Genomic DNA, 57671 nt, shown 5'->3' with positions numbered 1-57671 from the left:
TATCCGCGTCGTTCTTAAAGAAGCCTGCACTCTTATATCCCCAGATGCCATCCACCGGACGTCCTTCGCGCTTACGGGTATCTGTGAAGATTTCGTCACGCTTTGTAGCCTTGGTGTCGTAATAAGTTCCCGACAGTCCCAAAGAAAAGTCCACCTTACCTAAACGTTTATTCATATTTACGTTGAAGTCAAACCCAACGCGACGGTTGTTGTTATAGTTCATCACAGGAACAAACGATGCCGCCGGATATCCGGTAACCAAATGTCCCGGATAAGAAGTGGGGTTAACCAAGTAGCCCTCCATAGAATTGATAAAGAACGAAGCATCGGCAGTTAACAGTTTCTTCCATAATGACGTGCGCAGATTGGCAGACAGTTCTTTACGTTTAATGAAAGTGAGATCTGTATTTTCGCCACGGGTGGAGATAGTATATCTTCCGCTTGAACCATCGTACCAGCCATAACCATCGTTCTGAGTCCATACCGATTTATACAGATAATACTCGTTTCCTCCCAACGCTACATCTATGTCTTGATGCAACACACTTCCGGATATACTGAACATCAAATCGTCTACTACCGGAGAATCGGCCAAGAAACCCTCTTTGCTCATTCTCCATCCCAATGTCAAAGAAGGAGAGAGAGCGTTGCGGTGTCCTTCGGCCAGCTTAGCCGAATGAATCAATGCCATTCCAAAGTCTGCATAATATTTATTGCGGAAATTGTATCCGGCCTGCAAAGCCAAGTTAGCATTACTGATGCGATGATATCTGGCCGACAATGTTTGTTGATAACCCGAAGCTATCAGCATGGCCGAAATGTTATGGTCTTTCTTGAAAGTCCTCTCATAATTGAACCGACCGGAAAACGCGATGGTCTGTGTATCGGCACTTGAACCTACATTCTGTGTAGCCGTCCGCTCATCATTACCTTCTTTCACTAATCCCACAATAACGTCTTTCCCACCGTAGTTAGACCACGTCGGAGTGTAAACGGCATATTTATTGTCGAATGAGGTTGTATAAGCGGTGGCATAGTCCACTGCAAATTGCGTATGAAAAGAAAGTCCCTTCAAAACTTTATTCAGGTTTATATCCACTCCTGCATCAAATTGGAACTGACGGCTTGTTAGTTTTAAGCTTCCGGCTGCATAGCTGTCGGCAAAAACGTTGGTAGGAGCAAGACTGGAACCGCCAAGGAAGTACTTACCATCAATGATGTTGTTAGAAGTATTGATCAACTCCCATGCAGCAGCCGCATTAGGGTCGATATAATCCAACGGAATAAATGGAGCTACATAGTTGTGGGAGTTAGGACGAACGGTAGCCGCATCAGACCAATAATTGCCTTTTGCACTCTTTGCATCATGAAACACAGCATTGGCATTGATGTAGGCATTGATAAAATCGTTAATGGTAACATCTACATTACCACGCACATTCAAACGGTTGGTACCATTGTTCTTGGCTTCACCAAGCTTCAGCAGGCTACCCCCATGCGCATACCCTACTTGAGTGTAGAAACGAGCACGTTTTCCACCTCCTGTAATCTCGGCAGACACATCTGAATAGTTAGAAACCTTCCGAATATAATCGGACGAATAGAAATTCATATCCGGATAGCGATACGGATTCAATCCGGAACCATGGTTATAGATTTGCTCTTGCGTATACGAGATGCCCTTACCATCGTTCAAGGAAGCCTCGTTATAAAGCGTCATGTATTCGGCAGCGCCCAAGTATTCCGGAAAGCTTTTTGCTACATCCAACCGAGTATTGGCACGTACATTCACTCTCAAATCTCCTTCGCCACCTCGTTTCGTGGTTATCAAGATAGCTCCTTTGGCCGCACGGCTTCCATAGAGAACTACGGCCTGTGCCCCTTTCAGGAATGTTATCTGAGAAATTTCAGAGGGTAATACATTGTCTGTGCTGCGAGGTACTCCATCCACCAACACCAAGTATCCGGCATTGTCGGCATCCATTCCCCACATTGAGTTACCGGTCCAGCCACCGATATATCCTTGCATATTATCCAAGCTATAAGTGTTGTAATTCTTGTCGGTCAGCTCTTCAACATTCACTACGGAGACACCTCCCAACAAGTCATTTTGTGCCACTTTGCGATATGCGACTTGTACAAGCGGCTGTTTGTCAGTCGCCAAAGAATCCATTTCATTTTCGACCATTGTCTGTGCATTGACAGCAAAGGATGAAAAGACCGACATCGCACATAAAATGAATTTCGTTTGTATATATTTCATTGTTTACTCTTTTAGTATTAAACATGCATTCTCCACGATCGGCATTACCATCCGGGATTCTGTTTGAACTCTACATAGAGGTACACATCATCGTCCGGCAATGGAAACCAATAATGTTTAGTACCGAAGATGCGTTTCAAGATAACCTCTTCTCTGAAGTTTGCCACCTTAGCCTCTCTCGGGTCGTTTTCTTTAAAGAAATCTGCGCTTTCCAGACGTTCGAATTCTTGAGAAGTTTTAATGGTATAAGGAGCTTCGGTCAACAACAGCCAACGTTGCAAATCGCAGAACCGGAATCCTTCAAAAGCCAGTTCAACAGCACGCTCGCGGCGCAACTCGTCCATAAACTTCCGGTTGTCGGTTAAGAAAGATTCAGCCACGTGTCCGGCCCCACAGCGTTCGCGGATTCTATTTACCGCATCGACTGCCGTCAACGAACAGTTAGAGGACCTCACCCCGGCGCCACCTTGGGCTGCACATGCCTCTGCATACATCAAATAAATGTCTGCCAAGCGCATGTAAGGCAGGTAGCAGTGCAAGTTCGAACCCCAATCGTATTCTCTATCGCCTACATTACAAGTATGCGGCACCAATTTTTGAATGAAATATCCTGTACGACTGCCATTGGCCACCGGACGCATATTACCACCGGTAAACAGTTCACAATAGCGGTATTGCTCACGCTCTGCACTCAATGTTCCGTTTACGTATTTAAATCCATCAAAAACGATGTCGTGATAGAAACGAGGATCTCTGTCCTTAAACGGATATTCGGGATCGAAACCCGAATTAGGGTCAGTCAGCGGCAATCCGTTTGCCATACCATACATGTTCACCAAATTGGCAGTGGGCTGGTGAATAATGTTGTCGTGTTCAACCATACCTCCCACCTTGGGGCCAAACAGTTTAGAAACGTTCCAGTTCGAACCATTGGCGTCAGGCGAAGGACCACGGAAGATAGCCTCTACGCTACCCGGCATCAACCAGTTTTGGCGTCGGGTGTAGAAGATATCAGAAAAACAAGTAGATGCGGAAGAAGCCTTTTCGTGATTGTAGATGTCCGAATACTCATACTGCGCCAAGGCATATTGCGTTTGTCCGCTCTCTACCAAAGCAAGCAGTTCGCCGAAAGCCTCGGCAGCCTTCTTTGCATAGTCCGTATTGTAGCTATAAGTTTTAGCTCCGCCCATTTGAGCACCATGCTCCATCAACGGACTTGCAGCCCACAGGTAGTTCTTTCCCAAATAACCTAAAGCCATGATCTTATTGATACGCAGCTGGTTTTTCCCTTCGGTGAGCTTGCCCGTTGTGGTATTATCCCAATTGATGGGCAGCAAATCGGCAGCTTTACGAAAATCGGCAGCTGCTTTGTCGGCACACTCCTGATAACTCAGTCTGGGCAGTTTCAGTTTAGTAGAAGCATCCAGTGTTTGATCCACATAGGCCAATCCACCGAAATACTGCATCAGTTCAAAATGCCACCATGCACGGAAGAAATACAATTGTCCTTCGATAAGTTTTTTTTCCTCTTCCGTTCCGGTAAACTTATCCAGATTATCTATACCCAGATTGCACTTACGAATGCAATACCAAGCATGCGGCCACAAAGAGTGGTTAAATTTATTGGTAGAAGCGGGATTGCTACCGGTGCGATACAACCAGCTTTGGTTGTTTGACTGCCAAGCTCTGAAGTTTCCTAAATCAGCCTGATGTGTCATGTGTGCATTTCCCTCAGGATTAAACACTTCATCGTCTCCCCAGTTCCACGATGTACAATAGTTATTCTTTTCCTTATCGGGAATACAGTTATAAATCTCTTCGATGAAACCCTGAAAGTTCCTGAAGTTTTTATACGCATCCGTCTCAGACAATGTAGATTCCGGTTCTTTGTCCAGATAATCCTCGCACGAGGGAAAAGTTATCCCCAAAGCAAGAGACAGAACGCCGGTCCACAGATATGTTGTATATCTTTTATTCATAAGATTCTCCTTTTATAATGTGAATTTTATACCTAAATTAAAACGCTTCACCGTAGGATATGCTCCCAAATAGCCCGCTCCGGAGAGGTTTGCCTCACGGTCGTCCGGCATTCTGGTCCACAGCCACAGATTATTTCCATTCAGATAAACTTTCAGATTCTGCACTCCGAACTTCTTTACAAATCCTTTTGTAAAGGTATAAGCCACCTCCACATTCTTCAAGCGGATATAAGAACCGTCGTAAAGGAACTGAGTTCCGGTGTTATAGCTTGGAGTAGAGTTCCAACGCGGCACCACCACATCAGCATTGGGATTGTCTACCGACCACCAAGTACCGATATTGTAAACCGTATTGAGTTTACTGCCAAAGCTATTCAGAGATACGTCACGCGTTACATTGGTCACTCCATAGAACTGGGCGAAACAGCTGAATCCTTTCCATTCAAAACCGATGGTCGCATTGAAGGTGTTCTGCGGGGTTCCTGTGTATCCATAAGGAGCCTGGTCTTTATTGTCTATCACACCGTCGCCATTGAAGTCCACGATGTAATAGTCACCCGGCAACTTGTGTGCGTCATTCGTATCATGAGCCGGACTACCATAGAGTTCATCGAAATTCTGAATAAATCCACCATCTATATATGAAATATATTGCCCGATGCTATAACCCGCAGCTTTCTGATATCCGGGACGCAATTCCTGATCGTCTTTCTGCAGAATTTTATTCTTGGCATGCGTCATGCTGAAGTTACCCCATACGCGCATATCATTGGCAAATGTTTTGTTAACGCGCAATTCCAATTCGTATCCATTGGTTCTAACCTTACCGATGTTGGCAGTGGGCGGTGTACTTCCAAAATAAGAAGGAACCGAACGATCGGCACCAAACACCAAGATGTCCGTACGCTCGTCACGGAAAAACTCCAAGCTACCGGCCAGCAAACCACCCAGAACAGAGTAGTCGATACCCAGGTTTATCTTCTTCACCGTTTCCCATTTCACATCTTTATTACCTATGGCAGCTTCTCTGTACCACGTATAGATGCTTTCTTTCTGATTCAAATCGATGGTGGTATGTCCTCCATAGGCCCACTGGCTCATATAGAGCCATCGTCTGCTTGGGTCAAAAGGATTGGGTCCCAGATTGTCATCACCAATCTCACCATAAGAAGCCCTTAGCTTCAACATATCAACATACTTCTTGAGAGGCTTGAAAAGCGGTTCTTCGCTCACCATCCAGCCCAAAGCTCCTGAATTAAAGAAAGCAAAACGATTCTCCTTGCTGAATTTCTCCGAACCGTTGTAGGCGCCATTGTATTCAATGAAATAACGGTCGGCAAAATTATATGTGGTACGGAAAGCCCAGTCCTCACGGTAGGTAGGCATCACACTGCCTCGGGCATTTTCCTGCCGGCTGAACAGTCCCATAGCCGTAATATTATGCTTACCGAAACTACGTGCCCAATTTAATTGCGCCTGATAATACAGATTACGCACCGTAGCACCATTATCTACCGTTCCGGCTTGTGTGGTCCAGTTCACACCTTGTTGCCAGTCGAAGCCATTTGCACTATCGAAGTCGTTTTTAAGTACGACCTGGCCAGTTTCAGGATTTATCCACTTCTGTTGGGCTTGATTATAAAGGTCGTTGATACCTCGCCGATTCTCTACAAACATATTATCCCAAGACACCATGGCGCGGGCACTCAATCCCTTCGTCACAAAACCCAGATCCTGTTCTAATGTAAAGTCCGTATTGATGCGGGTACTGGTGGTTTGCATATAACCACCCAATGCCATGTTCGAAGCCGAGTTAGACACATTGGATATTTGAGGATAGTATCCCCAAGAACCATCGCTGTATTGCGGCAAAAACACATCGGGGGCAATGTTATAGGCACCTGCCCATTGTTGTCCTATCTGCCACTCGTCTCCACTGACATTATTCCAAGGAGACTTGCGTACGCCATTCGAACCGGCCAAGTTGATCTTGAGCAACGTGGTTTTGGTTATACTAAAGTCTAAGTTACTGCGCACATTGAGACGATCGTATCCATAACCGGAGTTATAATTCCGATTATTGTCGTATACGCGGAAGAGGTCACCCTCGTGAACATAATCGGCCGAAGCAAAATATTTCACAAACTTTGTACCACCGCTTACGTTCACATTGGCATTGTAGGACACGGCCGTTTCTTTGAACAGTGCTTTTTGCCAATCCACGTTGGGATAGCGTTCCATCTGTTCGACGGAGGTCTGATTGCGGTAGTTATTGATAAACGATTGCGGCCTAATATAAGCCCAAGAGTCGGGCGTTAAGCCTAATTCATGCTCTATGGCCACGTTGCGGGCCATCAAAGCATCGTATGCATCGAGCTTATTCGGCAATTTGGAAGGAGCCTTGAGTGTGGCATTAAAACCCACATCTATTTTCGCACTGCCTTCGGTTCCTCGTTTAGTTGTAATCAAGATGACACCATTGGCTCCCTTCACACCATAAACGGCCGTAGCAGAGGCATCTTTCAGGACGGACAATGACTGTACAGAACTGATATCCACGCTATTCATCGGTCGCTCTATACCGTCGACCAACACCAAAGGCTCGCTGTTATTCCAAGAACTTGCACCACGAATCACAATTTTAGGATCTTCCTCACCGGGCATTCCCGTGCCTTGCGTGGTGATTACGCCCGGCAGGTTTCCGGTGAGCGCTCCACCAATGTTGCTTACACCGGCAGCTCTTTCCAGCACTTTACCGGTGGTTTGGGTAATGGCACCTACCACTGAGGCTTTCTTCTGTTGGCCGTAACCCACTACCACCACTTCTTCCAATTGCTGGCTGTCGTCTTCGAGCATCACTCTCATAATAGCTTTGGAAGTCGCTCTCACTTCTTTCGGCTTCATTCCCACAAATGAAACAACAAGAGTGGCGTTCTCATTGGGTACGTTTAAGACGAAGTTACCATCTATGTCGGATATCGTACCTACCGAGCTGTTACTTTTTAATACGACCGAAGCACCAATGATAGTTTCTCCGTTGCCGTCTACAACAACTCCCTTCACCGTCACTCCTTTTTGCGCCGACACCGTCAAACAACAGAGCAGCATCACCAAGATCAGGCCGGGAATCTTCTGAATCTTTTTTGTTACATTTTTCATTACCATTAGTTTAAGAATTAATCACTACATTTTCTCTCTAATTATTAATTGTTACAGATAACAGTTTCAACTATCGTCATACATATTCATAGTGTTCATAATAGTATTTATAAGGTGTAATCATTTCCGGGTGGCATACAGGCCTATCATGCTGCCGGTGAAGCCTCCGGCCGTAGCCGTAGAGAGATAGCCGGCATCTACGTCCTTGCACAGCAGTGTCCACGCTTTGCCTTTGGAGGTGGCGTAGTAGAAATCGTAGTGCGTGCCGCGCGACACGACTTTCAGACGGATGTCGGTTTGCTTGGCAGGAAGTTTCCGTGTGACAAGCACCTCTTCGGCGGAAGCACCGATTTTCTTCAAGGAGATGCTGCGCACTCCTCCGGGTTGAGACACGCAGAAGAAGTATTGATGGTGTTCGTCCTTGAACAGCAGCAGGCCGGCAGCCTCTTTGTCGTCGGAGGGATTGAACAGCATACGGGTGGCAGCCTCAAAATTGTGGTGCTGCATGCGGCGGGAAACAAACGCGGGGGTATCGCGCTCGGTGGCACTGATATCGGCACACTTCAGCGTCAGATAGCCGGGGGCCGAAGACAAGGAGTACAGACCGGTGGCGGGAGCACGGAGCGTAGTCCATTGCATACCCAACGTTTTACCGTCGAATTCTTCGATTTCCTCAAAATTGCCGAAGGTCACTGTTTCGTTGCGCTTCACGCCGGGACGTTTCAAGACCAGAGGTACGGTCTCGTCGCCCTGCGTCATGTAGGGGAATCCGTCCTCGCTCCAGCGCACGGGCATCAGGAAGGTTTCGCGGCCCAAGTTCTCGAACTTGTTGTCGATGGGGCGGCAAGCCAGAAAGACGGCCCACCAATCACCTTCTTTGGTTTGTATCAGGTCGGCATGGCCGGCGCAAGTCACAGGATTGGGGCGCGAACCTGACAGGTGTCTTTGCGTGAGGATAGGGTTTTTGTCCCACGGCGTAAAGGGACCCATCGGAGAGTCGCCACGGAATATCACCTCGGAGTGCCAGTTGCTGGTACCGCCTTCGGCATCCATCAGGAAGTACTTTCCATTTATTTTGTACATGTGAGGGCCTTCAATCCAGATGGGTTTTTCTTCGGGATGCACACCTTTATTTATTAATATCTTGCGAGGGCCGATGGTGCGGTCGGTCGCCACATCGAACTCTTGCACGCGTATGGTGCGGTGCCCGCTGTATTCGGGTTTGTTGTCCGGTGCGTCATCGTTGTTCACAATATAAGCCCTGCCATCTTCATCGAAGAAGAAAGAGGGGTCGATGCCTCCCACTTCGGGCAACATGATGGGGTCGGACCATTCACCGAAAGGGTTCCGGGTCTTTACGAAGAAGTTGCCCGCCCCCACGTTGGTGGTGACCATGTAGTAGGTTTTGTTGTGCGGGTTGTAAGAGATGGCCGGTGCGAAGATACCGCCACTGACGTGCTGGCCTTTCATGTTGACCAACTGCGAGGGACGAGTGAGCACATGGCCTACCTGCCGCCAGTTCACCAAATCCGTACTGTGAAAGATGGGCACTCCGGGGAAGAAGGTGAAAGTGGAAGTAACAAGGAAGTAATCCCCCTCGCCATTGGTGCAGATACTGGGATCGGAATACCAACCCGGAAGGATGGGATTGTAGAACGACTCGGCATCGGGCAGCGGATGCTCTTTATAAAAGGTATCTTCTCCTTTGTAGGTGAAGCGGTCGAACATAGCCGTCGACTTTGCCACAACCGGAGTTCTGCCTACCCCCGCAGTGGAAGAAGCGCAAGAAAATCCCGACATACAGGAAAGGACGAACAAGGCCGCCAGAAGTTTGGAGTTTTGTCTCTTTTTCATCAAAAGCAGATTTTAAAGATTAACGTTTCAGTTTTATAACCCGGAGTTTTCCGGTGAGACAAAGATAGAGCATACGCGCATACGACTGACAGCATTATGATACACGTTTTTTTGATTGTGCTACATGTTTCTTTTTTATGTTACATTTCTTTTTCCCTATATTACATCAAAACAAATTAATCATCTGTAATTTAACAAGATAACACGCTAAAGATAAAAGCGGCATACGAAAAAACAAGCATGCGCCACCTCAAATCTCGGCAAGGCCGGACGAGGCATGCACTTGCTTTGCGCCGCTTTGCACAAACTGCACAGCAGGCGGCAACAGGGATGTTTCGTTATGCTTTATTGATGCAAAAGAGCAACCTCAAAGCACCGTTTTTCTTTCTTTACGCGTTAAGAAAAACATAAACAAAAAAGCATTTTGTAACCCTTTGTAAATCAAGGAGATGAAATTTTACTAAAAATCGAGGCAGTTTTTACTAATTTTCCGGGGAATTTTTACTAAAAATCGGGGGAGATTTTACTAAAAATCCACTCGGCTTTTAGTGCATATTTCTAAATCTTTACAAACAAGGGGAAAATCGACCTAAAAACATCAGTCACTCCGGTTTCAAAAAAAACGGATGAGACAAATGCTGCAAAGCTTCTTTTTTGCTTGAACATAAAATAGAGCCCCGAAAAACAACCGTTACCGGATTTTCTTGTTACTTTTGCCACCGGACAAATGCCCCGCGCATTTTTTGTTTCCTGAAACGATATGCTAATGAATACACTCACACTCCGCAACAGCAAATTGGCGTACCTCCTCATCGGCATCATCCTGTTCGTGTCGTTCGCCTTTGTCCTGTCCGCCATAGGATACTACAACTTTTGCTATATAGAACAAGGAAGGACTTTCCTGTATCACTCCGCTTACATCGGCTCCACAGCGTCGCAGCCGGGTGGATGCATACAATTGCTTTCCGACTTTCTGATTCAGTTTTTCGTTTATCCATCGGCCGGCATAGTAATAACAGCCCTGCTCCTCACGCTCATCGCGGTGCTTACGGCGCACACGTTGCATCGCCACACGGAAAGCCGATGGCTGCTTCCGCTCGCCCTTTTGCCCGTCATCCCCTTGGCATGCCTGCACTACAACACCAATTACCAATATGCCGGAACCATGGCTTTTCTGCTGATGACGGCCTTTCTTTCCATACAGACACGCTTCCGCAGGTTTGCCGTGCGCTTGGGCTACTCGGTTATCAGCACCCTGCTGCTGTTTGTCATGGCCGGGCCTGTCGCTTTGCTGTATGGCTGCTGCCTGCTGATTCTCGAACTTTTCCGCAACTACAAACAAGCCGTTTGGTTCGTTGCCCTCCCCCTGCTGGCGTATCTATGCGGGAAAGCCTGCCTGTGGATGGGACTGGCAGGCGAATTGAAACACGTGCTCTTGCCCGACGGGTATTTCACGCTCAGGCTTCAGGCCGGCTCCATCGTCTGCCAACCGTGGATTATGATGGCAGGCGTATGTCTGGCAACCGGTGTTTCGTACAAGTCGGTACGCATCAAGAGCAAGAGGTGGCAAAGCATCCTTATCATCCTCCAGCTGGCGGGCATCGGACTGTTTGCGGCAAACGAAGCCAAGCAGTACGTGAGCCGCAGCAACGAAGCCTTTAAAGAATTAGACTACCATGCCCGAAACGAGCAGTGGGACACGGTGATAGAGAAGTGCAAACACCTATCCATGAGCAACCTGCTTTTTCAGAACTACCTGCACATGGCACTGGCCGAAAAAGGAAGACTGGCAGACGAACTGTTCCGGCAACCTTGCATAGACATCCGCAGCATCTACGTCAGCGGAAACAAGACCCCTTACGTCTCGACATTGCTCAGCGACATTTATTTCTCGATGGGGCACATCGCTTTCGCGCAACGGTGCGCCTTCGAGGGCAACGAAGGTTGGGGGAATTTTTCGCCGCGCATGCTGCAACGCCTCATCCAGACCAACCTCATTTACGGCCAATACGAAGTGGCCCGAAAATACATCGAAGTGCTCGAAGCAACGTTCTTCTATAAAGACCTTGCAACCTCCTATCGCCGTTTCCTACACAACGATGCGGCCGTGGAAGCAGATTCTCTGCTGGGCTCCAAACGGAACTGCCTCTTCCCCGACAATCGGTTTGCCGGCAGCAAGGGGCTGGACGACGACCTGAAAGAAATCGTCCTCCACAACCCCTCACACAAAGCCACCATCTTGTATTTAGGCTCGCTCTACCTGCTGTCTAAAGACATTCCGCGTTTCCAAAGCACGCTCGAAACCTTCTACGGCACTCCCGCCCTGCCCGCCGTGCTGCCCGTCTGCTTTCAGGAAGGGGTGGCTGTGTTTGCTGCAGGAAACCCCGATATTTTGCAACGATATAACATACAGGCCGGCATCCTGCAACGTTTCAATGCTTTTAATCAAGGTTCATCGCGGGAGCAAGGCAGCCTGTGGCATTTTCTGAAGTACAGGAACTAAAAAAACCACATACGAATGAAGACTTTAAGACGCTTACTGACAGCAATCGGGTGCAGCCTGCTCGCATCCTGCTCGCAAGATATACGGATAGACCTTCGTCATGATTGTCTGCCACCCATATCACCCGATTACACCGAGGTCACACTGCCTCCCAACATAGCTCCTTTGTGTTTCGGCATACCGGACAGTTGCGGGTTTTCCGACATTCGCGCCCTCTTTGAGTCGGGCAGTGAAAAGGTGGAGGTTTCCGCCCGAAACGGACAAATAGCCGTCAGCCCCTCGAAATGGAGAAGGCTGCTGAAAGCATCGTCTTCCGTCAGCGTGCGCCTGCAAGGGAAGAGAGAGGGCAAATGGGAAGAATACGCCCCTTTCCACCTCTACATCGCCAAGGAAGAGACAGACCCTTACATTGCTTATCGCCTGATAGAACCGGGATATGAGATTTGGAACGAAATGGGCATCTATCAGCGCTGCTTGGAAAACTATGAGGAAACGGCCATCATCACCAACAAGATGACCGGCTACGGCTGCATGAACTGCCACTCCTTCTGCCGGCAAAATCCGAAAAAGATGCTGTTCCATCTTCGCGCCGACCATGCAGGCACTTATATGATAGAAGAAGAAGGAAAAATCAAGAAACTGAATACGAAAACACCGCAAACCATCTCTGCGTTGGTCTATCCTTCATGGCATCCTTCGGGAGACTTTGTTGCGTTCTCCGTAAACACCACCAAGCAGATGTTTCATACCACCGACCGCAACCGGGTGGAAGTAATGGACTACGCCTCGGACGTGGTGGTGTACGACGTGAAGCGGGAACAGATTGTGAGTTCTCTCCTCCTTTCTTCGGCAACGGCATTTGAAACATTCCCCACTTTCTCGCCCGACGGGAAGAGACTCTATTTCTGTTCGGCCGACAGCCTGAGCATCCCCGACCGATACGACCAAGTGAGATACAGCTTGTGTTCCATCGGCTACGATGCAAACACACGTTCGTTCGGCAATAGGGTAGACACCTTATATAATGCGCGCAAAGAGGGAAAGAGCGTCTCCTTTCCCCGCATATCGCCCGACGGGAAATACCTCATGTTCACCCTTTCCGCCTATGGCAACTTCTCCATCTGGCACAAGGATGCCGACCTATACCTTGCCGACCTTCGGACGGAAGAGATTCGGCCTTTGTCGGAACTGAACAGCAACGATGTGGAGAGCTACCATTCATGGAGCAGCAACAGCCGTTGGGTAGTATTCAGCAGCCGCCGTATGGATGGATTGTACACCCGCCCCTTCATAGCCCACATAGACGAAACGGGAAAGGCAAGCAAGCCTTTCTTGCTGCCGCAAAAAGAAAAAGACCATTATACGTTCCTGATGAAATCGTATAATGTCCCTGAATTCATTTCAGGAAAAGTCGAGACAAGCGCATACGCCATCAGCCAAGTGGCAAAAAGAGAAAAAGGAACAGACATCACCTATTCCGGCCGATAAGTGGACCTGCACCTAAAGTTCTTTTCAGGTGCCAACACTCTGCCGGTGCATTCTCAAGGTATATTATATCTGGGGGCGGGATAAGAAGCAGGTCGATAACCTCACACGGAAGCTTGTGTCTCAAAATCAAGAAGCATCAATTATCACATATTTAATATTGATTTGTCAGACACTTGCGTCTGACGGCTCAAACACCTGTGCCTGTCACATCAGAGACTTGTGTCTGTCGGCTTGGACACTTGCATCTGTCACGACAAAGGCTTGCGGCTGTCAAAACAGGGGGAGGGCGGTGGGTCTGAAAGGCTTTCTTCTCTTCTGCCCCGCCGCCGTGAACCGGTGCATTCAGAAGATATCTGCCTGACAGGATGCACCCCCTCATCTTTAGAAAAAGCAACCGCCTATCCCGAATTCAGGTATATTATGTAACGTGCAGGACAGTTTGTGTAACATTTCCAAGGAGGAATGTAACGACGATTAAAGAAGATGTTTCAAGAATTTCACGTTACTTAACACTAAAGCACTATTTTTGTCATCAGTGAAAACCAACGCAGATGTTCAACTTAAAAAATCAAAAAGCCACAATGAAAACCTAAAGAGCAATTTACCCTCATTGAGAATGATAGAGAAGATTCTTTTTCACTCCTCTATCACGTCCCGCACAAAACAAAGTAGAATTCTTTATTTCTAATTACTTTAATATTTTAATATGAAAAACATTTATCTAAAAAGATGCATCGGGCTATTATCACTTTTGCTGATAATACCTGTTTGGGTATATGCCCAGAATGTAACAGTAAAAGGAACCGTCAAGGACTCCAACGGCGAAAGCATGCCGGGTGTAAACGTCCTGCAAGCAGGAACCACGAACGGCATCATCACAGATGTAGAAGGAAACTATCAGCTCAACGTTCCCTCTAATGCAAAACTTATATTCTCTTTCATCGGCTACGTCACTCAAACCGTTCCTGTGGCCGGCAAGACTACACTGAACATTGTAATGAAAGAAGATGCACAAGCCTTGGAAGAAGTGGTGGTAGTGGGTTATGGCACGATGAAGAAAAGCGACATCGCCGGTTCTGTAGCTTCTGTAGACCGCGAAAGCATGATGCGTAAAGCCCCGACAAACATTGCCCAAGGATTGCAAGGCGCAGCTCCCGGTGTGATGGTTACCATGCAAGACGGTGCCCCCGACGCCAATGCCGCCGTTCGCATTCGTGGTGTGGCCACCATCAACGGAAAAGCCGACCCGCTCTATGTGGTAGACGGCATACAAGTGGGCACCAACGCCAACTTCGTCAATCCCTCGGACATCGAGTCCATCGAAGTTCTGAAAGATGCCTCCGCCACCGCCATCTATGGTTCGGCAGGTGCCAACGGTGTCATCATGATTACCACCAAGCACGGAACAAAAGGTCACTCTTCCGTCACCATCACCGCAGACTTCGGTCTTCAAACCTTGCCCAACAAACTGGATGTTTGCAGTGTGGACCAATATGCCTCCAACATCCGCACAGCCCGTGCCAACGATGGTGTAGGACTTTGGAATGAGGTCTGGAGCGAAAAATACGATGGCAAGCGTAAGTTCACCGACTGGCAGGATGTAATGACCCGCTCGTCATGGAAACAGAACTACAACATTTCCACTTCAGGCGGTTCTGACAAGACACAATACAACGCTTCCGTGGGCTTCTTGCGCAACGATGGTGTGGTCATCAATACACAATACCAGCGCATCACGGCTCGTGCCAACGTAAAATCGCAAATCAACAAATATCTGGAGTTTGGTGCCGACGTAAGCTATGTACATACTGACTCTCACGGTTCCAACAACTCCATCGGTAACTTCGGTAACTTGTCTTCTTTGCGCGACTTCGCTTTCATGTGTCCCTCCATGGACTTCGTGACTCGCGGTGATGCCACTTACGACGGTGTTCCCGCCGGAGCACATATTTCTCCAAACGTAGTGAACCCCGACGGTACTTTCGGTGAAGTGTTGGGCGGTAAAGATACCAACGACGGCTTCTGGGGCACTATTATAGGAAACATGTATGCCAAACAGATGGAATTGCAAGGACGCAACCGGAACAACCGTGCTTTGGCCAGTGCTTACCTCACCATCACTCCCCTGAAAGGATTAAGCTGGAAAACATTGGTTTCTTACAGCTATTACAGTGGCTCCAGCAATAATTTCTCCGGCGGCATCAAGCGCTTCAACTACTACAATGGCCAGGCCATTGACGTGACAAAAGGCACAAATGCCTACGTAAACCCCTCTAACGACAACGATTACAGCTTCAGCATAGGTAACAACGACGGTCAAACACTCTCTATACAGAACACCCTGACCTATGGCTGGAAAAACGACATTCACGACCTGACCCTGATGCTGGGTAACGAGGTTTCACGCTACTACGGACAATGGACTTCTGCAGGCTCAAGAGGCTTCTGGAGCAAAGACAACCGTGATGTAGGATTGACTACCAAACCCGAAACATTGAGCGGCAGCGGTGCCCTGAACCTCGAAAGTCGTGGTATCTCTTACTTCGGCCGTGCAAGCTACAGCCTATTAAACCGCTACATCCTGACGGCAACCATCCGTCGTGACGGTTCTTCAAATTTTGGTGCCGGCAACCGCTGGGGTACTTTCCCATCCGCAGCCTTGGCATGGCGTATATCCGAAGAAGGTTTCATGAAGAATCAAGATGTTGTTTCCAACTTGAAACTACGCCTCGGATGGGGTCAGACCGGTAACTCAGGCGGTGCCACCGACCTTTCTGTAGTAGGATTGACCACACAGAATGTGAAGTATTCTTTCTACAATTCCGGACAAGGAATGGGTAAGTACAATGGCATGACATTCGATACCGGTTACTATGCCAAGTTGGTAGACACCAACCTGAAATGGGAGACCAACGAACAGATGAACATCGGTTTGGATGCCAGCTTCCTGCAAGGTGACCTGAACCTGACAATGGACTACTTCATACGTACATCCAAAGACTTGCTGCTCTACCGCCAAGTACGTCCTTCCACAGGTTTCTCTGATGTTTATACCAACTACGGCGAAATCGAAAACAAAGGATTCGAGTTCAGCCTCGCCTATAACAAACGCCTGAACAAAGACTGGAGCATCAACGCCACACTCACGGGCTCTACCTTAAAGAATAAGGTGAAGAAGATGGGCGAACCGCTTTACAACACCAACTCCGATTCATCGGGCAGAGGAACAGAAGACGGTTCTAACACAGGTGCCGTAGGAGCAGCCGATGGCTACCATTGGGGCAACCACTCCATCTGTAAGGAAGGCTATGCGGTAGGTTCGTTCTACGGATACCGTGTCATCGGAATCTATAAGTCAAAAGAAGATCTTGAAAAATACCCGCGCTACAGCGCAGACACTCAAATCGGTGACTATATTTTTGCAGACCTCAACGACGATAAGGTGATCGACGCCAAAGATATGGATATCTTGGGTGATGGCTTCCCGGCACTGAACTATGGTTTGAACCTCGGAGCCAACTACAAGAACTGGGATTTCTCCGTGTACCTCTACGGCGTGAGCGGCCAGAAGATTTTCTCTTATTCGGCCATGCGTCTGTCCAACATGTTCGCATCTGACGACGGTTGCGCACCGAATATCCTAAAAGAATCTGCCGCAGCAGCATACCACCCGGAAAACAACCCCAACGGTACGCTCTCTCGCCTCTCCTTCTTGGACAAGAACAACAACATGCGCGCTTCCGATATGTGGATAAAGAACGGTGATTTCCTGCGTGTCTCCAACATCCAGATTGGCTACACGCTTCCGAAGAACCTCGTAAAGAAAGCTTCTATCCAGAGCGCACGCGTTTACCTCTCCATCCAGAACTTGGCAACCATCTCCGGTTACAACAAATATGGCGACCCCGAATGCGGTCAGGGCAGTGTACTCTACACAGGTCTGGATACCGGTCGCTATCCGATGCCGCGTACCTATACGCTTGGTTTCAACGTACAATTTTAATCACGCTTAAAAACAAGATTAACGATTATGAAAAACAAATTATTATATGGTTTGATTGCCGGAGTCACGGTTATGGCCGGCCTAAGCTCTTGCAACAACGAGGAGTTCCTCAACGTGACTCACTACTCCATATTGGGAATGAGCACAATGTATGAAAGCGATGCCAATGCGAAAGCAGCCTTGAACGGATGCTACGACCTGGTTTTGCCGAGCAACACCTCCGGACACAACGGAGACCCTTATAAGCCTTACTTGTTTACCGGTTGCCACCCGACGATGGACACGCAAGCCACCGGATGGGATAAAGACTTCATGACACAAAAGTGGACAGCCGACGAAGAAAATCTGGGTAAAGCATGGAACCATGCATATGCCGCCATTACACGCAGTAATGACTTCTTAGCCGGTCTGGGCAATGCGGACAAGGTGTCTGCCCCCGTCAAGAAATCGCTCGAAGGCGAAGGACGCGCACTCCGCGCCTACCAATATTTCTGGTTGGCAACCACCTTCGGCCGTGTGCCCATGCTGGCTACCGGCGAGAACTACACCAACACACCTCAAAAGGCTCGTGCCCAATCGTACGAAGAGATGTGGGACTTCATTATTGATGACTTAAAGAACGCTGCCGAACTACTGGATTGGAAACCTATGGACGGTCAGTACGGACGTTGCACGAAAGGAATGGCACTTGCATATTTGGGCGACGCCTACATGTGGAAGGCCTATCGTTGTCCCGAAAAAGCCAATGAATGCTACAAGCTGGCTCAAGCTGCTTTCAAGCAGATATTAGACAGTGGAGAATATGAGTTGAACCCATCATACACCACGTTATGGGACGCCGATGAAGTTTGGGGCAAAGAAGCCATCTGGCAACAAGTGCTCAACGAAGGCGACCAATGGGGTGGATGGGACGGAGCCAAGTGGTCCGAAGCTCACGGATGGGTAGGATTCTACTGCGGTGCTCCCGCCAACGGTGCATGGGGAACCATGGCCATCTCTTGGGAACTCTATGACGCTTTTGAAGATGGCGACAAACGTCGCGACGGCTCTTTGGTGACAGCTACCATGACTCAAGACGAACTGAAACGCATCGGCAAACTGCGCTGGAGACAAAGCTTCAAACCCACAGCATGGCTGGCAGACCCCGCCAATGCCAAATACATAGGCAAAGGCTCTGTCAAAATCGAAAAGAACGAAGAAGGAAAAGATGCAGTAGTCAGTGTCATCAAGTACGACCCCGACTGCCCGATAGGTTTCAATCCCTTCGCTCAAGAAGTAGTGTGGTATAATACGTTCCACCGCGAACCGGCAGAGCCCGCACCGACGGTTTATTCTACCAAGCATTGGCGTAACGGTCGCGGCACACACTGGTCGGGCGATCAATGGCTTCCGGCTCACATCTATCAGAAGCGTTTGGCCAACGTGATGCTGGACTATGCGGAATGCTGTTTCATTCTGGGTCAAGAGACCGAAGGCTGGGCACAAATCAACGCACTGCGCAACCGTGCATTCGGAAACCTGGAAGTAGGCAAGAAAGCGCAACTCACCGCCAAATTCAACGGTTACTTCAAGAATCTGGCTTCGGACTATGGAGACAACGGTTTCGGAAAGTATGTATCATCTGAAGAGTATCCCATCCCGTTCAATGAGAAGACTGTTACGGTGCCCGATGCACAAGCTTACTACACTCAGTTGAAAGCCGACAAGGGCTTTACTTCCGATGTATGGAAGGTAGCTGTCAACGAAGAGCGTCGTAAAGAGTTCAGTGCCGAATGGTGCCTACGTTGCGACATGCAGAAATCCGGCTACTTGGTAGACCATATCGAGCACAACTATCCGAAAGGTGTAGGTTTCCTCAACGGTCTGGAGTCTTGCTTCGAGTATCGCACCTACCGCGACTTTGATTTCGACCTCCGGAAGATGGATATGCCTATTCCTACCAACGAAATTATCAAGAACCCGTTGTGTGACCAAAACGAAGCCTATAGAGGCGAATCAAAATAGGAAAAACAAATTCATACTTGTTTTGATAGGGATTAGTTTTAAAGCCATGTCAGAAAGTATATCTTTCGGCATGGCTTTTTCTTAATACGGTTATCTCTCTATAAAAGGAAATTAATCTATGAACTTAATTTTTGCCGCATTACGTGGTTTGGCAGCCGGCGTCTCGTCCGGATAGCCGAAAGCAATGCAATAGAGCAACTGGTAACCTTCCGGGATATCCAGTTTCTTCAGATATTCGGCAGCGGCAGGGCTGGAGGTCATGAAACGAGTAGGGCCGCCTAAGCAGCATGAACCTATTCCCATAGACCAAGCCGAAAGAATCATGTTCTCGCCCAGCAAACCGCAGTCAATCTGCGAAAGTCCGTACGAGGTATCGTTGGCAATGAAAACCACTGTGGGAGCGTTGCGGAACATGTTTTTGAAGTTTGGATCTTCGGCAACTTTGGGGTTTTCTTTCTTATAAACTTCGCTAATTCCATTGATGAACTCCGGATTATCCACTACACGTATTTCCCACGATTGCCTATTCTGCCCGTTGGGAGCGTTGATGCCGCAATCCAGAATAATCTGCATGGTATCGCGGTTCACCGCTTGCGGTTGGTACTTGCGGATGCTGCGACGAGACATAATAGTTTCTATCACGGCATTCTTCTCTGTCACATCGGCAACAGTGGCGTTTTCTTGTTGTTTCGACGAAGGGGTGCAACCGCAAAGATACAACAGAGCGGTAACCATAAGAGCTGATTTTAAATTCTTCATAGTCAATAAGTTTTTATATTCACACAAAACTAATAAAAAAGAAATTCCTTTCGTCTACGGAAGCAGATTAAATAATGTGAAATATCAGCAGTGTAAGTGTAACGGCATTCTTGAAACACAACTTCTCATGGAAGCTTCTTCACCTTTATCTTACAGTCAATATCAACGAATTGCCGCCTCATCTTTTCCATAATCAAAAGCTTTTCATTCTCCCTATCCAATCGGTTGCCTTTAATCACCACATCTTTGCACCCTACCATGTGAAATAACGACTTTTCTCCAGAGAAGATAAGGGTATCTCCTTTCTCCACGGTGTTCTCCTTGAACACCAGCCCTTGCGTGCTTTTGGCGTAGAGCACCGGATTTCCCAAGGTCTTGAATATATTGTTCTCAATACGTATGTTCCGATGCACCGGACGATTAGCGTCGATTTCACTATTGGAGGGATGGATGGCAATAACAGCTTTTTCCGGTCCGCCACTATGTGCGCATTCTATAAACGTATTCCCTTTAATCAGTACATCTTTCACCGGTCCCGATTCGTACCAGTCCTTAGCATCTCCCTCTATCAAGATGGCGCTCATTCCCGTTTTGTAATAAATGTTGTCGGCTATGACCACTTTCCGAGGAGTAGTAACCAACGTGCCTCGCGTACTGGTTCGCGTAAAGTAGCAGTTGCGAATTTCCACTTCGGGCGTACGGCTGATATTCTCCACACAGTCGCTGTTCAACGTCAATGTTCGTGGAACCTTGCGGTCGAAACTCACCTCCACAGTATAGTCTGTCAGCCGTTTGACTGACGTCACCTTGGCGCAAGCGAACCGTTCCATGGTAGAGGCATTGACGAAGGCCACCGTGTCTCCCTCGAAATAAGCATCGAATCCATAGCTTTGCCCGTGCATGAATCGCAACACCAGCGTGTGCCCGTTTACCTGCCGCACGGCGCATAGATTGGTGCCGTGCACGTTGATGGGGTCGTCTTGCGCTCCGGCGTATCGGCAACCGATGATGCTGATCTTCCCGCTACAACCTGAAAAGTGCATAAAATCGGCCGATGAGGCCAAGATGCGTCCACTCTCTTTACGCGGTTCGCATCTCACGTTGTTCATCGTGATGTTTTCGGTGTACTGACTTACGATGCCCAACCCGTGCATGTAGTGCACATCTATATTTTCCAAGGTTATGTCCCGACTTTGATAGATGAACATGCCAACTTGATCGCGGATGATGTCGCGCACGGTCAGTGTGTTGCCTGTTTGGGGGCGGAATCCCTCAGGCGTGGTAAAGCGGACAATGCCCGGTGCTTTTTCGACGGCTTTGGATGCCGCCAGAACCCTCCATCCATTACTATAGAAGAAGAACTTGTTTTGCGGATTATATTCGATGCAGTGATTCCGATTGGAACGCCATCCCTCACCGTATAGATGTATCTGCCCGTCGGCAATTTCGTAACGGCTGTCTTTGTGAATTGTCACTTCCACTCCTTTCTCGTCTACTTTAGTATACATCATTTCCGAACCTCCCGGACGCTCAAAGTCGAGATGAATATTTTGCAGCCTCATCCGTTTGCAGTGTGCAAAAGTAATCATGGTCATTTTGCCGTGAAACATGAGGATAGCACCATTTCCTTCAATAGTCAGCCCATCCATCTCCTCGAAAAACAGTCCGATGGTTTTCACTTTCGACGGACATTCCTCCGCTGTCGAAGTGTTGGTGATGAAATATTCTTTTCGTATAGCGCCTTCCGGCCAGAAATCGTAACGTCCCTTTTCAAAGACCAACCAGCGGGCCTTCTGTTCCTTGCAAGCCTTGATGGCGAGCTGAAGTTTCTCAACGCTGTTCTCGTAAGAGTATGGCCTGATGCCGAAGTCTGATATGTACACGGTGTCTTTTCGTTGCGCCGACAAAGGCAATACGAAAAGCAACATGATGGAGAGAAAGAGTGTTCTCATATAAACTAATACCTATTTGTTTTTATATTCAATAAGAGGATATGCCATAAAAACGTTTCATTCCACATCTTCCATGCCGGCTCTTTTAAAAAGATAACGGCGGTCGATTCGTTATGAAGCACCTGAGCCGGGATAAGAAGCAGGTCGACAACCTCACTCGGCGGCTTATCTTTTAAAGCCGAAATACATTGGTTATCAAACATTTACCTCTATCACATCAGAGGCTTGTGTCTGACGGCTCAAACACTTGTGTCTGTCACATCAGGCACAAGTGTCTGTCGGATTGAACACTTGCGTCTGACACGACAAATGATTGCAACTGTCAAACAGAGGGAGAGAAGGCGGCGTAAAAGAATCTCTCCTTTTCTGCCCGATCGCTATAAACCGGTGCATTCAAGAAATATCAGTCTGATATGACCGTCCCTCATCTTTAGCAAAAGAAACCGTCTATCCCGGACTCAGGTAAGTATGGCTTTCGCAACATATCCTCAAGGACCCTCAACCTTTCTTACTCATTATTGAATTGAGTGATTCTGATGGTCCAAACTTTCTTTTTCCCATTGGCAGCCATCACCTCGAACTTACGTTCTTTACTCCAATCATCAGGCGTACCTAAAGCGGCACTTCCGTCGATAGGGGTAATGAGGGCAGCCGTCGATACGGAAACCTGTCCCCACAGTTTACCGGTGGAAACTTGTTTACGTATGGCTTCCGTAAAGTCTCCCCCGGCATCGGGAACCGTTACGGTTGCTTCGATTATTCCATTTTCGGATTTCACGTTGTTGGTCGTGTTCAGACGTTGCTCTTTCACCACAGGCTCACCGGTGATGGGATCTTTCTTATCGCTTGCCCAACGGAAATAGAACTGCACAGCACTGATTTCGGCATCTTCATAGGCAGGAAGCTCTTCCCAGTTGCATGCGGTCATAAACGGTATGCACAGCAGCATCACCAACCATTTGTAATTTATATGTTTCATCTTTTTCTGTTTTTTTATAGTTAATAATCAGACAAATCATTCCCACCCCTTATTCTGGTCCGCATCTGAAATAGCCGAATTGGCTTGAATGACAGATTTGGTTATAGGGAACAAATAAGAACGAATATCGAATTTGCGTTGATCATTCTGCTGTTGCACGATGCCCACAAATGCCGCCGTACGGTCTTTGTTGATTTCGATGAACGTGGCGGGTTCACACAACTCGTCGATTACGCTTCCCGGTTCTTTACCGTCATTGGCTTCTTTGCCATATTTTCCCCAACGCAACAAGCTGAAGTAGAAATCGCCTTCCCAGAACAATTCCACACGTCGCTCTATTTTATAGTCATTCCATGCCTCCTCTGCCGTAGAAGCCGTAGACTCGGGCAAGCCGCCGTGCGTGGTTCTGGTTTTGTTCAGCGTGGTGACTGCCTCCTTTATCTGTCCCAGTTTCAACAAAGCCTCCGCTTTATTCAGCAAAGCCCTTCCATAGCGGAACAGAATTTTGTGATAGTCAGTATATACGTTATAGAATGGGCGAGGCGCCATGTCGGTATAGATATACTTGCGTGTACTGTAATTGGTCAGAGGCACATGGTCGGCAGCATAACGTTTTGTAGCCCAACGGCTCATGTTGCCATGGTTACAGGTAGTGATGTCTTCGTTCAAGAACCCGGAACCATCGTGAATGATGGAAGCATCGAAACGTTTGTCGCGGCGGTTATACATCAAGTCGCTGATACTCTTTCCGGGAGTTGTCGTCTCGAAAGCCTTGAATCTGTCTCCTTTCAATTCCGCTTCATCTTTATACTCGATTTTTTTCATTGCTTCATCGGCACCAATGGGTTTGGTATTGTTCTTGAATTGTGAAGACTCATACCAGCGTACGGCCTTTTGGCTCTCTTCATCAATAACCAAATAAGCGTCCACCAAGTTCTGGCTGGGTGTATGATCCAACCAACACTCAAAGATGTCGGGTTTGTTGAACAGCGGACCGCAACCATTGATTTCCAGATTGCTGTTCGTCAGGTTCGGCACCAGATTAATCATGTCGGTATGCATCATTTGCGTATTGTCAGCACTCCAATATCGGGCAAGAATGATTTCAGGGGAGGAGTAAGCACCGTTCTGATTGAACATACTCTCATAGTCCTTGTCTAACGAAACATCCTCAATGGCATCCACGGCATCGACAGCCTCTTGATACAAGCTCTTGCTTCCTGTTTGCAAGACCTTTGCGTCGTCGGTATAAGCGGCTGCCGTCAGGCACACCTCGGACAAGAGAGCCAACCCGGCATTTTTATTCAAGCGCCCTGCCACTTTCTCAACGGGTAGGTTGACGATGGCTTCGCGCAGATCTTTCAGCACATAGCTGTAACTTTCTACTATATCTTTGGTGAGCGGCAGATTGAATTCATCTTCCGTGTTCAGCACTTTGTCCACCCAAATATAACGGCCTCCTTTGCGTGCAAGGTCATAATATATCATGGCACGCATCATTTTAGCTTCTGCCGTATAGCGTTTTTTGAAAACTTCGTTCAGAACTTCCGATTTGTCCACCTTTTCAAGGATAAGGTTACAATTGCGAATGGCTGCGAAGCGGTCGTTCAATCCCCATCCATATGTGTTTTCCATCAAGCCCCTCGCTTCATTGGGACAGGAATGTCGGCAATTCACCATGTTATTGGTAAAAGTCTTGTCCCATGTGGAGAAATTCAAGTAGGGGTCATATGCAGAACCGTAGCAATTGACAACAAACGCGTCGACAGTTCCTTGGCTTGCCCATACCGTATTGTCACTGTAACTTTCTTTGGGATACGTATCCAAGAAGTCTTCACATCCTTGCAATCCGATTGTGCAAACGAGACAAAGGGATAAAATGTATTTATTGATTTTCATGTCTTTAGTCTTTATTGGTTTAGAAGCCGATGGTTAAACTTACAGTATAAACTCGCGATATGGGATAGGTATACCCGTCTCCTCTTCCGGCTTCGGGGTCAAAGCCATAATTGTTGGCCGGGCTGAACGTTAACAGGTTATATCCGGAAAGCGACAAGGCAAACTTGGAGAGCCATGTGGCACTTTTCAAAAGTTTGTGTTTGAAGTCGTAGCCTATACTCATATTCTTCAGGCGGAGGTAATGAGCGTCAACCAGCCAGAAGTCGCTGCTTACAAAGTTATTGTTTCCGTTATAACCTGCCGAAGCATGCTGGCGAGGATATAAAGAGCCGGTATTGTCCGGTGCCCAAATGTCAGTTTGGAACTCATAGATTACGGGCAGATAATTACTGTTTCCTCCCTGCAAGATGGCGTCTACATAAAAGTTGTAGTTGGTAGCCCCTTGCCACAGCATGTTAAAGAACCAGCCTTTATAGTTCAAGTCGAAAGCGAAACCGTAGTTGGCTCTGGGTTTTCCGCCTGCACCCATGCGTATCTGGTCGTCACTGTCAATCTTGCCGTCACCATTGAAATCATAATATTTCAAGTCGCCTGCCATCAGATTGGCAGAACCGTTGCGCTTAGGAGAATTCAGAATGTCCTCGTAGTTCTGGTAATAACCCAAATTCTTATAATAATTACCGGAATACGGGCTCACTTGCGTTCCTCTTTTATACGGATTTTTAAGTTGGGTTTCGGCTTCATTCGGGTTTATGTTCCATCGGTTATCGTATAGAGTCATATTGGCCGATACACCGTATGCCCAGTCGCCGATTCTATCTTTCCATTGCAATACGAATTCAACTCCCCGGCGGATACTTTCTCCGTTAGATTTGACCACCGGTAAGTTCTTTCCTAACGGAGCGGTATAACCAACGTTCGATGGAGTAGCCAGATAACCGGTGGTTGCTTTTGCGAAATAATCGATAGAACCAGACAAACGACTATTGAATGATGCGAAATCGATGCCGACATTGAAGTCCTTGGTAGTGTACCAAGTCATGTCCGGGCTGACCAACGCCCCCTCACTGAATCCGGGCACCCATTCTCTGCCGATGTATGCGCTACGTTGATTTAAATTATAAGAAGTGAAGTAAGTGTAGCGGTCGGCCACATTGTCTCCGTTTTGGTCGAGGAAGTCTTGACCTATTTCACCATAAGACATACGGAACTTAAACTGGTCGAAAATCTTATCAGCACCCAGATTATGCCAGAAGTTCTCATCGGATATTGTCCATGCCAGCGAACCGGAGAAGAATGTGCCCCAACGGTTGCCTTTCGGGAAATAATCGCTGCCATCATGGCGGAAATTGAGCTCTGCCATGTACTTGGCATTGTAGTCGTATTTCACACGCCCGATGAAAGCTGCACGGCGTTCGCCCACTCCTTCACCCGAACTGTTTTCCATGGTGCTGCTCGGCCCCGCTCCCATCTGGTCGACATCGAAGATGAAGTTTTTGCGCGCCGCCCATAAGTTGTTGTAATCGCTACCGCTGGCTTCCAAGCCGAACAGAGCGCCTACAGTATGCACATTTGCGAAAGTCCGCGAGTAGTCCGCCAAGAATTGCGTATTGAAATTGGTGTGGTGATTGACCCATTTATTCAGATTGGGCTTGCCTGTGGTAGACGGGCTGCCTTCCCAATCGTACGAAGTTGCCGTCTTAGCCCATTGTTTGTATTGATCGTTGGCTAATGTATAACTTCCGATGACTTTCAGTTTCAGTCCTTCTACCCAAGGAACACTCCATTCCATATTCAGGTTTCCTCTCACCGAATTCTCTTTTGCGGTGTAGTAGCCCCCTTCGTTGCTGATGTCTAACAACGGATTGTCGTTGGTGCCGCTGTATATTTGTCCGGCAGGATTGTAGGCTGCCTCCATAGGACGCTTGTTTTGGATATGCGACCATACGTAATAATATCCGCGTCCGTTTGTCGTTGCCGGTTCTTTGGTGTTGAGCAGGTAAGCATCTACACTTGCCGCCACTCTTAATCCGATGGCTTTCAGATATGTCTCCACGTTGGTGCGGAAATTATATCGTTGCATGTTATGGGCATTTGTACGATAAATGGATTCTTGGTCGTAATACCCCAATCCTGTATATATTTTCATGGTTTCCGAACCTCCGGTGAAACTCAGATTGTGGCGCGTTTCAGGGGCAAAGTTACGCATGGTCACTTTTTGCCAGTCGGTGTTGGGATGCCCTTTCGGGTCAGTACCGTTTTTGAATAGATTCAGGTCTTCATCAGTATATTGAGGCGTGCGTCCGTCGTACTGCAAACCACGGTTTAGGTAGAAAGCCGCCGTGTGGGAGTCGACCTTATCCGCCAGATTGGCAGGCTGGCTCAACGTATAGTTAAAATTGTATTCCACGTTGATTTTGCCTGTTTGTCCGTTCTTTGTCCGCACCATGATGATGCCATTGGCTGCACGCGCTCCATAGACAGCGGTTGCCGAAGCGTCTTTCAGAACAGACATCTGCTCGATATCTTCCGGATTCAGGTTTTGGAAATCGCGTTCTTCGCAAATAACGTCATTGATGACATAAAGCGGTGTTCCGCCACCACGGATTGAAATGGAAGCCTTGGAATTGATTCCGCCTCCGGACTGCTGTACGATTAGTCCCGGTGCACGGCCTGCAAGACTTTGCGTGATATTTGGAACGGGTACTTTGCCCAATTCGTCTGCTTTTACTTGCGATATGGCGGAAGTTGTTTTCTTTTTAGAAGTTGTGCCATAGCCAACCACCACCACTTCGTCCAGAAGTTGCGTATCTACCACCAGCCGGATTTGCAGCATCTCGTCTGTCGACACCGTCACCGTTTGCGTTTTATATCCGATGTAGGATATTTCAAGTTGCGATTTCGAGGTAGCGGAAAGAGTGAACTTACCATCCATGTCCGTAATCGTTCCCACAGACCCGCCTTTTACTTTGACAGTGGCTCCTATAATAGGTTCGCCGTTTTCATCGGTAATAATGCCCGTCACTTTTTTCTCTTCTCCTTTTTGCTGTGCCACAGCCTGAGAAGCGGTATCTGTCTGGGTTAAAACAATGTGTGTACCCTCCAATGTGAAAGTTACGTTTCCTTCGGGAAACAGCCGTGATAATACGCTTTCTACTTTTTTGTTACTCACATTGACAGAAACCGGACGTTTCACATTAATGTTATTGGAGTATATAAACAGAAAATTTGTTTGGTTCTCAATTTCATTCAACACCTCAAGGAGAGATACATTTGACTTCTTAATGGTTACCTTTGCCGTTTGAGAGTTGACCGTCGAAGCTGCTGCGCAAAAAGTGCAGAATAATAATAATGTAGTGATTTTCATTACTCTATAAAATAGGTTAAAAGGATGTACTTTCCCTAAAGTTCTATCTTCAGTTGAATCTTTTTTCATACATTTACGTTTGAGTTTAATAAAGGTTTCTTTTCCATTTAAGTGAAAGAGCTTTTCCACTTGCGGCAAGTATTGCAGTACTTGCCGCTCTTTAATTAAGAGGCATTAATTGAGGGTATTTGGCATAGGCTTTCGGATTTAAAGTTTAACAAAATATTATCTAAGGTTATTATTCATTTTTTTCATTTCAGATATATAACATTGCTTTCATGATCTCTGCTAAAAGAGAACCGCACTTCTTTTTGCAATACCCGGAGCGCATAATCAACGCCGTCTACCAACCGGAACTTACCGTTCATTCTTATGTTGGGTATCTTTTCATTCTCCTTGACAAAAGAGACGTCATAGTAAGTCTCAAACAACTTTAATACTTCGTCGAAAGGCAAATCCTTAAAACAAAAAAGCCCGTCGCGCCAGCGGAAAGCATCCGTGTCTTCTATATTCCTGCAATGAAGTTTTTTGTTTTGCAAAACAGCTTTATGATTGGGAGATAAAATCATATTATCATTGGCTGTCAACACCTTAACACTTCCTTCGATTAACGAGATTTCAAAGTCGTCGGTATGTTCATAAGCATTGACATAGAATTTGGTTCCTAATACTTCGACTTTTCCTTTGGATGTTTCTACGATAAAAGGCCGATTTGCGTTTTTACTGACTTCGAAGTAGGCTTCCCCATTCACCCTTACGATTCTCTTGTCTGCTCCTTTGAAACTTTGCGGATACTCCATTCGAGTTTTGGTATTCAACCATACGTTTGTTCCGTCGGAAAGGGTTAAATTCACCCGTTGCCCTTGCGGCACCGTAATCTTATTCAGCGGAGCCTCTCGGAGGCCTTGTTCCAAATTCAAAGTAGTAAGGGCAATGGTGAGTGCTACCACGGCAGCTATACCGGCAACTCTCAATGCTATTTTTCGTAAAGGGATTCTGCTATATTGCTTTTTATACGAAACATCCCCATGCAGAAGTACGGCATCGAAGAATTTGCGTTCTTCGAGCAATAATCGGTAATTTTCATCCGCTTCTTCAACCCATTCACGAATTTTGTTTTCTTCTTCGTTGGTGGCGGTGCGGTTGAAGAATCGAAATAATATTTCTCGGTCTATATTTGTATACATCGGGGCATTTTTTTGAATGTTTCTTTATATAAAGCACATCAGCATCGCTTTCCCCCATTTAAAAAACATTAAAAGAAATGTTCGTATGATTCAATTCATTCATCTCCCTCACCCCCTCCACACTTCATCGTCCGCAACTCCGCACTTCAGCTTCCGTAAGCCCGCACTTCACCGTCTGCAATCTCACACCTCGCACCCGTTGCGCCCTCACGTTACGACGCATACGGTGTGGCGTTCCTCCACCTCCTCCACCTTAAGAGGAGGAATTATATAGAGGAGGTATTTTCTTTTCTCTTCTTCTCTATTCTTCTCTTCTCTCGTGCGGCGAGGGAGGTCCGTTCGATAACTCCCTAAGACACTGCGTGTTATCCTGCTTTTTACCGCTTTCCGGACTGCTTGCCGACTGCGAGCCGGCAGGCAGTCGGCTACAAGTTCGTCCGGAGTCTCCGCGCAAGCTTCGGACACTTCCACAGCAGCGGCAAGAGAAGTTGCCGCCCGAAAATCCCCGTCCTCTTCTACAAGCGGGCTTGCTTCTTCGACAACTGGCGCTGTCTCTTCGGGCATCGGTTCTGTTTCTTCGGCAATCTTCATCCTATCCGCCATCGCCTCCTCTTCTTCCGCTCCTCTCTCGGTAGTATTTTTCTTTGACACTTCCGCTTTCTTCCGCGAAGTGCCCAAATAGTCGATGGCCGATGAAAACATATCGTCCTCGATGACGAACAGACCGTAGTTCCGGACTATTTTTTCGAGATAAGCCTGCGGGAATCCTTTCTGCTGTATCAGTTTCAGTTGCCCGATGAAAAGCCTACCGGACTCCTGACTGTAAAGCCGTTCGAGAATGAAGAGGTAGCTGCCGTAGCCCCGTGCACCCTCTTCGTCGATGAGTTTGTAGAGCCTGCTGTCGCGGCTCAGGTTGAAGCGGTGTTTAAACCAGAAAAAATTTTCCATACTGTATCGTGTTTGATTTGCAACCGCAAAGTTAATACATGAAAGCCCGAAATGCAAATGCACCAAATGCCCGGTTCACGGCATTTTATCCCCCTCAGAACATACTGTAGGGGCGATAAAACACCGCGAACCGGGCATTTCATAAAAAACGTCAGTTCGGGATGGTGCCGCGGCTTCAAGTTGCACAAAGCGGTTGCGGGGTACTGCGGTTGGGAAATAACTCCTCAAATATCCTTTGATAAAAAAACAGATAATAATGCTTGGTATTGCAGAAAGTCCCGAAATGACGGCACAGCAGGATCGTCATAATCTCGCTATCGGACATACGTCCCTTACGGTGCCGAATATGTTTATACCCCTCGGCGGTAGAGGCTAAAAGTTACGATAAATAAACGGGATACCAACTTTTATTACCATTCTCTTATCCCGAACTGACGTAATTGTTTGGTCCGACAAGGCTGAACGGAGGCTGAAAATAAAAAAAGAAACAACCATTTGGCTTTTCCTGAAAAAAACTTTAATATTGTAGTTTCTATCTTAAAAGCAGAGAAAAAACTATTATCTTTTTGAGGGACAATAACCGAACCAAATTTTCCCCCATGCGAATGCTTAAAATAAAAAAGATGAAAATACAAAATGATAGAAACAAATTCCGACATAGCCTTATTCAATAAGATATTTAACGAATATCAGTCTAAATTCATCCATTTCGCTTCTACGTATGTCGACGATCAAATGGCGGCTGAAGATATCGTAATGGAATCGATGATGTATTATTGGGAAAACCGGGCAAGAATAAACGGCGAGAAAGAATCGCTGTCTCTACCATACGTATATATTTTTACTGCTATCAGAAACAAATGCCTCAACTATCTGCGCAACCGTCGCTATGACCAAATGCTTTCGGAGCAGATGCAAAAACATGAAGAATGGAAATTGTCCATACAGATAGCCACGCTGGAAGCCTGCAATCCCCAAGAACTGTTGTCTAAGGAGATTCAGGAACAAGTGCAACGGGCATTGGCAAAGCTGCCTGAGGTGACGCGGAGAATTTTTATCATGCACCATTTCGAAGAAAAGACTCATCGTGAAATAGCGATGATAATGAACATGTCGGTCAAGGGTGTCGAATATCATATGGCAAAAGCCATACGGTTGCTTAAAAAATCACTGAAACACATGCTCTTCATACTATTCTTCATGTAATAAATTATTGTTTAATTTATTACATGCAAGACGGTTGAATATTCGCTTACTCCTCCCTCTTCTATAAATCCGAATTTGAAATTATCCCCTCTTGGAGCAGAATGTATTAAGTGTACGGCCAATCTCCAATCGTGTTTCCTCCTATTTTTCAGAACTGTTGTTTAAAAATAATATATGTAATATTTTTTGTCATAATACTTAAACTCGGGACAGGCAGTTCTTTTTTCGCTAAAGATGGGGCGTTTGACCGCTACCGAGCCTTTGTGGCGGCAGGCACCCACGTACTTCTTATCCCGAACTCAGATATCATAATGGCAGGTTGGGTAGGTTTAACGAACAACTGTTTTCAAAAGAAAAAAAGGCGACTCCCGATACCGGAAGTCGCCTAAAAATATATAATCCGCTTCTATCAGAGTTTCGGACCGGCAGCAACCAAAGCCTTACCGGCTGCGTTGCCCGTAAACTTGGCGAAGTTCTTGATGAAGCGACCGGCCAAGTCTTTTGCTTTTTCTTCCCACTTGCAAGCACAGTCGTACGTGTCGCGAGGATCGAGAATCTTCGGATCGACACCCGGCAACGCAGTAGGAACTACGAAATCGAAGAAAGGAATAGTCTTTGTCGGAGCCTTGTCGATAGAACCATTGAGGATGGCGTCGATGATGCCGCGGGTATCTTTGATGGAGATACGCTTGCCGCTACCGTTCCAACCGGTGTTTACCAAGTATGCCTTGGCGCCTACTTTGTTCATCTTCTTCACTAATTCTTCCGCATATTTAGTGGGGTGCAAGCTCAAGAAAGCGGCACCGAAGCAAGCGGAGAATGTAGGAGTGGGTTCGGTGATGCCACGTTCCGTTCCGGCCAGTTTGGCGGTGAAGCCTGACAGGAAGTAGTACTGAGCCTGTTCGGGGTTCAGAATAGATACCGGAGGCAATACGCCGAATGCGTCAGCCGACAGGAAGATTACTTGATGGGCATGAGGACCTTTGGATACGGGCTTAACGATGTTCTCGATGTGATTGATGGGATAAGAGACACGGGTATTCTCTGTCACGCTCTTGTCCGCGAAGTCAATCTTGCCTTTGGCGTCGACAGTTACGTTCTCCAACAGGGCGTCGCGCTTGATGGCGTTATAGATATCGGGTTCGCTTTCTTTATCCAGGTTGATGACCTTGGCATAGCATCCGCCTTCGTAGTTGAATACGCCTTCGTCGTCCCATCCGTGCTCGTCGTCGCCGATGAGCAGACGTTTCGGGTCGGTAGACAGGGTTGTCTTGCCCGTACCGGAGAGGCCGAAGAAGATGGCAGAGTCGGTGCCTTCCTTGTTGGTATTGGCAGAGCAGTGCATGGAAGCGATGCCGCGAAGCGGGTTCTTGTAGTTCATGATGGAGAACATGCCTTTCTTCATCTCGCCGCCGTACCAAGTGTTCAGGATAACCTGTTCATTGGTCTTCAAGTTGAATACGGTAGCTGTTTCGGAGTTCAGCCCCAGTTCCTTGTAGTTGTCTACTTTTGCTTTGGAGGCGTTGAACGATACGAAATCGGGTTCTCCGTAATTAGCCAGCTCTTCTGCTGTGGGACGGATGAACATGTTGGTCACGAAATGAGCCTGCCATGCCACTTCCATGATGAAGCGCACTTTCATGCGAGTGCCCTCGTTGGCTCCGCAGAAAGTATCGACCACAAACAGACGTTTGCCGCTCAATTGCTTTACGGCTTTAGCCTTCAGGTCGGCCCAAGCTGCCTCGGAGCAAGGTTTGTTGTCGTTTTTGTATTCTTCTGACGTCCACCATACAGAATCCTTGCTGGCCTCATTCATCACGAAGAATTTATCTTTAGGAGAACGTCCGGTATAGATACCCGTCATTACGTTCACAGCACCCAGTTCAGTTACTTGGCCTTTTTCGAAGCCTTCCAGACCCGGCTTGGTCTCTTCAGCGAACAATACATCATAAGACGGGTTGTGGATAATCTCCTTCACGTCTTTGATACCGTACTTGCTTAAATCTAAATTTGCCATTTCTTTTTAAGATTTTAAAATTTGGTATTTTGGTTTATAATCTCTTTTTACCTTATGATTTGCAAGGGAAAAATTGCATGAAAAGTTCGCTACTTTGACTGCTTTTTGATAAGCCCCTTGTTTTTCGCTTACAAAAGTAATACTTTCTTTTAAAAGAAACATTCTATTAGAGAAATTTTTCTGTAATAAGAAGTCTTTTATAGAACAGTAACAATATCTGCTAACTGAATGTTGCAAATTGGATGAAATTCATTTACTTTTGCACCCGCATTTCGTCGAAGAGATACAACCCAAAACATATTAACCCAATAATAACAATGAAAATTGTCAACTTTGCCGAGACAGATTCTGTCTTGAACCAATACGTAGCGGAGATTCGCGATGTGGCAATCCAAAGCGACCGCATGCGTTTCCGGCGTAATATCGAACGTATCGGAGAAATTATGGCTTATGAAATGAGTAAAGAACTGACTTATTCCGTCAAGCAAGTACAAACCCCATTGGGAGTGGCATCGGTCAGCACCCCTGACGATGACGTGGTGATTGCCACTGTCTTCCGTGCCGGACTGCCTTTGCATACGGGCTTTCTGAACGTGTTCGACTGTGCCGGCAACGCCTTCGTTTCTGCTTACCGTTATTATAAGGACAAAGAGTGCCGCACGGTAGATGTACACATCGAATACATCGCCACTCCAGACTTGTCAAAGAAAACCTTGTTGCTGGTAGACCCCATGCTTGCCACGGGCGAAAGCATGGAACTTGCATGGAAGGCTTTCCTTACCAAAGGCACTCCTTCCAAATTGCAGATAGCTTGCGTCATAGCCAGCAGGCAGGGAGTAGAACACTTGGAGAAGCTCTTCCCCGGAGATGAAGTGACTTTATGGTGTGCCGCCATCGACCCCGATATGAACGAACATTCTTACATCGTGCCCGGCTTGGGCGATGCGGGAGATTTGGCGTTCGGCGATAAGATTTAAGAGAAGTCTCTTCTCTGCCTCGGATCATGAAGAAGCGGAGATGGATATTAGCAATAACAATTGGTAAAATCTAATTATATGCAGTGCATTATTATCACATTCGTCATCTTCTTCGCCCTCCGGCTGGTTTCTCTCTCTTATTCCATCCGCAACGAGAAACGCATCCTGAAAAAGGGAGCAGTACAATACGGCAAGTTGAACTCGCTTTTACTGACTTTGGCGCATATAGCATACTATTTTTCCTCCCTGTACGAAGCTTATGCTTCGGGTAGCGGATTCAATTATTTCTCAGTATGGGGTGTTGCCGTTATGGGGTTTGCCTATGCAATGCTGTTTTACGTCATCTATAAGTTGAGAGATGTTTGGACGGTAAAACTATATATCGTTCCCAATCAGCGCATAGAGAGAAGTTTCCTTTTCAGGACGGTGCGTCATCCTAACTATTACCTGAATATCTTGCCCGAGCTGATCGGGGTGGCTCTGCTCTGTAATGCGTGGCATACCTTGGCAATCGGACTGCCGGTTTATATCTGTTTTCTTGCCATACGCATCCGGCAGGAAGAGAAAGCCATGACCGATTTGTGGAAAAACAGATAAAAAACGGTCTATTGTCAGCTATGCGCTCATCATCTTGGGCGCATTGCTGATTTACGGAATGCCGTTTCTGACCTTTATGTTCATAGCTCCCTTCATCTTGCTGCTCTTGTTTATGATAAAATACCGTATTGAAATTTATAAATTCAGGAGAAACAGCAATGACTAATACACTAAGAGTAGAAAGAGCCATCAAGCAGATGACGCAGCAACAACTGGCAGATGCCATAGGAGTGAGCCGGCAGACAATCAATGCCATAGAGTCGGGAAAATACATCCCTTCCACGCTGTTGGCACTGAAAATATCCCGGATATTCGGGAAGCCGGTAAACGAGATTTTCCTTTTGGAAGAAAAAGACGAATAGGCAGCCGGCAGACGTCAGCCCATAGGGCGGCAGCGTATCAGCACTTTCTTCTCGTCGGCCAGCGTGGTGGCGAAGAAGTAAACATCACCGCCCTCTGTCAGCTTCAACCGTTTGCGCAGCTCGGCAACAGAAGAGGGGAAATTGCGCACTGTGAGATTTCCCCTCTTTGCTACGCCCAACAGTTCTTTTATCTCTTTCTTGCCGAAACCGCAACTGCCGAGAACCTGAAACTTACGGCCGGGAAAGTCGGATATATATTCGTCGGAAGTGTAAAGGTGGCTGTTGGGGTGTAACTTCTCTACCTTATATATATGAGAAACGCAACGGAAAGCTCCACCTTTCAGGATGGAGGCGTTCGACTCGTAAAGATAGGTCTGCGGCACAGAGGCAAACCGGCACGTGCTCTCCTTCTCCTGCCGACGGCAGAAGGTAAGAGTTTGGGCTAAGCCTGCACCGGTGAGGTTGGTGCAATGAATGGGAATAACATCCGTCGGCAAGGTTTCGCTGCGCCCCAATACGAGCAACAACTCCTTGCACTCGTTGTTTACCGAAATGATATGAGCCTCCTGCACATGCTTCAAATTGTTCAAAGCAAGTGCCAGGTCCAACATGGGCGACAGTTTAATCAATACATGCTCCGCTTTTTCGAGCAGCAGTTCTTCCAAAGCAGCGACATCCGGTTCGCAGTCGCTGATAGCCACGACCTTTCCTCCTTGTCCGTCACGACGGGCAGGGTCGATGAAAATCCAGTCGGCAGGCTGCATCTGTTGCAGATGCCGGATACAGTCATCGTGACAGACAGTTATGTGCTTCAAACCTAAAAGCGGAAAGTTATGCACGGCTATGTCGCAAAGAGCTTCTTGCCTCTCCACGTAGGTGGCCTCCCGGAAACAGGCAGAAAGAAAAGCGCAGTCTATTCCGAAACCTCCCGTCAAATCGGTAAACGTACCCTCTACTTCATCCGGAATCTTATTCTCCGAGGCAGAGGCATGCCTTATCCGGCGGATGATGTCTGCCTTATGACGCGCCGTCGATTCCGACGAACATTGTTCCAAAGAGAGGTGGACGGGATAGAGAATGCCTTCTTGCTCCGCCCATGCAGGCACTTTCTCTCTGACCGTCTGTCGCCCGGCTATTTGCGTGATGGCGGCAGGCATATCTACGGTAGGATACTTGCCGGTTTTCAGGGCAAGCGTTCGCACATCGTCGTTGCGGTGTTCATGGATAAACGCGAGGGTTTCAGGATTGAATGCAGACATAGGAGGTATCTGTTATGAATTCAGCACAAAACGGTTTCTCCACCAATATCCGATGAAGCGCAACCCTGTGCCGAGAAGCGCCAAAGAAAGTCCGGTGTAGAACACGGCGATGAAAGTTTCGGGCAAAAGGCTGTAGACGCGTATCACGACTCCCATCGTAATCATGCACGCCATCACAATCCACCCTTTTACATCGAAGAAAGAGAAAGGGCAGCGCTTCCCCTTTTTCTGCGAAATGCGCAAAGTATATTTCTTGTACAGTCTATGAAAGATAACGCCGAAGAACAAAAAGAATATCAAGCAGGCTTCACCAACCTTAAACAACCAATAGTGCCCGTCATCCATCCAACATATCAGCCCGATGCGCAGGATATTGGCCCCGGCCAGTATCCATATCGTCCCGGCAGTAATGAGAAGGATATTTGGAAATACTCCGTATTTCATATATACAATGATCTTAATGGCTTATAAGAGCCTGTTGAAAATTTTCCAAAAAGGGATATGCCCTAAAAAGAACAAAGAAAAAGAAATCATAAAGAAATAACAAGAAAAAGAGGCAGAAAATGGCAGTGTAAATTGTTTCATCATAGAAAAACAGGCGGGAAAATAAGTCTCACCAAGCATCCACCCTGCGGCTTTACTCTTAAATCTCCTTAACGAAAGCCTTGTAAATCAGTTTTTATTTGTTATTTTGCACCAAATTCGGGGTTGGTGTGCCTTGTCATGATGCGGGGTGCACACTTCCTTGTTGGCAGAACGTTCGATGAATAAACTCACTATAAAAACTTGTCCGTTGTGTGGCGGAACGCATTTGGAGCGTGCCCTGACTTGTGTAGACCATTACGTATCAGGCGAGATGTTCCATCTGTGCCGCTGTCGGGACTGCGGATTTCTCCTTACGCAAGACGCTCCCGAAGAGAGCGAAATCGGACGATATTATGAGGCTTCCGATTATATTTCGCACACGGATACGAAAAAAGGAGCGATGAACTCCGTATATCATTGGGTGCGCAACTACATGCTGAAGCGCAAAGCGGCCCTCGTGATGCGCGAAGCCCACCGCAAGACGGGGAGTCTGCTGGATATAGGTACGGGAACGGGCTACTTTGCCGATGCCATGCAGCGCCGCGGCTGGCGGGTGGAGGCAGTGGAAAAAAGTCCGCAAGCACGCGCATTCGCCAAGGAGCACTTCAATATGGACGTAAAGCCCCATACCGCTTTAAAAGATTTCACTCCGGAGAGTTTCGATGTCATCACCCTGTGGCACGTCATGGAGCATCTGGAACCGCTCAATGAAACATGGGAAACGTTGCATTCCCTGTTGACGGAAAAAGGCGTACTGATTGTGGCAGTGCCCAACAGTTCCTCTTTCGACGCCAAGAAGTACGGCGCCTATTGGGCCGCCTACGATGTGCCCCGCCATTTGTGGCATTTCACCCCCGCCACCATACAGCAATTCGGAGCCAAACACGGATTCATATTGGCCGAGAGGCATCCCATGCCGTTCGACGCTTTCTATGTGTCCATGCTGACGGAACGGCACATGAGGCACTCGTGCACTTTCCTCAAAGGGATGATTGTGGGCACGCTGGCATGGTTCAGTGCGCTGGTGAAGAAAGAGCGCAGCAGTTCGATGATTTACGTGTTCAGAAAAAAATGACGAATGCCTGCCGACGGAAAAGACCGGGAAGCAGGGCGATAACAGATATAAGACAGTGACCGATGAAAGCTAAAAACAACTCGATATCCTATTTTGACATGCAGTTCATCACGTCCAGCATCAGCACGACGTTGGTGTTGCTGCTGTTGGGACTGGTCGTGTTTTTTGTACTGGCAGCCCACAACCTGTCCGTGTACGTCAAAGAAAACATCAGCTTCTCCGTACTCATCAGCGACGACATGAAGGAGGGCGACATCCTGAAACTTCAAAAGAAGCTGGATAAGGAAGCCTTCGTGAAGCAGACGGAATACATCTCCAAGAAGCAGGCCCTGCGCGAGCAGACCGAAGCGATGGGCACCGACCCGCAAGAGTTTCTCGGCTACAACCCTTTCACCGCCTCCATCGAGATAAAGCTGCACTCCGACTACGCCAATTCCGACAGCATCGCCAAAATAGAGAAACTGATCAAGAAGAATACCAATATTCAGGAAGTGCTCTATCAGAAAGACCTGATAGATGCCGTGAACGACAACATACGAAACATCAGCCTGTTGTTGCTGGGACTGGCCGTGATACTGACCTTTATCTCCTTTGCACTGATAAACAACACCATCCGGCTGGCGATATATTCCAAGCGTTTCCTCATCCACACCATGAAGTTGGTGGGGGCAAGCTGGGCATTTATCCGCCGCCCGTTCCTGCGCCGTAACTTCTGGATCGGGGTGCTGGCCGCCTTCATTGCCGACGGCATCTTGTGGGGGGCAGCCTTGTGGCTGGTGTCATACGAACCCGATTTGGTGAAAGTCATCACCCCCGACGTCATGCTGTCGGTATCTCTTGCCGTACTGGTGTTCGGGGTACTCATCACTTGGCTGTGCGCATTGCTTTCCATCAATAAATATCTCAGGATGAAAGCAAGCACGCTGTATTATATATAGGTGCTCCGGGGGCATCGGCGTTTACAACCGGCCTCAACACCCGAAGGACTTTTAAAGGCAAGAGGCAACTTGCACGAAACAATGAACCGTAAAACCGTATAATAGTAAAGACATAAAATGAGTAAAGAGAAATTCGCTTTTGATAAGACCAACTTTATCCTGCTTGCCGTGGGCATGGCGGTGGTAATCATCGGTTTTCTTCTGATGACCGGCCCTGCATCTACGCAGGCTGCTTTCGAGCCGGACATTTTCAGCGCAAGACGCATCAAAGTGGCTCCGGTGGTTTGCCTTTTGGGGTTTGTATTCATGATATACGCCGTGCTGCGCAAGCCTAAGACCAAGAAAGAGGAGGCTGAGGACTGATGGGAGACTTGAGCATATTCGAGGTGATTGTCATCGCCATCGTCGAGGGGCTGACGGAATTCTTGCCGGTATCTTCCACCGGACACATGATAATTGCGCAAAACCTCTTGGGAGTGGAGAGCACGGAATTTGTCAAGGCCTTTACGGTCATCATTCAGTTCGGCGCCATTCTTTCGGTGGTGTGGCTGTACCGGAAACGTTTTTTCCGGCTCAATCCCGTCAAGGTGTTCGATGCTGAAGCAACCGCCGGGAAAGGAACATCCGCAAAACTTGCTATATGGGCCAAGCGTTCCTTGCAGAAGTTCGATTTCTACTGGAAGCTGCTGGTGGCATTTATCCCTGCGGTAGTTCTGGGCTTTTTGTTCAGCGACAAGATAGACCAACTGCTCGAAAGCGTGACGGTGGTTGCCGTTATGCTGGTCGTGGGAGGCGTGTTCATGCAGTTCTGCGACAAGATATTCGATAAAGGCAGCGAAAACACGGTGCTGACCGAGAAGCGTGCTTTCAACATCGGCCTCTTTCAGTGCATTGCCATGATACCGGGTGTATCCCGTTCCATGGCTACCATTGTGGGCGGCATGGCACAGAGGCTGACCCGCAAGCAGGCGGCCGAGTTCTCGTTCTTTCTGGCTGTTCCCACCATGTTTGCCGCCACCGCCTACAAGATGCTGAAACTGTTTCTTGACGGCGGAACGGAAATCATCGTCAACAACATGCCGGCCTTGATAATAGGCAATGTGGTGGCCTTCGTGGTGGCCTTGCTTGCCATCAAGTTCTTCATCAGCTTCGTCACCAAATACGGCTTCAAGGCATTCGGCTGGTATCGCATCGCAGTGGGCGGACTGATATTGATTATGTTGCTGACCGGGCATACACTGGAAATAATGTAAGCATGGATTTCAAAGAAGGAGAAGTATTGTATTTCAATAAGCCGTTGGGATGGACATCGTTCAAGGTTGTGGGACATGCACGCTACCACATCTGCCGGCGGATGAAAGTGAAGAAGCTGAAGGTAGGACATGCCGGTACGCTCGACCCGCTTGCCACGGGTGTGATGATTGTCTGCACGGGCAAGGCCACAAAAAGAATCGAAGAGTTCCAATATCATACCAAGGAGTATGTAGCCACCATACAATTGGGTGCCACCACTCCCTCATACGATTTGGAACATGAGATAGACGCCCGCTACCCCACGGAACACATCACCCGCCGGCTGGTGGAGGAAACCTTGAAGAAATTTATCGGCGAGATAGAGCAAGTGCCTCCCGCATTCTCGGCCTGCATGGTGAATGGCAAACGCGCCTACGACCTTGCCCGCAAAGGCAAGGAGGTGGAGCTGAAGCCCAAACTGCTGGTCATCGACGAGATAGAGTTGCTGGAATGCAACCTGCCCGAAATCAAGGTGCGGGTAGTGTGCAGCAAAGGAACCTATATCCGCGCCTTGGCCCGCGACATCGGCCAAGCATTGGAGAGCGGGGCGCACCTCACGGCTCTTCAACGTACCCGTGTGGGCGATGTACGCATAGAAGACTGCCTCGACCCGCTGGAGTTCAAGGAATGGATAGACGCACAAGAAATAGAAACAGAAGAAAAGAACCAATAGAATTATTAACATCGTGCCGTTGCTTCACGCTTCACCGCCACACAAGCATATCGGCACATTAGCACATATATATAATATGAAACTGTCGCAATTTAAATTCAAGCTTCCCGAAGAGAAGATAGCTTTGCATCCCACGAAGTACAGAGATGAATCGCGCCTGATGGTATTGCACCGCAAGACAGGTAAAATCGAACACAAGACATTCAAGGATATCCTGAATTATTTCGACGACAAGGATGTATTTGTCTTCAACGACACCAAAGTGTTTCCCGCCCGTCTGTACGGCAACAAGGAAAAGACCGGCGCACGCATCGAAGTGTTTCTGTTGCGCGAGCTGAACGAAGAGCTCCGGTTATGGGATGTGCTGGTAGACCCCGCCCGCAAAATCCGTATCGGCAACAAACTTTATTTCGGCGAAGACGATTCGATGGTGGCCGAAGTGATTGACAACACCACTTCGCGCGGACGTACGCTCCGTTTCCTCTACGACGGCCCGCACGATGAATTTAAGAAAGCCCTCTATGCGCTGGGCGAGACACCGTTGCCGCACAGCATCATCAACCGCCCCGTGGAAGCGGAGGATGCCGAGCGTTTCCAATCCATCTTTGCCCGCAACGAAGGAGCGGTAACGGCACCTACCGCCAGTCTGCACTTCAGCCGCGAACTGATGAAACGCATGGAGATAAAAGGTATCGATTTTGCCTACATCACCCTGCACGCAGGATTAGGGAACTTCCGCGACATCGACGTGGAGGACCTCACCAAGCACAAGACCGACTCCGAACAGATGATTGTAAGCGAAGAAGCCGTAAAGAAGGTCAACCATGCCAAAGACATGGGAAAGCAGGTATGCGCCGTAGGAACCACCGTGATGCGCGCCATCGAGAGTACCGTCAGCACGGACGGACATCTGAAGACATACGACGGCTGGACAAACAAATTCATCTTCCCCCCTTACGACTTCACCGTAGCCAACGCCATGGTGTCCAACTTCCACATGCCGCTTTCCACCCTGCTGATGATTGTGGCCGCTTTCGGCGGATACGACCAAGTGATGGAGGCCTACGACGTAGCATTGAAAGAAGGCTACCGCTTCGGCACCTACGGCGACGCGATGCTGATAACCGATAGGTGAAAGTAGCGGCTAATCACTAATGTACTTTTTTTTCAGTCTCGGCACTAATCTCGGCGATAAGGAACAGAACCTGCTTCTTGCCGTACAGAAGATAAAGGAGAAGATAGGGAAAATTCTTTCCTTGTCTTCTTTCTATGCTACTGCCCCGTGGGGATTCACTTCGGAGAACACCTTCCTCAATGCCGCCCTTTGTACGAAAACAGCCTTCCATCCGTTAGAAGTATTGAGAATCACGCAAGAGATAGAGCGTGAGATGGGTCGTGCCCGCAAATCGGTGAATGGCGCGTACAGCGACAGAGTGATAGACATCGACCTGCTGCTCTGCTTCGAATCCGACGGTACGCCCGTCGTGCTCGATACCCCCGAACTGACGCTCCCCCATCCGCTCATGCAGGAACGCGACTTTGTGATGAAGCCGCTGATGGAGATTGCGCCTGAAGTGACCCTCCCCCGCAGTCGGAACAGTCGGTTGACAAGGTCGTTTTAAGATAATTTTCGGAGTGCGCAGGTGGCATGTGCCGCTCCCGGATATGGCCGAAAAGCGGGAAGCCGCATATCGAAAATGCCGCTTCCCGCTTCAAAGTCCGGCTTTCAGGCCGGATTGGGAGAAATGCCCGTTCCGTGTTTATCCGAGCGGGTTCTCGCCTCCTCCCGGTTCGCTGCCCGACTCTCCACCGCCGCCGCTTTCAGCGTCGTTTTTCAGGCAAGTGCTGTTGGCCACGCTTCGGCCATCTTCACTTCGGAAACCGAGGTACACAGCCAAGGCATCACCGCTCCATGCCGCAGGCAGGTCCAGTTGAGCCTTGCCGGCCGAGCGTACGGCAGCATCAATGTCATACATGGCTTCACTCCTTTTCTTGTTGTAGACCAGTAGCATGGCGCAATCCGTGGCTTGCGCATCACCTGTTCCGCTGTTGTCCGTCCAAGTGTACATCACCTTGTTTCCGGTTATGGAAGCTGTGGGATTCACCGCTGTCGTCAGGCTGCCCCGTGTCAGCAATACCTTGTCATAATCTATGGCTAAAGTATCTTTACTGCCGGTCATCGCATTTTTCATGATGTATGACATCGCTGCATTGTATTCCGATTGTGTTTTTGCATACCCCTTGTAGCCGAAGCGTATGAAAGGCGTCATCGTTTTCAGGAAATTATTCGCTATGATGAATTTGGCTCGCTGGTGCCGCTGCTTTTCCGTGTTCGCGTCTTTTATCTTCAAGGCCAATGCCCTCATGTAGCTGGTGCCTTTCCAGTTACTGCCTATCACGGTGCCTACTTTTCCCGAAAATCCTCCGAGAATTCCTCTTGTAATTGTTCCCATTATTAAAAAGTTTTTTGTGTTAATAAAAAGTTTGTGTTGCCGAGGTGGGGATGCCCGAGAAACTTCTGCAGCAATTTCCTTACCTCCTCCGTCCGGCGTGTATCGGTGTTTGTGTTTCCGTTACGCCGGCAAAGATATGGCGCATATTTTTCTCCCGCAAATGAAAAAAGGCAAAAGCGTTCAACAAAATGTTTTTTTGGATTCCATGCACAGCAAATAAAAGCCTCTCCCACCTTCGAAAAAGTGGATATGCACTTTTATCATCTCCGTGTTTACTTCTTGTCCATGGCGAGCATATCAACACGAACATGACAAGAACATGATAAGAACATGATAAGAACATGGTAAGAACATGGTAGGACGAAGAGATGGCATTATAACCCTCCGAATATTTTTACAGATTTTAAATGAAAGAGTAGCGCACTTCAGGATGACGCAGGGGATATATGGCTTAAATTTAGAAGGCAAAAGACAAACACCCTTTGTCGGGTAAAACTTCTACCTCAAGTCGTTGCTCTGCTTGATACATATAGCTCAGATGAGCGGGACACGCTTTTGCCGAATATCAGCTACGAGACCTATCGTTTCCTCCTGAAAACCCTGCAACTGAGAGCAGTAATTGCCATACCCTTGACCACACATGTAGGCCGGCATTCTTTCGGTACGCCGGTATTAGAAGCCGGTGTTCCGATAGAGAATATTGCCAAAATGACGAGACATGCATCGATTGCCAGCACACAAATCTATGCTCAAATCACAGACCGGAAGATTTCAAGGGATATGGACAGACCTATAGAAAAAAGTGCAAGACCAAATGAAAATAAAAGCAATTCCCTGCATGATACCCAATAGAGTTGTGTAATTTTGCACTCGAAAAAGATGGTCTCACATGTGCTATATGAACAAGATAAAGGAAGCATTGAAAGAAGAATGAGCCAAACGGAACTGTCAATTCGTTTGGGGAAAAACTTTAATATGGTCAATCTTTATGTTATCAACAAGCATCAGCCCTCATTGCCAACTCTCTACCAAATAGCAGACATATTGAATATGGACGTAAGAGACCTGTTAGTCCCGAACAAGAAACAAAACATATAATGAAGCTGATAGATATAACTAAAGGGGCGGAGCACGACCTCTGTCTTTTCTCCGAAGAAAAGATTGCAGAATTGGAGTCTCGCATCGTTATCAAAGAGGAGAAAAAGGGTTCCGTTCCCCCTCTCTCTCCGAAAACAAGGGTGTAAATCAATGAGTTACGTGATTTACACCCTTTATTACACCCAAAAAACTTACGGGAAATAAAAAATTGTCCCAAAAATGGTTGCCCCCATACCCAAGCACATAATTTCATAAGTATTCATGCCCTTTACTCCATGAAGACATTTCAACTATTGCATTATATCTTTCCGGAGGTATTTGCAATTATTTTGATGTGATAGATAGGCTCATTCAAAATTTATTTTCCCTTTAATCCTTAATTGAAAATAGGCGTAATGAGACCTCTACAAAAGCCCCACGGTAGAGAACTTTGAAAGATATAACTTGATGATAACCAGGCATGTTTCTTTTGAGCAAACGGAGTTTTGCAGAGGTCTCGTAATTTATTGTTTAGAGAATTACTTAGCTATAATGGTGGAGTCGTACTACAAATCTATTTTACAGTCCTCAGCAATCAGTAATACCTGTTTACTGAGGGCAAGTTGATGTTTTATACTTGTTTATCAAAATTCTTGTCAATGCAAGCAAATTCTTTGACAACATCGTATATTAGTACTTCATTTGCATCGATATCCTCGTCAATACTGATCATCTTTGCCATTAGATCAGCAAAGTGCTCCTTTTGCTCTTTGTCAAACAATTTAATTTGTGCAAGTGCCATCAAGGAATTTTTTTCTTCTATATCTTTATAAGAATCTTCTGATATCTCAAATATCTCTTTAAGCTGATTGAAATAGAAAACTTCACGAGCATCAATGCGTCCGTCAGCATGGATAATATCTAATAAGATACGCATCATGGCAACTTTCTGCTGATAATTAAAAACATTCATATCACTTTATAATTAATAATATTATTTATTTTTGCTTTTCTTCAAGCGTGCTTTTTCGACATCTGGATTATAGCCATATGATATTATCACATTTTTTACGGTCGTATCAAATCGTGTTACAGGTTTGTATCCCAATTTTTCTAACTCTGAACGTTTTTCTTCGTCAAAAACAGGACATACGTCTGCTTTTGTTTTGTTTTGCTTTCTCTTCAGCCATAAAATAGGCCTATTCTGACCTTCGTTGGCATCATTATCCGTAGGGAATAGTTCTTCTTGTTTATATGTATTCTTTGGATTTTGAGTATCAGTAGATGATATTATTCTTGCCTTACTGTCTTTCTGAGATTTATCATCATTTTCTGTACTGCTTGAAGCATCCTGTCCTGTCTCTTCTGAAGGTTCAGGGAATCGAGATAAGGCATTCTCCAAACCCTCATTGATTTTAGACGGAACTTCCTTAACAACAGGTTTCTTAAAGAAAGGCAATTGTTCTGATTCGTAGAAGGCATCATATGTCTTATCATAACCTAATGCAATACCAAGAAGGTAAATTGCGATAGAACATTCAAAGCCCCCAATTTCTTTTGAATAATTGATAAACTCCTCTCTTGGCTTGTGTACCATTCCATCTGCATATTCAGCTTTCAAGTATAAGAACAGAGGAGCTGCGATTGCGAATCTACAGCCAGCTGCTTGTTCCGTCTTCTGATATACTGGCGAGGACTTCACTATCTTTAGTAATAGCTCAAATCGTGGTTTCTGACATGCTTTGAGTTGAGGATATAACTGTGTTGATTCTGCCACTTCACCGCTAAGTTCTTGCTTTTCTAAAAAATTACAGAACACATGAATAAAGTCACAGAAGAAACCAATCATTCCCTTTGGATAATAACTATGTCTTTCATACCTTAGTAGATATGTCCAAATTGATTTTTCGCCAAAAGGTCTTTCATAAGCATACAGCTCACGAAAGACTTCTTGCACTATATCTTGGGTTATTATAGCTTTACATTTTGGCAAATCAGACTTTGGCAAATTAAAAATAGCCCAAAGATTTTTGACTCCTCGCATACTTTGTTTGATACTAAGTTTTTGCTGAAGCTTTAAGAATTTATCTGCCCATGGTGATACACATAGTTGTATGCGAGAATCAAAAGAAATAGACATTTCTTTTTTTGCCTCTTCATCAAAAGTGTAAAGATTACGAACGTTCTCTATATCAATAGAAAAATATTGACTATTATAACTATCTGACACAAAATGAATTATAATATATTCAAATGAATATTCATACATATTCATTTTGGAAGTTAAGGCATCAAAAAGTTCATTGTCATCACTATGTGATGCTATATCTCCATTAAATGAGATGGCATTATTTATAATAAAATGCCCATATTTGAACAAGTCAACAAAGTCTAACTTGCGTACAATTGCTAAATAATCTGTCATAATTAGAAGCCCCAAGTGTTATTACCGCCAAATTGTGGAGTTTGTATTGTTGATGTTATATCAATCTGCGAACAGTTCGACTTAAATGCGTCAAGATAATCGCTTGGATAACCATTATAAGTAATGTATAAATTTTTTCTTGTACGAGTCATTGCTACCATGAATAAAGTTTTTGCAAGAGAATCGTTAGGACAGATATACATACTTGCATTTGCATAAGGAATGAACACATTTTCAAAGTCAAGACCTTTTGCGCTGTGGAATGTCATAATAATTATACGATGATCATTTTCGTCAAAACGGCCATATCCATTTCCAACGTATTGCATTTTAAGCCCCTGTATGCGTAAATGAGAATTCATGGAACCATAATCAATTTTTCCCCAATTATTTGTAGCCTCAACCCATTCTGGTTTACCTGCATCTCTAAGTGCTTGATTGACAAATTGTATTATTTTTGGTGCTGTAGGAATCAAAATGGCTGTAGAATCGCCAACATTAACTGCCTTTGTTGCTTGTTCCATGATGTATTTTACCTCCTTTGCCTCAGAAGGAGCTTCGCAAAGACGAATTTGTGTATCTTCCTTTGTCATATCTCTCTTTGAAGAGAATATGTTCATTCTAGGCAAAAAGCGTTGAACTGCATCTATTATTGAACAAGAAAGTCTATGTATAACCCCCAATTCGTATTGATCTCCATTTATGAGTCTGCCAATTTCTGATGGTGTAACAGTTGCTTCTCTCCAACGTGGATCACTTTCGAATATAGATTGGTTGGAATCTCCAGCTACAATTATATTTGAACTTCTGGCATTCATTTCACGAATAACACGTGGAGTCAAATCTTGAACTTCATCGCAAAGAATGTAATCATAATGGGAGCTGCCCTTCATAAATCCATAAAACGTATCAATAGTTACTTTGTTTGCTAAGCCAATTTCTCTGAAGTCTGCCTTGAACATTTCTACGAGTGACTGGGTAAATACGACAACTAATATGCGGGAATTAGGCTTTTTTGCAAGAATTGTCTTGGCAGAATACGCAAGCAATACAGATTTACCCGAGCCAGCAAACCCTTGAATCCACTGGTTACGAAAACTTAAACTAGAATTGTCAACAAAGGTGCTAACTTTATCAAGAAAGGCTTGCTGCTGAGGGTCCAACTTGTTAATAGGAGGAATGTGCATAATTAACTATTTTGTTGTTAACTTATTTGTTTTTGTCTTTGAAAGATTTTCTGGATCATAATAGGATTCACCTTGTGCCCCTGGAGTAGAAAGACGAATTTCACGCGCAAAATCTTTCTCACCTAATTCTTCTGCAACAGACGCGAACCATCCATATGCATACGACGGTAAAGAATTTGTTTTCCATTGATGTAGATATCTATCGTATACTCTGCGAAATTTTTCCTTTGCCCCATCAATATCTCCTTCAGACTTCTGAATGCGCCCAAGTTCTATGAGTGCTATATCATGATCTGGATCTACGTTAATAGCTCTTTGTAAGCATTCTTTAGCCCGCTTGGGGTCTAGATAACGAAGCGTTGAGCCTAAATTGGCATTAGCATATTTATGATTAGGATTCTCTTCCAATGCTTTTTCGTAGAATTCAATTGCTTTATAAGTAGCTCTGGCATTGTTATAAAGTACAGCTATGCCGTTATACATGTCTGCTTCTGGATATAATTCGTTTTGAAGTTCAAATGTTTCTGCAGCCTTGAATGTATGTCCGGCTTTGTTATAAGCCATTCTCAAGGCTATCAAAGTTTGCTTTGAAGGTACTCCTCCGTTAAGCTCTGCTTCTAAATTAGCTTGTCGTTCTGCTTTTAAAGCTGCACGATCTTCTGTGCTGAGTTCTTTGTTTGCGAATGGATTTAATGGCTCTACATGACATACAACCCCCATACAAGTGGCTCTTGCTATAAGCATCTTATCCGTATTTACTTCGATTGCAAGCTGAATTGGGCTGTTAATAGGAAATCCTGAAGGGAGTGGAGATTCGATTTTAAGATTGAAAAGAAGTTTTCTAACATCTCCAACGCATATTGGCAATTCAACAATTTTCTGGCCTTCTCGACTTGTAACAAGGTCGTCAATTATGATTGTATCACATGGAATTTGGGTTCCTGCGGGAAGAATAACTTTTGAAATCTCATCTTTTGTAATGATAAGAATTGGCTCGCTAGAAATTGGCTGTATAAGACATTTATTCATGCCATTGAATAAAAGGTTATGTATTGCAGTTCCTTGTGATACATGTGTTTGTAGATTCGAAGGTACCAACATTTCGGAATCTTCAAAATAATTCTTTAATGTCTCTTGAATGTAAGGGCTTTGGGCACTTCCTCCAATAAAGAGAATATAATCAATTTCCTCTTTACGAATCTTTGACTTTTTAATTGCACTCTCTATTGGAGAATAAATACTATTATACTCATCCTCCCCTTTAATTCTAGTAGTTTTTCCATAATCATTTTTTAAGAAAACGGTCATAGCTTCGGTCATTTCTTTATTAGTCAAGTAAAAACTACTTTGTTTAAGTTCTCCCTTGTTGGTAAATACCGTCACTTCTGATTCCAATGATGTCTTGGTTCCGTTATACTTTAGTTTTGGTATAACATAATCGTCTGTTAGAGTCGAAAGTGATTTATTTATCATTATTTTTAAGCGCTCTGCTACCTTATACAAAGCAGAAGCAATCTGCTTTTTTTCATTTGTGCGGAATTGATCCATTTTCTTGCCATTTGCTTCTAAGAATCTTGGCATTAGATAATGATAAGTAAGATACCTGTCTATGTCATCCCCTCCTAATTTGGTGAACTTTGAAATAGCAATATTTTTTGAGAAGAATCCGTTTGCACTTTGTCCTATTTCCAATATAGAAATATCACATGTACCACCTCCAAAGTCAAATACCAATACTTTAGAATTATAATTAGGATTTACAAACATTGGTTGCCCTTCAGTTGCGCGAGTAACAGCATAACTAATAAATGCTGCATTAGGCTCATCGATCAGAGCTTGCTTTGAAACTTTCATTTCATTTGACATCAACGCATCAAGAAGATCTTTACGCTGGTTAGCCTCAAATGAAGCAGGAATGCTAACCGCATATGATATGTCTTCGGCTAAATTGTTTTCTTGGCAATATCCTGTAATCAAATATTTAAGATAGGCAAAAAAGACGCGAGCAGCATCCTTGGGATTCCTTATATTGAATGGTGGGATATCACGAAGTTCACTTTCGTAATATTTAGCTCCTAAATCTTCGCCCAATTCCATTTTGAACGAATACCAAATGTTTTTCCCTCTTTTCAATTGGTATTTAAGTTGAGATGCTCCTTCTCCTACAATAATTTGTTTGTTTAACCATGCTATTACAGATGGGATAATCTCTGATGAATAGATAGTTCCATCAGGAAGTTTTTGTTTCAAACGCAGAGACTCTGTATGAATCAAATTGCTATTTTCATCGTATGAAGCAATTGAGACAACTGTAGTTGATGTACCAAAGTCTATGCCTACATATGTTTTGCCTTTCATCAAATCCGTGTTTCTGACAGCAGGCAAAAATGACGATGTTGTTATTATATTCATAATTTCTTATTTCACTAAATCTTTTGGTGACATACTAAGTAAATCCGCCACTTTGAAGATGGTAGCAAGATTAGGTTGTTTGCGATTGCAAACGTAGGCGTTAGTGATGCTGAAGCTCATGCCCAATTCTTTGGCGAGCCACGTTTGGGTAATGCCTCGCTTCTTCAAATGCTCCTTGATGAGGTTGCTATGCTCTTTTTTCTGTCCAATTGAATTTTTTCTATATCCGTTACAGATGCAAATATATGAACTTATACAGAATACAATGAATATAAATTCAGCTTTAACACTGTGGAGAAACGTTTTTCATTTTGACGAAGACATTGTCGACCTACAAGAATATTGGAAATCCCAGCAGGACATATTTAGGCGTAACCTCATCTATGCGCTCATTACCTTTGTAATAAGTTTGGCACACAGGTTCATCAATCCCTGCCATTTCTGCCAATTCTTTAAGATAATCGTTCATCTTCTGATTGGTAATCACTGCCAGTACCTTATCATTTTCAAACACCACATCCTTATACTTATCAAGAATTGCCTTACTGTGATTGTTCAGTTCGATAATCAAACTATCGGAGGTCTTAACCGTTGTAACTTCAATATGGTCGCCTTTAATATCACTTCTGCGGAGATTGAATACATCCGAATAGCGCAAATCTGTGAAGCATTGGAAGAGAAAGACATCACGCAGATAACTAACATAATCATTCAAACCTTGCTCGTCAAAGAACTCAAAGGTAAGTGCTTTACGAAAGTTGGTCAAATGATTCTTCACTGCTGCAAATTTCTCATACGTGGAATCCGTCCAGTTGTTCTGTCGCCCACAATCTTCTACGAAATCACCAAACACCATTTCGCCTGACATAACTCTCCTCCAAAATTCGTTGCTGGTCAGACAATCGATAAAGTATCTTCCCAGCAATCTGCGTGTAGGGGAAAATGCCTTTATCCCGATAGTCCTGCAAGGTGCGGGAAGAGAAGAACAGCCTTTCGCAGGCTGTAATAACCAAATTTTCGTCCAAAGGCAATGCCGAAAACGGAGTAATAAAATATATGCTTGAAGCGCAATTTCCCGTGCCGAAAGAAAATGCCTATAATCAGATCCGGCTATTCGGCTACGGGTAATATCGTTATCAAAGACAAAAAGAACGTACTTTCTATTGAAAACAGATACATCGTATACCAAAACGATTGGCTGTTTATGAAAGATGGCAACCCCCTTCTTTGTTTATAGAATGTTAATACCGCTTGCAGAAAGAGGAGTTTGAGAAGAAAGCATTATCTTTGCGCCCGTAAAATGATATGTGGAAAGATTTGAGTAGCTTGCAACCACAGAAAAAAATGCTAAAAACACATCCTTTTCTGACGGCTTCCTGCCCGGCGCATCTGCTCATTGTCCACTTCCACCTCTCATTCAACCATCAATTATCAACCATTAATTATCATTGAAGAAATGGGCTATTTATTCACATCCGAATCGGTGTCTGAAGGGCACCCCGACAAAGTGGCCGATCAAATATCGGACGCTGTGCTTGACAAACTGTTGGCTTATGACCCCAGTTCGAAAGTAGCTTGCGAAACTCTGGTCACTACCGGACAGGTGGTGCTGGCGGGCGAAGTGAAAACAAAGGCGTACGTCGACCTGCAACTCATCGCACGCGAAGTAATCAAGAAAATCGGCTATACAAAAGGCGAGTATATGTTCGAGAGTAACTCGTGCGGCGTGCTGAGCGCCATTCACGAGCAAAGTCCCGACATCAACCGGGGCGTGGAACGGCAAGACCCCATGGAACAGGGAGCCGGAGACCAAGGCATGATGTTCGGCTATGCCACCAACGAAACGGAAAACTACATGCCGCTCTCGCTCGACCTTGCGCACCGCATCTTGCAGGTGTTGGCCGACATCCGTCGCGAGGGCAAGACGATGACCTACCTCCGCCCCGACGCCAAGAGCCAAGTAACCATAGAGTACGACGACAACGGAACCCCCGTCCGCATAGACACCATCGTGGTTTCTACGCAGCACGACGACTTTGTGCAACCTGCCGACGAGAGCGAAGCCGCACAACTGAAGGCCGACGAGGAGATGCTGGCCGTCATCCGCAAGGACGTCATCGAAGTGCTGATGCCGCGCGTCATCGCCTCCATCCATGCCGAAAAGGTGCTGGCATTGTTCAACGACCGCATCACGTATCACGTCAACCCCACCGGAAAATTCGTCATCGGCGGACCTCACGGAGATACCGGACTGACGGGACGCAAGATTATCGTAGACACGTATGGCGGCAAGGGTGCTCACGGCGGCGGCGCTTTCTCCGGGAAAGACCCTTCGAAGGTAGACCGCAGCGCGGCGTATGCGGCACGCCACATTGCCAAGAATCTGGTGGCCGCCGGCGTGGCGGACGAGATGCTGGTGCAGGTGTCGTATGCCATCGGCGTGGCACGCCCCATCAACATCTTTGTAGATACTTACGGCCGCAGCCACGTAGGCATGAGCGACGGTGAGATTGCCCGGAAAATAGACGAACTGTTCGACCTCCGTCCGAAAGCCATCGAAGAGCGCCTCAAGCTACGCAATCCCATCTATCAGGAGACGGCTGCCTACGGACACATGGGACGCGAACCGCAAACCGTGGTGAAGCACTTCCGCAGCCGCTACGAGGGCGACAAGGAAGTAGAGGTGGAACTCTTCACTTGGGAGAAACTGGACTATGTAGACAAGGTGAAGGCGGCATTCGGCCTTTGATAGGCGTTAGAGATTAGACGTCTACCATCTACCGTCTGCTCACCGCTGATTACTGCTGCCGTTGCCTCCACCAGCCGGTACTTGCGGCACACTTTGAAAAAGATTGCCAAGCACTTGTAGGGATAAATTTTATCCCTACTTTTGTTGTGTGTAACTAAAGAGATGAAACATGCCTACTATCTTTGAGATATTTGGACTTCGGTTCTTTTTCTTTTCAGAAGACCACACTCCAATTCACGTACACGTGGTAAAAGGAGATGACGATGCAAAGATTCAAATCGAACCTGAGATCACACGGGCTGAAAGCAAAAGACTTAAAGCGAGCTTTGGAACTTACTGAGATGTATAGAGACGATATCATAGGAAAGTGGAACGAATATCACTAAAACAAGGAAAATATGGAAACAATTAAGGGTGTTTGGTTTGAGAATGAGAGGATTTACATGCTTTCAAGCGACGATAAGGTATACAGTCGTCCTTTAGAGGCTTTCCCTTTATTAAAGGACGCTACCGAAAGCCAACGTAAACGCTACACCTTAAAGATGAGGGGCGAAGCGCTCCGCTGGGCTGAATTGGATGAGGATATACACATATCGAGCTTTTATGACACGGAAGAACCTATGTACGACAATGAGGTGGCAAAGATATTCAATCATTTTCCGCAACTGAATGTGTCCGAGGTGGCACGCAATTTGGGTATAAACAAGAGCCTGCTCTCTAAATATATTTACGGTATAAAGAAGCCGAGTGAGGAACGGATTAACCAAATCAAGGAAGCTTTGCATGCATTGGGTAAAGAACTGGCTGCTGTATAGTCTCCAAAAACCGTGCCGATCATCCACATAACTTTTCGTCAAAGTTAAGTCTTTACCTCTCTCTACCCTTTCATGCTTAATCACTTACCGCAAATTACTGCTGCCGTCGCCTCCACTAACCGGTACTTGCGGCACACCTCGCGGATGATTTTCTGCGGGATGTCCGTCACCATCGGATGCTTCTGTCCATCTCCGCAAACCACGTGCCGGAGGGGCAGTTGCGGATATATGGCGTGCAATATCAGGGCCGAGCGGTCATAGGCTGTGGGCGATGCGCCCGTCATGTCGATGTTTATCAGGCAGCTCTTGCGGAATTTCGCCGCACGTATTCTTTTGATAGTTCGATAGGGGGCCATGGTAGTAGTGTTTAACGGTTAGTCGATGAGCGGTTAACGATGGGTGATGAACGGTTAACGATGAGTGGTGAACGGTGAGTGATAAGTGGTGAGCGCTGTTCGTGTGGCTTTGAACCTTTCTGTTTTTCACTCACCACTCACTAATCGCTCACCACTGACAACTAACCACTAACCGCTAACCGCTAACAATCGCTAACCAAGCGGATTCTCTCCCTGGCCGCCCGAGCCGCTGCCGCCGCCTGTACCGCCGCCCGGTGCAGGCGTCGGCAGTCCTTTGGCCTTGCGGTAGTCGGCCAGCGAGGCGTAGTTGATTTTGTTTTCCAGTACGCCGCTATTCTCATAGCTGATGCCTTGCAAAGTTCTCTCACGCAGTTCTTTGGCGGGGGTGAAGACGATGCGGGGCGATTTTATCATCTGCCCGGCGTTGAACTTGTCGATGTCTTCCACGCCCTCACTCTTGAAGGTGAGGCGGAATGTACCCATGCCGGGCACGTTCACCGTGTGACCCTGCTGAAGCTGTTGCGGAATGAAGGCTGCCAGCAGCTCCATGGCGGCCTCCATCTCGATGGGTGCCGTGGTGGTGTTCTCCGTGGCGGCACGGGTCAGGGCTTTCTGTGCCAACGGCTTTGCACTGTTGGGCGTGGCATACCATTTGGCGGGTTCGCTTTTCTTTTGCGGATTTTTCTTCCGCACTAATTTGTAATTTACACTCATAGTTTGATCTCCTATTTGTTAAATGGTTAATAAAAATATATTACATCCTTGCGAATGACTCTCTTTCTTCGGTTCATACCCCGCGATGACATACGTATCTCAGTGGTGATGACATACGTATGTCGTGCGTGACGAGACACGTATGTCTTGCCTCATGAGATACGTATGTCGTGACCACTGAGATACGTATGTCACGAGCAGGTAGATACGCATACCGCAACCGGGTTTGTATATGTTTCATTGTCAGCATAATACGCACATACAAAGTCGTTATTTCCGTATCATCGGAGCATCCTGTTTATGAGATAACTCTCTTCTTCGGACGGCATACACCGATAAATTTGCTTGTTACCTCAGATTGCACGATAACAAAATAATCCTTACAAATAATAATTGATGCGGTCGCTTCGCTCCTTTTATTCTTGGCATGGCCTCACCCCGAAGCCGGCGCTGCGGCACTGGTAGCCGTACAGCGGGCGCACGTAGAACGAACGGAAGGTCAGGTAGCACCCGTAGTACGTGCCGTTCGGCCCCGCCAGCCAATAGTAGACGTGGCTCCCCACGTTGATGGGCACTGCGGAATTGTAGTACCGAAAGCCCGACGCGGGGAAAAACACGGTATCGCCGGTGAAGTTCAGGCCGCAATGGAAGTTCCAACCATTGTTCCAAGACCCCTGCACATTGAACTCAGAAGAGCTGTCCGCGTATTGTCCCGTTGTGGTGAAGCCGGTGTAGACATTGTTCGGAGGCATTTTGTATCCTGCGGGGCAAGGGTCGTAGATGGTCTTTACAACAGGGTTGTCGTTGGCGGTGTAGGCGGTGTAGACGGTGTTGTCCGCACTCCAAAGGTTGGCGTATTCATAATCCATATTACTATTCGTACAGAACGTGTTAGGCCGGGTGATACCGGAGGTGATGCAGGCATTATAGTATAAGAAACTGCTTGTTGGGGGAGTCTGGTTGGTCTTGACATTCCCACCGGCATCGTACCAAGTCTTATTGATTTCCTGCACAAGCACTCCCACGAACGGGTCTTTACGACCCCACTGGTAATAAGTGTTGTTCCCAAATTCCGTAATGGTATGCGCTTTCTGCTTCACGGTGATGGTCTGTGTCGCACCTGTTCCGGTCTGCCTGAAGCGCACCTGCACCGTGCGTTCGGCGTAGATTTCCTCCTTCTCGTCGCACCAGCCGAGGTTCACGGCCATAATCTTGTACCTATGGCCCTGATAGTTGGTGATTTCCTTGTCGGGTGTGGTGGTTGTCCCCGTTGTGCCGGGCCTGTAGTCAGTCACCCAGATGTGCCAGCTCCAAAGCACGGTGTTCGATGCGTCACGCACTGCCACCACGGCGTTGCCCTGGTGGATGGTGGCCTGATTGACGGTGAACGTGAGGAAATGACCGTCGGAAGAGAGAGCCACATCCGTCACGAGGTTCGCCTCGTCCTGCCAGACCAGCGTGCAGCTATTGGGAGTGCAGTTTGCATTGTTGTAAATATAAGGATTGGTAATTCCTGCACCGAGGTGGTTGATAAACGGATTCAGCACATTGCTTCCGCTTGCCGTCGAGGTATATGCCGACGTATTCCATCCCGGATTCGGGCCTCCGGGCACCTTGACGTAATCCACCGCGTTGCCGTAAACCAAGGGCAGGCGGTACGTTCCCGGAGCGTTCACAATGTAGCAGTTGGCGGTGCGCATCGGGGCGGTGTTGCCCTGATAGTCGTGCGTGGAGAGGTCGTGGTTGCTAACGGGTGCGGCGTTCCGCAACGCCTCGGTGTGCGGGTCGGCAGGGGCACTGTTCACCTGCGGGGCCACGCCTGCCGTATGGTTCGTCGGCCCGGTGTCTCCCGCCCCGCTCTCGGTGAACGTCGTCAGCCACGCCGGTTTGGTGCTGCTCCAGTTCAGCCCGTTGTCCGTGGAGTACTCCACCGTCCACGCCATGGGCAGCGTCTTCGTTGCGTCTCCCGGACGTGTCACCTCCAGATAGCTGGATACGGTGTAGTTCTGCGTGCCTCCCGTATGCTCAAAGTCACCCGGGGCGATGACGTTCAGCTTCGCCTCCACCGAGATGCTCGACGTGCTGATGCGGTAGGTCACCGTCTTGCCCATAGGCCATGCCTTACCCGCTATGCTTGCCGTGAGCGTGCGCTGCGTG

The 57671-nt window shown here is 46.8% G+C and carries 42 protein-coding genes and 5 pseudogenes (1 of these 47 running past the window's edge); 21 read left to right on the top strand and 26 right to left on the bottom strand.

Annotation, left to right across the window (positions count from 1 at the left end; all coding sequences use genetic code 11):
- The 4 genes from EV202_RS03600 to EV202_RS03585 all read right to left on the bottom strand — a co-directional run.
- A protein-coding gene (locus EV202_RS03600; RefSeq protein WP_131925498.1) for a SusC/RagA family TonB-linked outer membrane protein crosses the window boundary here: on the bottom strand, nucleotides 1–2263 show its 5' portion. Its footprint begins 590 nt before the window's first position; the window shows 2263 of its 2853 coding nt (coding positions 1–2263); its start codon is at nucleotides 2261–2263; its stop codon lies beyond the left edge, outside the window.
- A gap of 44 nt (nucleotides 2264–2307) precedes the next feature.
- Nucleotides 2308–4242 carry a RagB/SusD family nutrient uptake outer membrane protein gene (locus tag EV202_RS03595; RefSeq protein WP_131925496.1) on the bottom strand — a complete coding sequence of 645 codons (1935 nt, stop codon included), beginning with the start codon at nucleotides 4240–4242 and terminating at the stop codon, nucleotides 2308–2310.
- 12 nt (nucleotides 4243–4254) lie between these two features.
- Nucleotides 4255–7407, bottom strand: a complete 3153-nt coding sequence (locus EV202_RS03590; protein ID WP_207903429.1) for a SusC/RagA family TonB-linked outer membrane protein — start codon at nucleotides 7405–7407, stop codon at nucleotides 4255–4257.
- A 114-nt stretch (nucleotides 7408–7521) separates the two neighbouring features.
- The gene (locus EV202_RS03585; RefSeq protein ID WP_394364505.1) at nucleotides 7522–9201 is read right to left on the bottom strand and encodes a glycoside hydrolase family 43 protein; all 1680 of its coding nucleotides are present in this window, start codon (nucleotides 9199–9201) and stop codon (nucleotides 7522–7524) included.
- An 820-nt stretch (nucleotides 9202–10021) separates the two neighbouring features.
- Here EV202_RS03585 and EV202_RS03580 point away from each other — a divergent pair.
- The 4 genes from EV202_RS03580 (at nucleotide 10022) to EV202_RS03565 (ending at nucleotide 19253) form a co-directional block, all read left to right on the top strand.
- Complete coding sequence (locus EV202_RS03580) at nucleotides 10022–11758, top strand: DUF6057 family protein (RefSeq protein ID WP_131925490.1); 1737 nt, start codon at nucleotides 10022–10024, stop codon at nucleotides 11756–11758.
- Nucleotides 11759–11773: 15 nt separating this feature from the next.
- Nucleotides 11774–13246, top strand: coding sequence for a TolB family protein (locus EV202_RS03575; protein WP_131925488.1), 1473 nt, complete (start codon nucleotides 11774–11776; stop codon nucleotides 13244–13246).
- A 706-nt stretch (nucleotides 13247–13952) separates the two neighbouring features.
- Nucleotides 13953–17249, top strand: a complete 3297-nt coding sequence (locus tag EV202_RS03570) for a SusC/RagA family TonB-linked outer membrane protein (RefSeq protein WP_131925486.1) — start codon at nucleotides 13953–13955, stop codon at nucleotides 17247–17249.
- Between the two features lie 27 nt (nucleotides 17250–17276).
- Nucleotides 17277–19253 carry a RagB/SusD family nutrient uptake outer membrane protein gene (locus EV202_RS03565; RefSeq protein WP_131925484.1) on the top strand — a complete coding sequence of 659 codons (1977 nt, stop codon included), beginning with the start codon at nucleotides 17277–17279 and terminating at the stop codon, nucleotides 19251–19253.
- A gap of 111 nt (nucleotides 19254–19364) precedes the next feature.
- Here EV202_RS03565 and EV202_RS03560 read toward each other — a convergent pair whose 3' ends face one another.
- The 8 genes and pseudogenes from EV202_RS03560 to EV202_RS15235 all read right to left on the bottom strand — a co-directional run.
- Nucleotides 19365–20012 (bottom strand): nitroreductase family protein, encoded by a 648-nt coding sequence (locus EV202_RS03560; RefSeq protein ID WP_131925482.1) that lies wholly within the window; start codon nucleotides 20010–20012, stop codon nucleotides 19365–19367.
- Between the two features lie 125 nt (nucleotides 20013–20137).
- A complete protein-coding gene (locus EV202_RS03555) occupies nucleotides 20138–21964 on the bottom strand; it encodes a right-handed parallel beta-helix repeat-containing protein (RefSeq protein ID WP_131925480.1) in 1827 nt (608 codons plus the stop codon).
- 508 nt (nucleotides 21965–22472) lie between these two features.
- A complete protein-coding gene (locus EV202_RS03550; protein WP_106069531.1) occupies nucleotides 22473–22943 on the bottom strand; it encodes a DUF5018-related domain-containing protein in 471 nt (156 codons plus the stop codon).
- Nucleotides 22944–22979: 36 nt separating this feature from the next.
- Nucleotides 22980–24842: a RagB/SusD family nutrient uptake outer membrane protein gene (locus tag EV202_RS03545; protein WP_131925478.1), complete on the bottom strand. Its 1863-nt coding sequence runs from the start codon at nucleotides 24840–24842 to the stop codon at nucleotides 22980–22982.
- Nucleotides 24843–24861: 19 nt separating this feature from the next.
- Complete coding sequence (locus EV202_RS03540) at nucleotides 24862–28038, bottom strand: SusC/RagA family TonB-linked outer membrane protein (RefSeq protein ID WP_234878235.1); 3177 nt, start codon at nucleotides 28036–28038, stop codon at nucleotides 24862–24864.
- 422 nt (nucleotides 28039–28460) lie between these two features.
- A complete protein-coding gene (locus EV202_RS03535; protein WP_106069534.1) occupies nucleotides 28461–29396 on the bottom strand; it encodes a FecR family protein in 936 nt (311 codons plus the stop codon).
- Nucleotides 29397–29603: 207 nt separating this feature from the next.
- Nucleotides 29604–30344 carry a Lin1244/Lin1753 domain-containing protein gene (locus EV202_RS03530; protein ID WP_131925475.1) on the bottom strand — a complete coding sequence of 247 codons (741 nt, stop codon included), beginning with the start codon at nucleotides 30342–30344 and terminating at the stop codon, nucleotides 29604–29606.
- Nucleotides 30345–30515: 171 nt separating this feature from the next.
- Nucleotides 30516–30672, bottom strand: a pseudogene (locus EV202_RS15235) (IS982 family transposase); the annotation flags it as partial.
- Nucleotides 30673–30980: 308 nt separating this feature from the next.
- Between EV202_RS15235 and EV202_RS03520 the strand changes: the two are divergent.
- Nucleotides 30981–31550 carry an RNA polymerase sigma-70 factor gene (locus EV202_RS03520; protein WP_106069536.1) on the top strand — a complete coding sequence of 190 codons (570 nt, stop codon included), beginning with the start codon at nucleotides 30981–30983 and terminating at the stop codon, nucleotides 31548–31550.
- A gap of 409 nt (nucleotides 31551–31959) precedes the next feature.
- Here the strand turns inward: EV202_RS03520 and pckA are convergent, their stop codons facing one another.
- A complete protein-coding gene (gene pckA / locus EV202_RS03515; protein WP_131925473.1) occupies nucleotides 31960–33567 on the bottom strand; it encodes a phosphoenolpyruvate carboxykinase (ATP) in 1608 nt (535 codons plus the stop codon).
- Nucleotides 33568–33884: 317 nt separating this feature from the next.
- Here pckA and upp point away from each other — a divergent pair, with 317 nt between their 5' ends.
- From upp to EV202_RS03500, 3 genes are all read left to right on the top strand, one after another.
- Complete coding sequence (upp, locus tag EV202_RS03510) at nucleotides 33885–34544, top strand: uracil phosphoribosyltransferase (RefSeq protein ID WP_106069539.1); 660 nt, start codon at nucleotides 33885–33887, stop codon at nucleotides 34542–34544.
- A 78-nt stretch (nucleotides 34545–34622) separates the two neighbouring features.
- Nucleotides 34623–35141, top strand: coding sequence for an isoprenylcysteine carboxyl methyltransferase family protein (locus tag EV202_RS03505; protein ID WP_106069540.1), 519 nt, complete (start codon nucleotides 34623–34625; stop codon nucleotides 35139–35141).
- A 158-nt stretch (nucleotides 35142–35299) separates the two neighbouring features.
- Entirely contained in the window at nucleotides 35300–35503 is a 204-nt protein-coding gene (locus EV202_RS03500; protein WP_106069542.1) for a helix-turn-helix transcriptional regulator, read from the top strand.
- A gap of 14 nt (nucleotides 35504–35517) precedes the next feature.
- On the opposite strand, the gene EV202_RS03495 is transcribed toward EV202_RS03500, so the two are convergent.
- Both EV202_RS03495 and EV202_RS03490 read right to left on the bottom strand, forming a co-directional pair.
- Nucleotides 35518–36762: a class I SAM-dependent methyltransferase gene (locus EV202_RS03495; protein WP_131925471.1), complete on the bottom strand. Its 1245-nt coding sequence runs from the start codon at nucleotides 36760–36762 to the stop codon at nucleotides 35518–35520.
- Nucleotides 36763–36774: 12 nt separating this feature from the next.
- Entirely contained in the window at nucleotides 36775–37206 is a 432-nt protein-coding gene (locus tag EV202_RS03490) for a hypothetical protein (RefSeq protein WP_131925469.1), read from the bottom strand.
- Nucleotides 37207–37525: 319 nt separating this feature from the next.
- On the opposite strand from EV202_RS03490, the gene EV202_RS03485 reads away from it, so the two are divergent.
- The 7 genes from EV202_RS03485 to folK all read left to right on the top strand — a co-directional run bounded on the left by EV202_RS03485 (nucleotide 37526) and on the right by folK (nucleotide 42948).
- Nucleotides 37526–38422 (top strand): class I SAM-dependent methyltransferase, encoded by an 897-nt coding sequence (locus EV202_RS03485; protein ID WP_131925467.1) that lies wholly within the window; start codon nucleotides 37526–37528, stop codon nucleotides 38420–38422.
- A 62-nt stretch (nucleotides 38423–38484) separates the two neighbouring features.
- Nucleotides 38485–39360 carry a cell division protein FtsX gene (locus EV202_RS03480; protein WP_125239611.1) on the top strand — a complete coding sequence of 292 codons (876 nt, stop codon included), beginning with the start codon at nucleotides 38485–38487 and terminating at the stop codon, nucleotides 39358–39360.
- 117 nt (nucleotides 39361–39477) lie between these two features.
- Nucleotides 39478–39723, top strand: coding sequence for a DUF3098 domain-containing protein (locus tag EV202_RS03475; protein WP_106069546.1), 246 nt, complete (start codon nucleotides 39478–39480; stop codon nucleotides 39721–39723).
- Entirely contained in the window at nucleotides 39723–40613 is an 891-nt protein-coding gene (locus tag EV202_RS03470; protein WP_131925465.1) for an undecaprenyl-diphosphate phosphatase, read from the top strand. Before EV202_RS03475 ends, EV202_RS03470 begins: the two co-directional genes overlap by 1 nt.
- 2 nt (nucleotides 40614–40615) lie before the next feature.
- On the top strand, nucleotides 40616–41326 hold the full coding sequence (gene truB, locus EV202_RS03465) for a tRNA pseudouridine(55) synthase TruB (protein ID WP_131925463.1): 711 nt from the start codon (nucleotides 40616–40618) through the stop codon (nucleotides 41324–41326).
- 76 nt (nucleotides 41327–41402) lie between these two features.
- Entirely contained in the window at nucleotides 41403–42461 is a 1059-nt protein-coding gene (gene queA / locus EV202_RS03460) for a tRNA preQ1(34) S-adenosylmethionine ribosyltransferase-isomerase QueA (protein ID WP_131925461.1), read from the top strand.
- A gap of 19 nt (nucleotides 42462–42480) precedes the next feature.
- Nucleotides 42481–42948, top strand: a complete 468-nt coding sequence (folK, locus tag EV202_RS03455; protein ID WP_131925459.1) for a 2-amino-4-hydroxy-6-hydroxymethyldihydropteridine diphosphokinase — start codon at nucleotides 42481–42483, stop codon at nucleotides 42946–42948.
- A gap of 138 nt (nucleotides 42949–43086) precedes the next feature.
- On the opposite strand, the gene EV202_RS03450 is transcribed toward folK, so the two are convergent.
- Entirely contained in the window at nucleotides 43087–43779 is a 693-nt protein-coding gene (locus EV202_RS03450; RefSeq protein ID WP_131925457.1) for a DUF6266 family protein, read from the bottom strand.
- A gap of 435 nt (nucleotides 43780–44214) precedes the next feature.
- On the opposite strand from EV202_RS03450, the pseudogene EV202_RS03445 reads away from it, so the two are divergent.
- From EV202_RS03445 to EV202_RS15010, 3 genes and pseudogenes are all read left to right on the top strand, one after another.
- A pseudogene (locus EV202_RS03445) lies at nucleotides 44215–44631 on the top strand (tyrosine-type recombinase/integrase); the annotation flags it as partial.
- A gap of 27 nt (nucleotides 44632–44658) precedes the next feature.
- Nucleotides 44659–44877, top strand: a complete 219-nt coding sequence (locus EV202_RS03440; RefSeq protein WP_394364503.1) for a helix-turn-helix domain-containing protein — start codon at nucleotides 44659–44661, stop codon at nucleotides 44875–44877.
- Complete coding sequence (locus EV202_RS15010) at nucleotides 44877–45023, top strand: hypothetical protein (protein ID WP_165899389.1); 147 nt, start codon at nucleotides 44877–44879, stop codon at nucleotides 45021–45023. The genes EV202_RS03440 and EV202_RS15010 overlap by 1 nt, the downstream gene beginning before the upstream one ends.
- 464 nt (nucleotides 45024–45487) lie before the next feature.
- Here EV202_RS15010 and EV202_RS03435 read toward each other — a convergent pair whose 3' ends face one another.
- The 7 genes and pseudogenes from EV202_RS03435 to EV202_RS15230 all read right to left on the bottom strand — a co-directional run.
- The gene (locus tag EV202_RS03435) at nucleotides 45488–45829 is read right to left on the bottom strand and encodes a hypothetical protein (protein ID WP_131925453.1); all 342 of its coding nucleotides are present in this window, start codon (nucleotides 45827–45829) and stop codon (nucleotides 45488–45490) included.
- Nucleotides 45830–45850: 21 nt separating this feature from the next.
- A complete protein-coding gene (locus tag EV202_RS03430; protein ID WP_131925451.1) occupies nucleotides 45851–47281 on the bottom strand; it encodes a hypothetical protein in 1431 nt (476 codons plus the stop codon).
- Between the two features lie 2 nt (nucleotides 47282–47283).
- A complete protein-coding gene (locus EV202_RS03425) occupies nucleotides 47284–48468 on the bottom strand; it encodes a 3'-5' exonuclease (RefSeq protein WP_131925449.1) in 1185 nt (394 codons plus the stop codon).
- Nucleotides 48469–48474: 6 nt separating this feature from the next.
- Nucleotides 48475–50880 carry an Hsp70 family protein gene (locus EV202_RS03420; protein ID WP_131925447.1) on the bottom strand — a complete coding sequence of 802 codons (2406 nt, stop codon included), beginning with the start codon at nucleotides 50878–50880 and terminating at the stop codon, nucleotides 48475–48477.
- A 6-nt stretch (nucleotides 50881–50886) separates the two neighbouring features.
- Entirely contained in the window at nucleotides 50887–51090 is a 204-nt protein-coding gene (locus EV202_RS03415) for a helix-turn-helix domain-containing protein (RefSeq protein WP_131925581.1), read from the bottom strand.
- A 139-nt stretch (nucleotides 51091–51229) separates the two neighbouring features.
- Nucleotides 51230–51733, bottom strand: a pseudogene (locus EV202_RS03410) (site-specific integrase); the annotation flags it as partial.
- A pseudogene (locus tag EV202_RS15230) lies at nucleotides 51723–51878 on the bottom strand (helix-turn-helix domain-containing protein); the annotation flags it as partial. The pseudogenes EV202_RS15230 and EV202_RS03410, both read right to left, overlap by 11 nt.
- Before the next feature lie 458 nt (nucleotides 51879–52336).
- On the opposite strand from EV202_RS15230, the gene metK reads away from it, so the two are divergent.
- From metK to EV202_RS03390, 3 genes are all read left to right on the top strand, one after another.
- Nucleotides 52337–53629, top strand: coding sequence for a methionine adenosyltransferase (metK, locus tag EV202_RS03400; RefSeq protein ID WP_131925445.1), 1293 nt, complete (start codon nucleotides 52337–52339; stop codon nucleotides 53627–53629).
- A gap of 169 nt (nucleotides 53630–53798) precedes the next feature.
- Nucleotides 53799–53969, top strand: coding sequence for a DUF4160 domain-containing protein (locus tag EV202_RS03395; RefSeq protein WP_234878234.1), 171 nt, complete (start codon nucleotides 53799–53801; stop codon nucleotides 53967–53969).
- 58 nt (nucleotides 53970–54027) lie between these two features.
- A complete protein-coding gene (locus tag EV202_RS03390) occupies nucleotides 54028–54444 on the top strand; it encodes a DUF2442 domain-containing protein (protein ID WP_131925443.1) in 417 nt (138 codons plus the stop codon).
- An 80-nt stretch (nucleotides 54445–54524) separates the two neighbouring features.
- Here the strand turns inward: EV202_RS03390 and EV202_RS03385 are convergent, their stop codons facing one another.
- From EV202_RS03385 to EV202_RS15005, 3 genes and pseudogenes are all read right to left on the bottom strand, one after another.
- Nucleotides 54525–54800 (bottom strand): hypothetical protein, encoded by a 276-nt coding sequence (locus tag EV202_RS03385; protein ID WP_131925441.1) that lies wholly within the window; start codon nucleotides 54798–54800, stop codon nucleotides 54525–54527.
- 192 nt (nucleotides 54801–54992) lie between these two features.
- Nucleotides 54993–55514 (bottom strand): HU family DNA-binding protein, encoded by a 522-nt coding sequence (locus EV202_RS03380; protein WP_131925439.1) that lies wholly within the window; start codon nucleotides 55512–55514, stop codon nucleotides 54993–54995.
- Between the two features lie 416 nt (nucleotides 55515–55930).
- A pseudogene (locus EV202_RS15005) lies at nucleotides 55931–57671 on the bottom strand (fimbrillin family protein); the annotation flags it as partial.

The sequence above is a fragment of the Prevotella heparinolytica genome (assembly GCF_004342845.1).
Classification (GTDB): Bacteria; Bacteroidota; Bacteroidia; order Bacteroidales; family Bacteroidaceae; genus Bacteroides; species Bacteroides heparinolyticus.
The sequence above is the reverse complement of the archived record's forward strand: the minus strand, read 5'-3'. Positions and strand labels throughout refer to the sequence as shown.

Excerpts from the sequence above, each read along its gene's own strand:
- EV202_RS03560 (WP_131925482.1), bottom strand. The coding sequence starts at position 20,012 with ATGAAGAATTTAAAATCAGCTCTTATGGTTACCGCTCTGTTGTATCTT.
- queA (WP_131925461.1), top strand. The coding sequence starts at position 41,403 with ATGAAACTGTCGCAATTTAAATTCAAGCTTCCCGAAGAGAAGATAGCT.
- EV202_RS03520 (WP_106069536.1), top strand. The coding sequence starts at position 30,981 with ATGATAGAAACAAATTCCGACATAGCCTTATTCAATAAGATATTTAAC.
- EV202_RS03495 (WP_131925471.1), bottom strand. The coding sequence starts at position 36,762 with ATGTCTGCATTCAATCCTGAAACCCTCGCGTTTATCCATGAACACCGC.
- EV202_RS03395 (WP_234878234.1), top strand. The coding sequence starts at position 53,799 with ATGCCTACTATCTTTGAGATATTTGGACTTCGGTTCTTTTTCTTTTCA.
- EV202_RS03380 (WP_131925439.1), bottom strand. The coding sequence starts at position 55,514 with ATGAGTGTAAATTACAAATTAGTGCGGAAGAAAAATCCGCAAAAGAAA.
- EV202_RS03505 (WP_106069540.1), top strand. The coding sequence starts at position 34,623 with ATGCAGTGCATTATTATCACATTCGTCATCTTCTTCGCCCTCCGGCTG.
- EV202_RS03570 (WP_131925486.1), top strand. The coding sequence starts at position 13,953 with ATGAAAAACATTTATCTAAAAAGATGCATCGGGCTATTATCACTTTTG.
- truB (WP_131925463.1), top strand. The coding sequence starts at position 40,616 with ATGGATTTCAAAGAAGGAGAAGTATTGTATTTCAATAAGCCGTTGGGA.
- folK (WP_131925459.1), top strand. The coding sequence starts at position 42,481 with ATGTACTTTTTTTTCAGTCTCGGCACTAATCTCGGCGATAAGGAACAG.
- EV202_RS03485 (WP_131925467.1), top strand. The coding sequence starts at position 37,526 with ATGAATAAACTCACTATAAAAACTTGTCCGTTGTGTGGCGGAACGCAT.
- EV202_RS03450 (WP_131925457.1), bottom strand. The coding sequence starts at position 43,779 with ATGGGAACAATTACAAGAGGAATTCTCGGAGGATTTTCGGGAAAAGTA.
- EV202_RS03385 (WP_131925441.1), bottom strand. The coding sequence starts at position 54,800 with ATGGCCCCCTATCGAACTATCAAAAGAATACGTGCGGCGAAATTCCGC.
- EV202_RS03475 (WP_106069546.1), top strand. The coding sequence starts at position 39,478 with ATGAGTAAAGAGAAATTCGCTTTTGATAAGACCAACTTTATCCTGCTT.
- EV202_RS03500 (WP_106069542.1), top strand. The coding sequence starts at position 35,300 with ATGACTAATACACTAAGAGTAGAAAGAGCCATCAAGCAGATGACGCAG.
- EV202_RS03490 (WP_131925469.1), bottom strand. The coding sequence starts at position 37,206 with ATGAAATACGGAGTATTTCCAAATATCCTTCTCATTACTGCCGGGACG.
- EV202_RS03590 (WP_207903429.1), bottom strand. The coding sequence starts at position 7,407 with ATGGTAATGAAAAATGTAACAAAAAAGATTCAGAAGATTCCCGGCCTG.
- EV202_RS15010 (WP_165899389.1), top strand. The coding sequence starts at position 44,877 with ATGAAGCTGATAGATATAACTAAAGGGGCGGAGCACGACCTCTGTCTT.
- EV202_RS03390 (WP_131925443.1), top strand. The coding sequence starts at position 54,028 with ATGGAAACAATTAAGGGTGTTTGGTTTGAGAATGAGAGGATTTACATG.
- EV202_RS03535 (WP_106069534.1), bottom strand. The coding sequence starts at position 29,396 with ATGTATACAAATATAGACCGAGAAATATTATTTCGATTCTTCAACCGC.
- pckA (WP_131925473.1), bottom strand. The coding sequence starts at position 33,567 with ATGGCAAATTTAGATTTAAGCAAGTACGGTATCAAAGACGTGAAGGAG.
- EV202_RS03440 (WP_394364503.1), top strand. The coding sequence starts at position 44,659 with ATGGTCTCACATGTGCTATATGAACAAGATAAAGGAAGCATTGAAAGA.
- EV202_RS03470 (WP_131925465.1), top strand. The coding sequence starts at position 39,723 with ATGGGAGACTTGAGCATATTCGAGGTGATTGTCATCGCCATCGTCGAG.
- EV202_RS03430 (WP_131925451.1), bottom strand. The coding sequence starts at position 47,281 with ATGACAGATTATTTAGCAATTGTACGCAAGTTAGACTTTGTTGACTTG.
- EV202_RS03435 (WP_131925453.1), bottom strand. The coding sequence starts at position 45,829 with ATGAATGTTTTTAATTATCAGCAGAAAGTTGCCATGATGCGTATCTTA.
- EV202_RS03585 (WP_394364505.1), bottom strand. The coding sequence starts at position 9,201 with ATGTCGGGATTTTCTTGCGCTTCTTCCACTGCGGGGGTAGGCAGAACT.
- EV202_RS03595 (WP_131925496.1), bottom strand. The coding sequence starts at position 4,242 with ATGAATAAAAGATATACAACATATCTGTGGACCGGCGTTCTGTCTCTT.
- EV202_RS03420 (WP_131925447.1), bottom strand. The coding sequence starts at position 50,880 with ATGAATATAATAACAACATCGTCATTTTTGCCTGCTGTCAGAAACACG.
- EV202_RS03580 (WP_131925490.1), top strand. The coding sequence starts at position 10,022 with ATGAATACACTCACACTCCGCAACAGCAAATTGGCGTACCTCCTCATC.
- EV202_RS03555 (WP_131925480.1), bottom strand. The coding sequence starts at position 21,964 with ATGAGAACACTCTTTCTCTCCATCATGTTGCTTTTCGTATTGCCTTTG.
- EV202_RS03575 (WP_131925488.1), top strand. The coding sequence starts at position 11,774 with ATGAAGACTTTAAGACGCTTACTGACAGCAATCGGGTGCAGCCTGCTC.
- metK (WP_131925445.1), top strand. The coding sequence starts at position 52,337 with ATGGGCTATTTATTCACATCCGAATCGGTGTCTGAAGGGCACCCCGAC.
- upp (WP_106069539.1), top strand. The coding sequence starts at position 33,885 with ATGAAAATTGTCAACTTTGCCGAGACAGATTCTGTCTTGAACCAATAC.
- EV202_RS03545 (WP_131925478.1), bottom strand. The coding sequence starts at position 24,842 with ATGAAAATCAATAAATACATTTTATCCCTTTGTCTCGTTTGCACAATC.
- EV202_RS03425 (WP_131925449.1), bottom strand. The coding sequence starts at position 48,468 with ATGCACATTCCTCCTATTAACAAGTTGGACCCTCAGCAGCAAGCCTTT.
- EV202_RS03480 (WP_125239611.1), top strand. The coding sequence starts at position 38,485 with ATGAAAGCTAAAAACAACTCGATATCCTATTTTGACATGCAGTTCATC.
- EV202_RS03530 (WP_131925475.1), bottom strand. The coding sequence starts at position 30,344 with ATGGAAAATTTTTTCTGGTTTAAACACCGCTTCAACCTGAGCCGCGAC.
- EV202_RS03565 (WP_131925484.1), top strand. The coding sequence starts at position 17,277 with ATGAAAAACAAATTATTATATGGTTTGATTGCCGGAGTCACGGTTATG.
- EV202_RS03550 (WP_106069531.1), bottom strand. The coding sequence starts at position 22,943 with ATGAAACATATAAATTACAAATGGTTGGTGATGCTGCTGTGCATACCG.